The organism is Povalibacter sp. (genome assembly GCF_036520495.1).
Lineage (GTDB): Bacteria > Pseudomonadota > Gammaproteobacteria > Steroidobacterales > Steroidobacteraceae > Steroidobacter.
Genome location: NZ_DATDJO010000010.1, coordinates 1 through 51,309, shown reverse-complemented (window position 1 = coordinate 51,309; position 51,309 = coordinate 1). Strand labels below are relative to the sequence as shown.

The window sequence follows — 51,309 nt, the reverse complement described above, 5'->3', positions numbered from 1 at the left end:
GGCCTCATTGAAGGGTTGGCTCTAAAGAGCTAGTCGATGCGTGGCTGAAGGTTTCCGCAGCGTGATCGCTGCGGCCTCATTGAAGGCTTGATGATCAGACCGTCAGAGATGAGGTCGCCGCCAGTTTCCGCAGCGTGATCGCTGCGGCCTCATTGAAGGTTCGTGGATGCGCGCGTGAAGTTCGCACCCATGATCGTTTCCGCAGCGTGATCGCTGCGGCCTCATTGAAGGAGTGCGTTGCTGATGCGCCGCTGCGCAGCCTCCGGCGTTTCCGCAGCGTGATCGCCGCGGCCTCATTGAAGGCCTCACCCGCGTTGCCCACGGCCCCGCGATCGTGCGGTTTCCGCAGCGTGATCGCTGCGGCCTCATTGAAGGAAGGGCGAACCGCGGATCCCTGTGGGTGACGCTTCGGGTTTCCGCAGCGTGATCGCTGCGGCCTCATTGAAGGATCGGCGGCGCTTCAGCGCATGCCCACGGTGAGTCCCACATTGGCACCGTGGCTGCTGCGGCCTCATTGAAGGATCGGCGGCGCTTCAGCGAGCTGCTCGCGCGTTGATTTCGTGGGATACAGTAGCAGGACGCATCAGTCGGAGTGGCGAGTGGAGTTGTGGTGACGGGGCGGCGATGGATTCGTTGATCACGGCGGCAGCGCGTGCGTTGGCTGCGGGCGATCCGCTCGGCGCTCTGCGATGCGTCGCTTTGCGCGATGACGCGCCTGCGCTCGCGTTGCGTGGCATCGCGATGGCGCAGCTCGGTGATTTCGTCCGGTCAAGAGCGCTCGTACGCCGTGCGGCGCGCGCCTTCGGTCCGAGAGAGCCTGTGGCGCGCGCACGATGTGTCGTCGCGGAGGCCGAGATCGCATTGGCCTCGCGCGAGCTGAGCTGGCCGATGCCGGCGCTCGATGCGGCTTGCAGGGTGCTCGAAGTGCGCGGCGATCATGTGAACGCTGCCCATGCGCGTTACCTGAAAGCGCGGCGCCTGGTCCTGATCGGCCGGCTCGACGAGGCCGAACGTACGCTGGCCGAGTTCGATCCGGCACCGTTGCCGCCTGCGTTGAAGGCTGTCCACGAACTGGTTGTCGCAGGAATTGCGATGCGCCGCATGCGAACGAAAGTTGCGCGAGCGGCGCTTGCCCGGGCCGATCGCGCTGCGCATCACGCGGGAATCCCTGCGCTGCTGGCAGAAGTCGAGAACGCAGTCCTGGTTCTGAACAGGCCGGCGGTGCGCCAGATTGCAGGAGGTGCGGACCGGCTCCTGATGCCTCGGGAGGTCGAAGTGTTGCTGGCGTCGCGCGCGGTAATCGTCGATGCCTGTCGTCATGAGGTGCGCCACGCGGGCAGCGTGATTGCGCTGGCGAAGCGTCCTGTGTTGTTCACGCTGGTACGTGCGCTTGCCGAAGCATGGCCGGCAGACGTGTCGCGGGAAGTGCTCGTCTCGCGTGCCTTCCGCGCGCGGCGTGTCGACGAATCGTATCGCGCGCGGTTGCGTGTCGAGCTTGGCCGGCTGCGCCGGGTGCTGCGGGCGCTGGCCGATGTGCGCGCGACGAAACAGGGATTCGTACTGGCACCGCAACAGGCACGCGAAGTCGTCGTGCTGGCTTGGCCGGTCGACCAGGATCATGGCGACGTGCTGGCCTTGCTCGCAGACGGCGAAGCGTGGTCAAGCTCGGCATTGGCGCTTGCACTGGATACGAGTCAGCGCACCGTGCAGCGTGCGCTCGACTCGCTCGCCAGCACAGGCAGGGTCCAATGGTTCGGGCGGGGACGTGCGCGTCGCTGGACGATGCCGCCGCTGCCGGGATTCGCGACGACTTTGTTACTCCCGGCGCCGTTGCCGGGTGATTAGGATGCAGCCATGAAACATTCAACTGCTGAAATCATTGTCGAGTACGGGCCCTTTCCGGGTGTCGATGGCGTGCACGGAGTCACGTATGACGGCCAGCATGTCTGGTTTGCATCCGGCGACAAGCTGACTGCTCTCGATCCGGACAGTGGCGAGACGCTGCGCTCGATCGACGTCGCCGCCCATGCAGGCACGGCCTTCGACGGTCAGCATCTGTTTCAGATCGCCGAGAATCGCATTCAGAAAATCGATCCGGCGACTGGTCATGTGATCGCGACGATCCCCGCGCCCGGTGGTGGCGGCGACTCGGGACTCGCGTGGGCCGAAGGTTCGTTGTGGGTTGGGGAGTATCGGGAGCGGAAGATCCACCAGGTCGATCCCGACACCGGAAAGATCCTGCGCAGCATCGAATCCAACCGTTTTGTCACAGGAGTGACGTGGGTCGATGGCGACCTCTGGCATGGCACATGGGAAGCCGATGAGAGCGAGTTACGCCGCATCGATTCGCGCACCGGCGAAGTTGCAGAGCGCCTGACCATGCCAGCGGGAGTCGGTGTGTCCGGGCTCGAGTCCGATGGCGGCGATCGATTCTTCTGCGGCGGCGGCAAGAGCGGCAAGCTGCGAGCCGTGCGCAGACCCCGATAAGTCCCGGACGAGCGGCGCTAGCGGGGTTGCGCGAGTTGCCGTTGCCGATGCCAGTACGCCAGATAGGCGACGGCCATCGCCGTTGCCACAGATGCCGGAATCAGCATGGATTGGAAACGCAGGACGTTGAAGCCCGCGGCCCCGACGGTCCCGCCCAGAATGAAACCGCAGATCAGCGTCACGTAGAGGATCACGCGTCGCCGGTCCGCAGCCTGGCCGCGCAGCCACAGTCCGACTGTGATGCCGATATCGGTGAACAGACCAGTGACGTGCGTCGTGCGCACGACCGCGCCGCTGTAGGTGCTGGTCATGGCGTTCTGCAAGCCGCAAGCACCTGAGGCGAGGTAGTGACCCAGGCTGGAGCCGCGATCCAGCAGCGCGGCGCCATAACGATGACCCGGGTTGAGCGATTCGTTGCCGATGACGAAACCGTTGACGGCGTCAGCAACGCCACATCGCCGCGAGATGGCATTCCCTGCCATTGGCGGATCGGAAGAGCTGGGTACCAGCGAAGCATCGCCATGGCCACTGGTCCGAACGAATTCAGATATTTTGCCCGCCCTCGTCTTGCCACCGCTTCAGTGCGGTCCACTGCTCTTTCCGGTCTGTCCGACGCTGGTCTGGCGCAGCGCCGGGTTCCATCTGCGGCCAGGGGACTTCATATGGCGTGGGAGGCACGGCCTGCATCTGCAGTTGGTGGGTGTCCTGATGATTGTGTGGCCCGATCCTGTGCAAGTTGAACCAGGGATTTGGACTCCACGGCCCCGAGAAGCGCTGTCGGCGAGGCTCTTGTCGGTCGGTAGTGAAACGGCTCATGAGTGCTCCGTTGAAATCTCATCTTGTCGACGCCGCAGCGCTCTGGAAAAGTTGTGAAGCAGAATGCGGCCCGTGTGGGTTTGCTCGCGAAGCATGATCAGAACAGTCACGTTTCTCCGAGCGCTGTCGCAGCACACACTATCTGCCGGGAACGATCGAAAGTCGGTGCGCTGGCGTACCCAGGTCAATCAGCGTACGGTGTACGCTACCGCACATACCGGGCAGAGCCCCTTGCAGCACGCCCACGATCTTCGACGAAATCACCTGCTGGCAGCGTTGCCAATGCCGGATCTCGAACGGCTGCGGCCGCACCTGACGCTGGTGCCTCTGGCGTTGGGCGAGGCACTGTATGAATCCGGCAGCGTGCTGCGGCACGTCTACTTTCCAATCGATTCCATCGTGTCGTTGCTGTACGTCATGGCCGACGGCGGCTCCGCCGAGATTGCCGTCGTCGGCAATGAGGGCGTCATCGGCGTGTCGCTGTTCATGGGTGGAGAAACCACACCCAGCCGGGCAGTCGTGCAGAGCGCAGGTCATGCCTATCGGCTGACCGGCCAGTTGCTCAAGGAAGAATTCACCCGCGCGGGTGCCATGCAGCATCTTTTGCTGCGCTACACGCAATCGCTGCTGACGCAGATGGCACAGACGGCCGTCTGCAACCGTCATCATTCTCTCGATCAGCAATTGTGTCGCTGGCTGCTGCTCAGTCTCGATCGCCTGTCTTCCAACGAACTGGTGATGACGCAGGAACTGATCGCCAATATGCTCGGTGTTCGGCGCGAAGGCGTCACGGATGCCGCGGGAAATCTGCAGAAGGCGGGACTGATCAAATACAGCCGCGGCCGCATCACCGTGCTCGATCGCCCCGGCCTCGAAGCGCGTACCTGCGAGTGCTATGCAGTCGTGAAGAAGGAGTGCGACCGTCTGCTGCCCGATCTGACCGCGTCACGTTGAGGTTGCATCGCGAACGGCTTTCACTGTGCCGGCCATGTCGGCTCCCGGCGTTGCACGGTGAATCCTCAGTGTCACCACCGTACCGCCGCTGTGCGACGGCTTCTCGAATGCAAGACTGGCTTGCAGCTGGTCCGCGAGGCTCTGAACGAGTTTCAGGCCCAGGCTGCCAGTGCGGCCGGCGAGGCCCATGCCAATCCCATCGTCCATGATGCGCAGAAGCATCACGCTCTCCGCTACACAACTGAAGTTGACGCGGATCATTCCGGCGCTGCCCTCCGGAAAAGCATGCTTGTAGGCATTCGTGACGACTTCGTTGACCAGCAATGCGATCGGAATGGCGTCGTCGGGTGAAAGCACGATCGGATCGGCAGTGATCTGCAGTCCGACCCGGCCAGACAGGTCGGAGAACACGCCCTGCAGCGCATCTCCCATGGAGTGAAGCAGCTTCGATATTAGGATCTCCTGCACGCCGTCGTCGCCGACATAGAGCATCTCGTGCACTTTGGCGAGCAGGTGCAACCGCCCGAAGCTTTCCCGCAACGCATCGCGCGCTTCGACAGACGTGGTTGCGCGGCCATGCATGGAGAGCAGGCTTGCCGCGATCTGCAGCGTGTTCTTGACCCGATGGTTCACCTCGATCAGCGCTGTGTTGCTGAACATCAGTAGCTGTCGCGCTTCCCTGTCCGATGCTTCGGCGCGTTCTCTCAGTCGGCGCTCCTCGGCCAGATCGAGCGCAAGCAGTTTCTGGTGTGCCAGTTGATGCGATTGGACCAGGGCCAACGCGTAGACGGCGTCTCTGGATTTCTCCTGCAGCGTCAGCGCCAGCCTCACCTGCGTCGCGACTCGTTCCAGGATGGACGCGTCGTCGCGGGAGAAGTGCGACGTCGCGTCGTGACTGGCAACCCATAGCGTGCCGATGGTCTTGTCGGTGTGGTCGTGCAGGGGAACGATCAGATCTTCGACGATCGCAGGCAGCGTGTCGCGCAGGCCGCAGAACGCCTGCTCCGGCTGGCCGATCAGGACAGTCTCGTTGGCGTCGAGACATAGGCCGCAGGGACTGAGATCGCGCGGCGTTTCGATCCCTTCATGCGGTGCGAGTGCACCGCTGACCATCTCCCAGCGAACGGTTTCGTGACCAGAGTCATTGGAGCTCAGGATGCTCAGGCCGGCACTGCCGGCGCCACACAGGCGAATGGCGATTTCCAGAGATCGGCGTATGGCGGCTCGAGGGTCGTCTACCAGTGCTACGGACAGCTCGCAGAACGCCGCCAGCTGGGCCGGCAGATCCGGCTGCTTTGACGGTGCCCGCAACAGCGCCCTGGACGTACGCAAGTCGCCCGGTTGAATGCCGGTTTCGCCGTTTATTTCCGCGCTCATGGGGAACTGGAGCCTTGACGGATCTGATTCTTGGAGGCCGGTCGTCGGCGTCGCATCGGGGCTGAGCTTCGTTCTTGCAAAAGATGGATTGTTGCGTTTCGCAGGGCCGCGGTCTGTACGGCAGCGCTCATAGCGGCAGGGGATTCTCCGTACGCACGCGAACATCCATCCAGACACCAGCGCGTGTACGCTGGTGAGTCATGAAATCGCCCACCGAGACAATACGACGACTCCGCCTCATAGCCGGCAGCGGGACGCTCGTGACCGCCGCGGCGCCGGCATGACCGGCTCGCCGCGTGTCACGCTTTCCAATCGGCTGCTTTCTGTATTACCCCCGCAAAGCCGGCGTCGGTTCCTCGCCGACTGCGAGGGCGTCGAACTGGAGTTCGGGGCTGTCATCTGCCAACCCGGCGACCGGATTCGCCACGTGTACTTCCCCACGCAGAGCTTCATATCGCTGGTGACCACTCTGGATGACGGTGCGCGGCTGGAAGTGGGGATCGTGGGCAACGAAGGCATGCTGGGGACATCGCTGTTGCTTGGCGTGAATGCATCGCCGCACCTCGCGCTGGTGCAGGGAGCCGGTGCCGCCCTGAAAATGAGCGCGACTGCATTCATGGACGCGTTGGAACGGCATCCGCCGCTGCGCCAGCAGTTGAACCGGTATATCCACGTGCTACTGAGTCAGCTCGCACAGACAGCCGCCTGCACCCGCTACCATCTCATCGAGGCGCGCCTCGCTCGCTGGTTGTTGCTGACCCGCGATCGCGCTCATGGCGATCGCTTTAATCTCACGCAGGAATTCCTGGCGTACATGCTTGGCGTGCGACGCGCCGGGATCACCAGCGCCGCAAGCGAGCTGCACGAACGCGGATTGATCAGTTACGTCCGGGGGGAAATCACCATCCTCGACGGCGAGGGACTGCAGCGGGCCTCGTGCCGCTGCTACCAGCAGGGCAACCGGACATACGAACAGACCCTCGGGAAACACATGCGTTGAGGCAAAACCCGGCTGTATCGCAGCCCGGTCGTCGACCTCTATGTTCGATGTCGCACGGACGCGTCGGCACCGGCAGAGCATGCTGCACGCAGCAATACCGGAGCGGCAGTATGGGTTGGACGCATGTGAGGAACGGATCGCGGCGCATCGCTCGTCATACATGGCGTCGATGCCAGGCCGGCGTGCGATGGGCTGTGGACGCGCGCGCACGGTTTCCGGCAATCCGCTCATGGAGCGAGGTGCTGGGCATCGCAACGCCCTGCGAAACAGCGCGCTACTCCTCCGGTAGCGCCGCTCGCGCGTCCGACAAGGCTCAGATGTTGCGACGTCGGGCGTTGCACCGTCGAGGCGCCAGCATCCGCATGGCCATGTCTCCCGCTGTCCGGGACTATTCGCTCGCCATGCTGGATGAAGCCGGCATCGTCGTTTCATGGCACGACGGCTCATCCCCTGATAACGCTACAGCAGGATTTTCCGACGATGTCATCGACGATCATGTGGGCCAGTTCTATGTCCTCGCCGATGTGGCCACCGATGTCCCGCGTCGCAACCTGCGCATCGCGGCGAGCAAAGGCACGTGTACCGAACAGGGATGGCGGCGCCGGTCATCGGGAGCCGTCTATTGGGGAACCACGACGATCAAAGCGGTGGTGAACCGACACGGGATGCTGCAAGGATTTTCCCATCTGACGCAACGTACAGCGGAACCGCGGGACGGGACTCGCTCGACCGTGCAACGCAGATCCGGCACTCGCGATTGCGAACCGGCTGGTATTCTCGACGTCATGCGACAGACACTACGCACATGAAGAACCGGATGGCAGCAAGCAGCGCCAGCGCGCGCCAGCGTCGGCTGTTCAGATTGTCCGAATCGCGATGGCGGGACGCTCAGGATGCAGTCGTGAACCCGGGGCCGTCCGCACCTGCTGCGGCGCCGCCCAGGAAGCCTGCGATGACTGCGGCCGCCGTGCTGTGCACGACAGGTTCATCCGGCTTTCGCTGTACCTGGTCTCGCTGAGTCTGCACCGCGTCCGGAAACGACTGGGCGTGCGACGGCGGATTCGACCAGCATGGATCGGGGTGCCTCACACGCTGAACGATTGCGCCGGGCCCGATCACGTCAGCTATCTCACCAGTACGACTTCCAGCCGGCTACTATCCGCTCGCCCGCGGTCGTCGACGGCGCGGACGATGAAGCGCCCCGATCCCTGGGGATTCCATCCTATGGCGACACCCGGTGCGCCGGTGCCGATGTAACTGTCATCGACGAACCAATGCAGTCGGCGCACTTCGCTGTCCGCATTCGCCGCGAGCGGAATGGACTCCTTTCCGACCCGCGCAGCGCGCACGGTGTACGTGGCAGCTGTCACGGGTGAAGTGATGTGCGGTGGTGTGCCGCCGGGCACATCACGCTGACAATCGGCAGGCGCGGGTGGGCGTCGGCGCGGCATGCCGGCCTGCGTGAAGAGTTGCAGCAGATCGGTCGGCCAGTATTCGAAGACTTCGCTGCGGACCGTTGCGGGATCGTACGGCGGACACGCTTGTTCGCCGGTACGCGTATCGATCCAGACGCGACGGTGGATCTGACTCACGCGGATGGGCGACACGCCCGGGATGTACCAGGTACTGGCGATCTGCGGGCAGTCCGCATTCGGCAGATCGCCGGAGGCGCTGCACACCTCGACCCGCTCCAGTCGCGGCGGTTGTCGGAAGATGGGTTCGGCCAGCGAGCGATCACCCGACGTGATGCCATCGGTGAGGCGGAAGAACAGCGGCGCCGCCGCCTGCACGCCGACGAATGCGGGATTGCCTCCGCCATCGAAGTTGCCGACCCAGACGATCAGCACGTACGGCCCGAAGACTCCCGCCGTCCAGGCATCGCGAAAACCCCACGACGTGCCGGTCTTCCACGCCACCGGCAATCGATCCTGCTTGCGCGTGAACGGATCGTCGGGGCGCGGCGTGGTTCGCAGCATGTCGAGCGTCATGAAACTGGCTTCTTCGGAGAGCAGCCGCGGTCCGGGCGATTGTGGTTCATCCTGAAAGTAACGCAGCGCCGCCAGTTGCCCGCGATTCGCGAGCGCCGCGTAGAGCATGGCGGCTTCTTCCATGGTCACTTCGCCGCCACCCAGCGCGAGTGCCAGGCCGTAGTGTTTCTCCGAGGCCATGCGCGACACGCCTGCACTGCGCAGGAACTGATACAGGTTCGGCTGTGCCAATTGCGAAGAGAGCGCCACGGCGGGAATGTTGCGGGAGCGCGTGAGCGCTTCGGTCGCGGTGATCGGACCGACGAAACGGCCATCGAAATTCTCGGGACTGAACGGACCGAACGCCGCTGGTGCGTCCTTCAGCACAGTGAGCGGATGAATCAGCCCCTGATCGATCGCGAGCGCATAGATGAACGGCTTGAGCGCCGATCCCGGCGAGCGCTTCGCCAGCGTACCGTTCACCTGTCCCTGGATCGCGGCGGAATGGAAGTCCGCCGAACCCACCATGGCGCGAACCGCCATGTCGCGCGAATCGACCAGCAATGCGCTGGCATTGCGGATGCCGATATCAAGTTGCTCGCGAACGTAGCCGGCGACGACCCGTTCCGTGAGACGCTGCAGAGGAATATCGAGCGTCGTATCGATACGGCGGGAACCAGTGATGGACTGCCTTGCCAACGCGGCGTTCACGAAATGCGGCGCCATGAACGGCAGCTCGCTGAGCCGTCGATAGCGCAGTGGCATCGACACATACGGATCCGTCGAGTCCGACTGCGGATGTGCCTCGCGCCACCGTACGTACAGGCGTTCACGCGCGGCACGCAAGGCGACCGGTTCATCGGCATCTGGATCGCGGCGCGCAGGTGATTGCGGAATCAGCACCAGGGTCAGCGATTCCGCGAGCCCGAGTTTGGCGGCGGGTTTGTCGAAATACACCAGGCTCGCCGTGCCGACGCCCTGCACGTTGCCGCCGTAGGGCATCAGGTTGATGTGCGCTTCCAGCAGATCGTGCTTCGAGTACAGCAGCTCGAGCTGCGCCGCCCGCAGCATCTGCGTGAACTTGCCGCCGATGGAGCGCGTGTTGATGCCATACATCAATCGCGCCAGCTGCATCGTGATCGTCGAGCCCCCGACGCGCGGCCCGCCGGCGTACGTCGAGAATGCGGCGCGTACGAGCGCTGCAGGATTCACGCCGAGGTGGCGATAGAAATGCCGGTCTTCGTGCAGCAACAAGGCATCGACGAATTCCGGCGACACGTCTTCCAGCGGCGTCCACAACCGATACTGCTCATCGCGCGCCAGCGTCAGGCGCAGGAGCCGACCATTGCGGTCGAACACGGCGGTCGAGGAGGGAATCTGCTGGGCGAGAGGCTCCCGGGGCCAGAACCTGATCGCGCCGACTGTCGTGCCCGCGATCACTGCTATCGCGAGGATCAGAAAACCGGAACGGAGTAACCGTGACCGAAAGGAAATCCCGCGGGGCAAAGAACGCATAGAACGCAAAGAAGGAAATGGCCGCAAAAAAGCGCAAACGCGCACAGACTGGAACTCGGTTCGCTCGAGAATTTGAGATTGTTACGCCTTTCCGCGGCCAATCTCTCTGTCTATGCGTTCTATGCGTTCTTTGCGGTTACTCCGGCTTCCCTCCTATGGTCTGGCAACAGTGAGCTTGCCGGCCGTCGATCGCGCCACGACGCTGCGGTCGTACATCGCTTCGCCGTAGGCCGGCGGGACGATATAGGTGCCGACGTTGGTGGCCTTGATGCGATAGACGATCTCCTGCACGTCGCGATTGGCACTGACGTAGAAGACGACGCGGTCTTCGCGCATATCGGCGTACTCGAGCATGGCTGTCGTGTTGACGCATACCTGGCACTGCCAGCCGGAGTAGGCAGCGCCAGAGTCGTTCTCTGCCTCGCCCGTCGCTTCGGCGAATGGGGTCTGGGTCGGCTGGGTCGGTACGACCAATTCGAAGCCACCCGGCAGCAAGTCGACCAGTGCGATGCTGCCGATGGTGTCCGCCTTCAGGCCGCGGAACTTCAGGCGCACGTCGACCTGCTGGCCCATCGTGATCTGCGTGAGCGGCTTGCCGCTGGCGTCGGTGTATTCGCGCAGCACTTCGAGACCTTCCTTGATCGCGGTCGTCGGCGGTGCGCGATCAAAGCCGGATTGCTCGATCAGGTAGTAGCCCGCAATACCGGCGTTGTTGCCGAAGCGCAAAGCGGCTGCCTGATCCGAGAACGCCGTCTTCGGGAACAGTCCCGGTGGCAGCGTGAGGGCGCGGACTTTCTTGTCCTTCAGCACTTCTGCGATGGACAGGTTGCGTTCGGCGCCCTGGGTCGCATTGGCGTAGGCATCGAGCGCCAGCAGCGTCGTGCCCGCGGAGAGCGAATGGTAGTAGCCATCGTTCATCCGCTGCGCCAGCGTCGTCATGACCTCGGCCGGAATGCTGCTCAGCCGTTCGGGGAAGTGACGCGAGGTAATGAAGAGCAGCAATGCGTCGCGCGTCATCGCGTCGTAGTAGATCTCATCGGGAATCTTCGAGCCGAACCTGATGCCTTCGATGAGATTCGTCGCATCGCGATCCTGCTTCATGAGATCCAGCGCCGCCGCGAGCCAGGCTGCCGTCAGGTCCTGCTCCCATTGGCCGCGATAGCGCTCGTTCAGGCGTTTACGCTGCGCGGCAACTTCCGCAGTCGTTCGCTGTCCCTGCCGGGTCAGCAGGTAGATGGCGTAGGCGGTCTGACGCTCTTCGGTCAGGTTGTTGCCATCGCGTGTGGCGATTGCGCGCAGGTAGTTATTGCCATTCTCGGTGAGGTCGGCAGGCACCGGCTCGCCATGTTCGGCGGCTTCGATCAACAAGTGCTGCGCATACAGCGCGACAAATTCGACGACCTGGTCGCTGCCGGGCCACAGGCGGTACGCACCTGCGTCGTTCTGGCGTGAGCGCAGTTCGCCGATCAACGCGGACACATCCGCACCGGGCTCGGCGCGCACGTAGCCGAACTCCGGCTTCGCACCCAGCAGCACGGCTGGCATTGCCTGGCTGACGATCTGTTCGGTGCAGGCGTAAGGATAGTTCGACAGGTAGCTGACGAAGCCGTGCGCGAACTGCAGCGGCAACACCGAGATACCGGTTTCGAGCGTGCGGTGCTGCGGATACAGCGTCCTGCCGATCGGCACATCGCGTTCACCCTTGTCGATGACGCCGGCTTTGAGCTGCGTCATGAACGGCGTCGCGGGCCGGATGCTCAGATCGATCTGACGTTTGCCTGCACCACCCGCGGTGCTGGTCGCGAACTTCATGACGCTCGGTCCCAGTTCATCGAGTGCGCGCAGTCGGAAGCGAACCGAACCTTCGCGACCTTCCGCGATCGCGACCTTCTGTGTCGCATCTCCGACGATCGCCAGGCCGCTATCTGTCGTGATCGTCACATCGACCTGGGCGTTGGGACCTGAGCCTTCGACGTTGTTGGCAACACCCAGGCTGACATCGAATTCATCGCCGGGCGTGACCGTGGTCGGTGCGTTCGGCGACAGGACGAAGTCGCCGCGAACGATCGAGCGCGACTCGTGGACGCCCACGCGATCGTCGGTTACCGCAACGGCCATGATCCGCAGCGTGCCGTTGAAGTAGTCAGGGACGGTGTATTCGACTTCGCGTACCGTCGCGTCCGCATCGAGCACTCCCGACCAGTAGGCCACCGGCTTCTCGCCCTTGCGACGGAATGGATTCAGGTGCTTGCCCAGCAGGCCTTCCGCGTCGCCGCCCGGTGCAGCGGACAGACCGAGATGACGGAACTCCGGCAGGATGAGATCGAGGATCTGCGAGGTCGACACTTCCAGCGAACGCTTCTGGAAGAAATGACCCAGCGGATCCGGCGTGCGATAGCCGGCGACCTGCAGGATGCCTTCATCGATCGCGAACAGCACGATGCGCGACGGCCTGTCCGTCGAATAGCGCAGCTTCAGCGTCTCGCCCGGCTTCACGAGCGACGGTGCTTCCACCTTCACCGGATTGCGCCGTGCGTCGACATCGATTGCGAACGACTGCACACCGTAGGACAGAGGGCTCGTGTAGACCTCGGCCGAGCCCGGATCGCGCACGAACGTGACTGCAACGTAGGCGTTGCCTTCGAGGCCGGCGGGCAGCTTGATCGTCTGCACCGTGCTGTTGGTGGATGTCTTGAACCAGCGCCATGCATACGTGCGCTCGCGTTCGATCGTGATCAGGCCCGCGCCTTCGTACGGCGCGCGAATGGATATTTCGACGTCCTCGCCGGGCGCGTAGTCCTTCTTCGACAGCGACAATTCCAGCTCGGCATTCTTTTCCAGTGCGCGCGTGACATTGCCTTCGCCGGCGACCTGGTAGTCGATGCGCGCCAGCTGCTGTCCCGCCGGGTCGCGCACGATATAGGCGAAATTTCCAGGCGCATCGGTCGCGAGCTTCAGCGTATGGCCCTGCTGCGCAATCGACAGGTCGGTCTCGTCGATGACGGATTCCTTGCGCCGCGATTCGTACTTGTAGGTGCCGTTCGGCTGGCGCATCAGCACCGACACGTAGCGCGTCTCCAGGCGTGCCAGCTTCAGCCCGGTCACGGCAGCGGCTTGTGCCTGCGGATCGATCGCAATCAGGCTCACGTTGCGCGCCGCGCCGCGCGACAGATATGACACATCGCCATCGGGCTTGAAGCCGACGAGGTACGGCATGTTCGACACGAGTTGCGCCGCTTCCGTCGTCACGCCACGGCCGCCATCGGCCTCGAAGCCCTGCACGACGAGGTGCAGGCGATAGGTCGCGCGTGCGAAGCGCTGCAGGTTGAGGGCCAGCGTCGCCTTGCCCGACGCGTCGGTGGTCGTTGCGGCGAGCGGTTCGTTGAAACCTTCGCGGGCGTGCTGCGGATCGTAGAACTGGTAATCGGGATAACGACGGAATGCCGGGAAACTCGGTGTCAGTGTCATCTGCGCCGTGACGCGGCGGTTCTCGGCCGGCGTACCGAACAGATTTTCCAGTGTGATCTGTGCCGAGAGATCGTCGGGCGAGACCCAGCCCTCGGCAGATTGCGTCGAGAACGTTGCCGACATGTGCAACCGGTCGGGCTGGAAGTCGCGCACCTGCACGGTGGTCGAGCCGATCAGGTCACCGTAGTTCGCGTTGCGAACGACGGAGAGCGACAACGTGTACGTGCCGGTCGGCGACGTCTCGCGCGTGGGCTGGCGGATTTCACCGAAGCCTGCCGGGCCGGGTACGAACGTTTCGCGACGGATGACGGTGCCGCGCGGATCGGTGATCTCGAGTCGCAGCGGCACGCCGGCGAATTTGCGATGCCAGTCCTGGCTGCGGACGATCGCCGCGGCGCGGATTTCTTCGCCCGGCCGATAGATGCCGCGATCGGAGAACACATACGCCGACAGCGCACCGCGATCGGCATTGCTCTGCACGCCGCCGATATCGAAGCGCGACAGATCGAGTGCGCGGCCGCGCTCGTCCCAGCCTGCGGAGAGCGGCAGGAAGGAGCTGTCGCCACCGCGCCGTGCGAGATACAGCACGGGCTGACGTTCGTGCTGGAAACTCTTCAGCTCGGGAAAGCGGACGTGCCCCTCGGCATCGGTCGTTTCGGTCAGCACCGGCAGGCCATTGCGACCGATGATGTCGACGGTCACACCGGAAACGGGTGTGCCATCGGCGACCGACTGCACGAACACATCCTGCGAGCCGTCGACGGCACGCTTGACGACCAGGCCCAGATCGGTCACGACGATCAGCCGCGCATCCGCAAGACCGCCGTTGCGAGCGTCGTTCCAGTTATCACCCGAATGTTCGATCGGACGATCGTGGCCGGTATCCCACGCCTGCACGCGCAGCAGGAAGATGCCGCGCCGGTCGCCGGCCTGCGAATCAAGGTAGTCGCCCAGGTCCAGCGCTTCGTATTGCGGCTTGCCTGGCGCGACCTGCGGCAGCGGCGCGATCTTCACGAACCGCTCGGTGATGTTCGCGCTGTCGAAGGCCCAGTTGTTGAAATGCGGCGTTTCGAAACTGCCGCTGGTCTGCGAGACCAGGTGCTGCAACTGCCGGGGCAGCAACCGACCGACTTCGATGCGCATTGCCGGGACATTGCGCGCGAACAGCGAGAGCGTCTTTTCGCCCGACAACGACAGCAGTGAGCCCTTGCTGAGAATGCTGAGTTCGCGCGGGAACTCGGGCACCTCCAGGATGCGTTCGACAGCCTCGCCGAGCACATAGCCGCCGAACGACTTCAGTCCCGAACTCACGCGTACATAGAGTTGCCGGCCGGGATCGGCGGTGTAGCGGAAGCTGTGATTCTCGTAGTGATCCTGTTCGCCGGGAATCTGCGCCAGTTCGAGTTTCGTGTTGGCGTTCAGGACCTCGGGCCGGAAGTTCGCCGCGGTCCACTGGAAGGGTTTGTTGCTCCCGTGCCTGCGCTCGAATTCCTGCTGCAGCTTCGGGTCCGGATGCTCGAGCGGCAGCAACCACGCGCTGAGTTTGGTCGGCAGTTCTTTCTCCGTGACGGAGAACGAGGTCGACACCAGCAGGATCTGGTTCGGCTCGTTGCGTTCATCGCGCGCGATGTCGAGCGCCAGATTCGCGATCTTCAGACTGTTGAGACCCGGCACTTCGACATCGCTAGCCAACGGCTGCCGGGTGCTGTTACCGCCGCGTGCGGACTGCACGCCCGGAGCAATGGTGATGCGCAGTCGGCCGGATTTCGGCGGCACTTCGAGCTGCGCCGAATGCACGTAGGCGTTCAGCTTGAGCTTGTCGTACACGATCGTGTGGGCGGGCGCCGCCAGTTCCTTCTCGGTCTTGTCGGTGACGCGATCGAACATCTGCAGGCGCACACGCTTCTCGAAGTTCGCCGGATCGACCGGATGCGTGAACGCGACGGCCGCAACGACCTTCTTGTTGCCGGCGACGACCGGATCCTGGTGGAACTCGATGGCCGCGATCCTGGCGTCGAACGCGGGCGAGGTGAACTCGAAGTCGTAGCGAGCGAGGCGCACGGATTGCGCAACGAAGTTCTTGCGATCGAACTTCACGGTGTAGCGCGTACCGACCGGCCAGTCGGCCTGCGGCTGGAAGCGCAGCGACTTGTCGTCGTCCCAGGTCCACTGACCGGCGAATTCCGGCGACATCGCGATGCCTGTAAGCCTGGGATCGATCGTGTGGCCGACGCGATCGAGCGGCGCCGCCGAGGCGGCGAACTGCACGATCAACGGATTCGGTGTGCCCGGCGGCTCGCACGCGTAGCAGGTGACGGCCGGTACGTGGACTTCGTACGCAACCTCGACCGGCTTCGGCTGACTTTCATACCAGCGCCACAGCGCCATGCCACCGGCGATGCTCGCCAACGCGGCACCGGCGATGATGGCGAAGCCACGGGGATTGGCGCGAACGTGCGCGCTCCCGCGCCGCAGAGCCGCGTCGCAGTTCGAAATCCAGGCGGGCTTGGTCCATGCGACATCGCCGACGATGGCGCGCAGCGCCCTGCGAAAGTTCTCGCCGATTGCACTCATATAGATGTAGCGTTTCTTCTGATCTGGCGTCATGCCGAGCGTGGCGCCGGATTGTGCCGCAGCGGTGCAGCCAATGTGGCAGTCCGGTGGAGGCAAATCGGATGGGATTTCACACAGAGAGCACAGAGTTTAAAAAGAGCCGCCGGAGAGGGAGAACAGCCACCAGCGCGACCACGAAGGGGGGTATGGACGGCATTCCGGGAGCTTCATTCCCCGGTCGGGAACTCTGTGATCCCTGTGTACTCTGTGTGAAACCTCCTGGTTCCGCGCCTTGCCATCCCCGCGTGCTGCCGGTACGGTAGGCGCCACTCGAACCGGTGGCCCTCCGGCTACGGTTTTCCCGGTTTTTCATGAGAAATATCCTGATGTTGCTGTCTTTTCGACGCTTTGTTCCGGTGGTGCTCGGTGCCCTGGTGTTGTCGGCATGCGGCGGAGCCTCCCGTAATTGCCTCGATCCGGATGAGCCCTACCTGGCGGCGCGCAACAATGCGCCGCTGCGGGTTCCGGAGGGGATGAGCTCGCCGGATCGGTCGGCAGCGTTGGCCATTCCCGAAGGACCAGCGTCGTCCGGCAATGCGGCGTCGGGCAGCGGCTGTCTCGCCGCCGCGCCGTCGTATTTCCGTTCGAGCGGCACCGTCGCACGTTCGCCCGAGGAAGTCGTCGCGAGCTGGGCCCAGGCCTGGGCAGCGCGTGAAGGCGATGCGGTCGTCGCACTCTATTCAACCGGCTTCGTCGCCCCCACCGATACAGCGGGCGCAAGCGCCTGGCTCGAGCAGCGTCGCGAACAGGTCGCCACCGGCCCGGTGCCCGAATCGATGGTAGAGAGCCTGACGGTCGAGCCGGAAGGTCCGGATCGCCGCGTGGCCAGCTTCGTGCAGAAGTTCGGAACCAATTCCGTGCGCAAACAACTCGTGATGGTCCGCGAGCAGAGCTCGTGGCGGATCGTGGAAGAGCGAGTGGTGGAAGTGAAATAGAGGCCGACTGGCTGACTGGCTGACTGGCTGACTGGCTAACTGGCTGACTGGCTAACTGGCCAACCGGTCAACTGGTCTGCTGGTCACTGGCCAGAGAGGAAATATCCGCTGCATGAACGCGCTCATTGCTCTGTGTATTGATCTGGCCAGTCGGCCAGCTGACCAGTTGGCCAGTTAGCCGGTCGCCATGTCTTCTCTCCCATCCGCCATCACTCTGCGCCCCGGCGTAGTCAAAGACGCCATCGTCGATCGGCTCGAGCGTGCGCTCGGCAAATCTACGGCGGGCGCGAGCCGTCGCGATTTCTACGATGCGCTGGCGATTGCCGTTCGCGAAGAACTGGCGGAGCGCTGGATCGCCACGCGCACGCGCGTCACCCAGGCGCACGTCAAGCGGGTCTGTTATCTGTCGATGGAGTTCCTGCTCGGGCGCAGTCTCATCAATGCGCTGTCGTCGTTCGATGATCGGCTCATCGATGAAGTGCGCGAGGCGCTGCTGGGCTTCGGGCACAGCCTCGAAGAAATCGCTGCGGAGGAAGAAGATCCCGGACTCGGTAACGGCGGCCTGGGGCGGCTGGCGGCATGCTTTCTCGATTCGCTCGCGACACTCGGCTATGCGGCGACCGGCTACGGTATCCGCTATGACTACGGCATCTTCACGCAGGTGATCGGCGCTGACGGCGCGCAGCGCGAAGTCGCCAGTTCGTGGCTGGGCATGCACAACTTCTGGGAAAGCGGTCGCGGCGGTATCCGATATCGCGTGCGCTTCGGCGGTCACTGTCGTGCGATGCGCGACGACAAGGGACGCGTACAGAGCGAATGGATGGATACGCATGATGTCTGGGCGGTCGCGTACGACCTCCTGATTCCCGGCAATCGCAGTCCGGCCGTCAATCACCTGCGCCTGTGGTCGGGCCGTGCGGTGGAGCCGTTCAAGATCGAGGATTTCAATCACGGCAATTATGCAGCGGCCGTAGCCGAGCAGATCGACGCGAAGAACCTGTCGCGCGTGCTCTATCCGGACGATTCGACGCCGCAGGGCAAGGAACTGCGCTTCCGCCAGCAGTACTTCTGCGTGAGTGCGTCGCTGCAGGACATGCTGGCGCAGCATCTTGCGGACGGCCGTGGCATCGACGAGCTCGAACGCGCCTTCGCCATCCAGCTCAATGACACGCACCCTGCGCTCGCGATCGTCGAATTGATGCGTCTGCTGGTCGACGAGTATCACATCGGCTGGAGCGGCGCCTGGCAGATGACGCGTCGCATCTGCGGCTACACGAATCACACGCTGCTGCCGGAAGCGCTGGAGACCTGGCCGGTCGAGATGTTCGAGCGCCTGCTGCCGCGTCATCTGCAGATCGTCTACCAGATCAATCGCGATTTTCTGGAGGCGGTGAGCGCCAAGTATCCGAACGACATGGATCGTCGCCGGCGCATGTCCCTGATCGCGGAAGACGGCGACCGGCGCGTGCGCATGGCATATCTGTCGGTGGTCGGCAGCCACAGGGTGAATGGCGTTGCCAAGCTGCATTCGCGCCTGATGCGCGAGACCATTTTCTCGGACTTCGCGCAGCTGTGGCCGGATCGCTTTATCAACGTGACCAACGGCATCGCCGTGCGTCGCTGGCTGAAGCAGGCCAACCTGGGTTTTGCAGCACTGATCACCGAGAAGCTGGGCTCGGCGTGGGAGAACGATCTCGAGGATCTCGAACGCCTCAAGTGGGCGGTGGACGATGCCGATTTCCGCCAGCGCTTTCGCGCCATCAAGCGCGACAACAAGCTGCGGCTGGCGAAAACCATCGAACTGCTGCTGAGCCAGCAGGTGAATGTCGATGCGCTGTTCGACGTTCAGGTGAAACGCATTCACGAGTACAAGCGGCAACTGCTCAACGTCGTGTATGTCGTCGTGCGCTACCTGCGCATCATCAACAACGAAGCGCCCGACATCGTGCCGCGCGTCGTGATCATTGCCGGCAAGGCGGCGCCCGGCTACCTGATGGCCAAGGCCGTCATCAAGCTGATCAACAATATCGCGCACGTCATCAACAACGATCCGCGCGTCGGCGACAAACTGAAGCTGTGTTTCCTGCCGGACTACGATGTCTCACTGGCGCAGGAGATCATGCCCGCGGCCGATCTGTCCGAGCAGATTTCCACGGCAGGGATGGAAGCGTCGGGCACCGGCAACATGAAGCTGTCGCTGAACGGTGCGCTGACGATCGGTACGCTCGACGGCGCGAATATCGAGATCGGCGATGCCGTGGGCGCAGAGAATATTTTCATCTTCGGCATGACGGCCGAGGAAGTCGTCGCGCGACGCGCACAGGGCTATTCGCCTTCGAGCATCGTGAACTCCAATCCGGAGCTCAAGCGTGCCATCGACACGCTGGAGTCGGGCCTGTTCACGCCGAACAACATTGCGGACTCGACGACCGTGGTCGATCGGATCATGAGCGACGGCGAACACTTCCTGGTGCTGGCGGACTTCGAGACCTACGCGGCCGCACAGGATCGCGTCGATGCATTGTTTCGCGACACCGACGAGTGGACCCGCAAGGCCCTCATCAACGCGCTCAGCATGGGGCCGTTTTCCAGCGACCGCAGCATTCGCGAGTACGCGGACAAGATCTGGGGCATCAAGCCGGTGATCTGAGTCTTCCTACAGAACTACAGCCTACAACCTAGCGCCTCATGTCCATCTCCTCCCTCGATCTGCACCTCTTCGGCGAGGGCAATCACCACCACATCTATCGCAAGCTGGGTGCGCATGCGGATGTGGTCGATGGCGTGAGCGGCACGCGTTTCGCCGTGTGGGCGCCGAATGCCAGTGAGGTGCACCTGGTCGGCGATTTCAACGACTGGAACGATCGGGCCACGGCCCTGCAGCGCATCGAGTATTCGGGCGTCTGGCAGGTGTTCATGCCGAACCTCGGTCCGGGTGCGCTGTACAAATTCGCCATCACGACGCAGCAGGGACAGCGTGTGCTCAAGGCCGACCCTTATGGCTTTCAGATGCAGCTGCGTCCGGAGAATGCATCCGTCGTTGCGGACCTTTCCGGATATGACTGGAACGACGCCGCATGGGTGGCGGCGCGCGCACGATGGGAGCCGCAGCGCGCGCCGATTTCGATCTACGAAGTGCATCCCGGTTCGTGGCGCCGTTCATGGCATCGCAAGCCTGCCTTCCTCACCTGGGACGAACTTGCGGATCAGCTCATTCCCTACGTGCTGGATCTTGGCTATACGCACATCGAGCTGATCGGCGTGGCCGAGCATCCGTTCGACGGGTCCTGGGGTTACCAGGTGCTCGGGCATTTCGCGCCGACGGCGCGTCACGGTTCGCCGCATGACTTCAAGCGGTTCGTGGATCGTTGTCACCAGGCCGGCATCGGCGTGTTCATCGACTGGGTGCCGGCGCATTTTCCGCGCGACGCGCACGGTCTCGCGGAATTCGATGGCACCCATCTGTACGAACATGCGGACAGCCGTCGCGGCGAGCACGTCGAGTGGGGCACGAAGATCTTCAACTATGGCCGCCACGAAGTACGCAACTTCCTGGTGTCGAACGCCGTGTTCTGGCTCGAGGAATATCACATCGATGGCCTGCGCGTGGATGCGGTCGCCTCGATGCTGTATCTCGACTACGCGCGCAATCCCGGCGAATGGCTGCCGAACCAGTACGGTGGACGCGAGAATCTGGAAGCCATCGATTTCCTGAAGCAGCTCAACTGGACAGTGGGGCACTACTTTCCCGGCGTCGTGACCATGGCCGAGGAGTCGAGCTCGTTTCCCGGCGTCACACGGCCGGTGCATCTGGGCGGCCTGGGTTTCTGGTTCAAATGGAACATGGGCTGGATGAACGACACCCTGCGCTACATGACGCTCGATCCGCTGCACCGGTGTCACGAGCACAACCTGATCACGTTCTCGTTCATGTACGCGTTCTCGGAGAACTTCATCCTGCCGCTGTCGCATGACGAGGTCGTGCACGGCAAGCGGTCGCTGCTCGACAAGATGCCGGGGGATGAATGGCGCAAATGCGCCAACTATCGTCTGCTGATCGGCTACCAGGCGGCGCATCCCGGCAAGAAGCTCATGTTCATGGGCGGCGAGTTCGGCCAGTGGCATGAGTGGCGCGACTACGAGGATCTCGCCTGGGGCGCGCTCGAGCATCCGCATCATCGGCAGCTGCAGGACTGGAATCGCGCGCTGAACCGTCTCTACCGCGACTATCCCGAACTGCACGCGAGCGAGCACGACTGGCAGGGGTTCCGCTGGCTCGAAGCAGACAATCGCGACGAGAGCGTGTTCGCCTTCATGCGTCAGCGCCTGCCGGGCGAAGGCGGCACGCAGCTGTTGATCGTCTTCAATGCAACGCCGGTACCGCGCAACGGCTACGTGCTCGGTGCGCCGCAGGCTGGCGAGTATTGCAAGATCCTCGACGGCGATTCACCCGCGTTCGGTGGCTCGGGCTACTCGCAGCAGACGCAGGTCGTGGCGTCGGCGGAACCATTTCGGGATTTTCCGGCACGAATCACACTGGATCTGCCGCCGCTTGCCATGACAGTGTGGGCGCGCAAGCTGTGACGCACGAAGAGCACGCGTAAGCAGCACGCTGCGCTTACACAGTACATCTCAGGCGTTACACTGCGACGCATGGAATATTCCAACGTCACTCTTCTGCCCGGTTCGCCGCAACCGTTTGGCGCCACGCTCACCGCCGAAGGCATCAATTTCGCCGTGTACTCCAGTGGTGCGGCAAAGGTCGAGCTGTGCCTCTTCGATGCCAGCGGCGAACATGAGCTGGCGCGAATTCCCTTGCCGGAACGCAGCGAGAACGTGTGGCATGGTTTTCTACCGACCCCTCATGGCGTCGCGGGCGTGATCTACGGATTTCGCGCCTACGGACCGTTCGATGCGACCTATGGCCTGCGTTACAACGGTGCAAAGCTGTCGCTGGATCCCTATGCGCGTGCACTCGCCGGGCACTTCACCTGGAATGATGGGTTGCTGGGATCGACTGTCACCGCCGATGCGTCGATGCCGGAGACATGGAATTCCGTCGATAGCGCGCCGTTCAATATGAAAGCGCGGGTCATCGACACTGCGTTCGACTGGGGCGAGGACCGGCCGCCTGCCATTCCGTGGCGTGACACCGTCATTTACGAGGCGCACGTCAAGGGATTCACCAAACTGCATCCACGCGTCGCCGAACCGGAGCGCGGTACGTACCTGGGGCTCGCGAATCCGGATGTCGTGGCCTATCTCAAACACCTCGGGATCACCGCCATCGAACTGCTGCCGGTACAGGCCTTCGTCCCGGAGCGCTTTCTGAGCGCCAAGGGGCTGGTGAACTACTGGGGCTACAACTCGCTGGCATGGTTCGCGCCCGCGCCCCAGTACGCGATCGCCGATCCCGTCGCCGAATTCAAGACGATGGTGAAGGCGCTGCACGCCGCCGGGATCGAAGTAATTCTCGACGTCGTGTTCAATCACACGGCCGAGGGCAATGAAAGCGGCCCGACGCTCAGCCTGCGCGGACTCGACAACGCGTCCTACTACAAGCTCGAACCGACGAACCTGCGTCACTACGTGAATCGTTCCGGCACGGGCAATACGATCGGCATCGAGCACGCGGCGACGCGGCAGCTCATCATCGATTGCCTCAAGTACTGGGTCGAAGAGATGCATGTCGACGGCTTTCGCTTCGATCTCGCCGCGGTGCTGGGTCGCGAGAGTGGACGCTTTCGTACCGATGCCGCGTTCTTCAAGGCAGTGGCCGCGGAAGCGTCATTGCGCTACGTGAAGCTCATCGCGGAGCCCTGGGATATCGGACCGGACGGCTATCAGCTCGGGCATTTCCCTCCACAGTGGGCCGAATGGAACGACCTGTACCGCGACACGATGCGCGGCTTCTGGCGCAGCAACCCCGGCATTCTCGGCAATTTCGCCGAGCGCTTCGCCGGATCGAGCGACCTGTTTCGCAGCACCGGACGCCGGCCGACTGCGAGCATCAACTACGTCGCCTGTCACGACGGCTTTACTCTGTACGACGCGACCGCCTACGACGAGAAGCACAACGAGGCCAATCTCGAGGACAACCGCGACGGTCACAACCACAACCTGAGCTGGAACTGCGGCATCGAAGGGCCGACGGAAGACGGGCAGGTAATCGAGCTGCGCGAACGGCAGGTTCGCAACCTGCTGGCCACCGTGCTGCTGTCGCAGGGTGTGCCGATGCTGCAGGCGGGCGATGAATTCGGTCGCACGCAGCGCGGTAACAACAATGCCTACTGCCAGGACAACGAGATCAGCTGGATCGATTGGGATCTGGCCGGACGTCGCAGCTGGCTGACCACGTTTGTGCGGCAACTGCTGACGCTGCGTCAACGCGCTCCCGGCCTGCGCCGCGACACGTTCCTGAAAGGCGCGCGACAGGTCGACCGCGAACACAAGGACGTGAGCTGGCGGCATCCGCTGGGTCACGAGCTCACCGCAAGCGACTGGCACGATCAGAACGCACGCGCCATCGGTGTGCTGATCGGGCAGGCATTCACCGATCCGCACGGAACACCGAACGGCCATCTGCTGTTTCTATGCAATACCAGCGACCAACCCGTCGATTTCAAGTTGCCCGAACCGGTGACGAATGCCGTATGGCAGATCGTCTTCGACACGGCGCGCTGGCGCGCCAACGATCTCGGCAATCGCATTGCCGCGGGCGAGAACTGCGTCGTCGCCGCTCATTCCTGCGTGCTGCTGGCCGATGGCGATGCGCCGCTCAGCGTGCGCAGCGGTTTCTCGCTGAACTGATCCGCGGAACAGTTTCCACGGGAACACGGGGTAACACGGGGTTGAAGAGCTGCCGATAGTGTCGAGAATTCTTCACCCGGTGTTGCCCCGTGCCCCCCGTGGAGACCATCTCCGTTCTGTGGACTCCGCAAAGAGGTGCCATGAAGAAAGATCCGCTCGATCGTCTTGCGAAGCTCTACGGCATCGCCGGCTCGTACCACGACTTTCGGGGCGAGCTGCACGAAGTGTCGCGGGCGAGTCGCATCGCGATCCTGTCGGGACTCGGGGTCGAGGTCAGCGACGACCAATCCATCGATACGGCGATTCATGCCTTCGAGACATCGCGGTGGATGCGTGCGGCGCCGCCGGCGGTCGTTTGTACGGCAGGCGAAGCGCCGCGGCTGCCGATCGCGATTCCCGTCGATCTGCAGGCGGCGCAGCTGAGGTGGGTGTTGACCCACGAGGACGGCAGTCGCGCGGAAGGTTCGGCGCAGCTCAAGGGTCTCGAGGTTGCGGAACGCGGCGACCTCGATGGCCGGAGTTTTATCCGCGTGCTGTTACAGCTTCCGGCCGACCTGCCGCTGGGATATCACCGGGTCGCAGTCACTCTCGATACGGGACTGAATGCGCAGACCCGCCTGATCGTCACGCCGCCGCATTGTCATCAACCGGCAATCATTGCGGAAGGACAGCGGGTCTGGGGCATTGCCGTGCAGTTGTATTCGCTGCGCTCCGCCGACAACTGGGGTGTCGGCGATTTCCGCGATCTGCGTGAACTCATCACCTTCGCAGCGCCGCTCGGCTGCACGCTCGTCGGACTGAATCCCTTGCATGCGCTCATGCCCGCCGATCCCGCGCACATCAGTCCGTATAGTCCGTCGAGCCGCCAGTTTCTCAACGTGCTGTACATCAGCGTGCCCGACGTGCCGGAGTTCTCCGAGTGCGCAGAGGCGCGCGCGAAAGTTGCCAGCAAGGAATTCCAGACGCAATTGCAGCGGCTGCGTGCGCCGGCAAATGTCGACTATCCCGGTGTCGCGCGTGCGAAGTTCGACATGCTGCGACTGCTGTACGAGCACTTCCGCAAGGAGCATCTGCAGACCGATTCGCCACGCGCGGTCGCGTTTCGCACCTACGTCCAGTCGCGCGGCGAGCCGCTGAAACTGCATGCCATCTACGATGCGCTCGATGCGGATTTTCGTCGTCAGGGGCCGCAGTACTGGGGCTGGCCGAGCTGGCCGGAGGAGTACAGCGACCCGACGTCGTCGGCCGTCAATCGCTTCGCGCGCGAACGGGTGGTGGAAGTCGACTACTTTCTGTGGCTGCAATGGCTGGCGGAAGAACAACTGGCGAGTGCGCAGGCATTGGCACGCACGAGTGGCATGTCGATCGGACTCTATGGCGATGTTGCCGTCGGTGCGAATTCCGGCGGCTCGGAAACCTGGGCCAATCGTCATCTGTATCTGCAATCGGCTTCCGTCGGTGCGCCGCCGGATGCGCTCGCACTGAAAGGTCAGGATTGGGGAATTCCGCCGCAGAATCCGTTCGAGCTCGCGAACCAGGAGTACGAGCCCTTCATCGTCATGGTCCGCAACAACATGCGCTCGGTCGCTGCGTTGCGCTTCGACCATGTGATGACGCTGTTCCGGCTGTGGTGGGTGCCTCGCGGCATGATCTCGGCCCACGGCACCTACGTGCACTATCCGCTGCGGGATCTGATCGCGATCCTGGCGCTGGAGAGCGTGCGGCATCACTGTGCCGTCATCGGCGAGGACCTTGGCACGGTGCCGGATGAAGTGCGTGTGGCTATGGAGCACTACGAACTCAACCACTACAAGGTGCTGTTGTTCGAGCAGGAAGCAGGCCTGTTCAAAGCGCCGGAACGGTACGTGAAGAATGCGCTGGCCACTGTGACGACCCACGATCTGCCGACGCTGCGCAGCTGGTGGGAAAGTCACGACATCGCGCTGCGTGCGCAACTGAACCTGTATCCGAGCGAGGCGATCCTGAAGTCGGTGCAGGAAGTGCGCGCTGCCGAGTTGCCGGCGATGATGTCTGCACTCGTGCATGAGGGCCTGTGGCATTGGCAGCCGCACGATCCGCTGCCGCCTTATTCGGCGGCACTCGCACGCGGCATCCATGCGTACCTCGGTCTGTCGGCTGCGAACTTCGCGATGCTGCAGATCGAAGACCTCATCGGCATGATCGATCCGGTCAACGTGCCAGGCACCGACAAGGAACACGCGAACTGGCAACGCAAGGTCGTGCTGAATACGGCAGAGATATTCGCGCGCGACGATGTGCATGACCTGCTGGATGCGATGAACCGGACGCGCCGCGGCGAACATCCCAATGCCGCGGAGCGGCAACCATGACATCCGGTGTCATCGGCATGCGTTAACGTGTCAACAACTTCTGTCGTTGCCCCCTCTCTCCCATGCACAAAAGTCGCCTCGCCGGATTCATCATCGACTGCAACACGCCGGACCTGGAGCAGGCCTCGACATTCTGGAGTGCAGCGCTGGGCTATCCACTGCGCCCGCTGGATGACGAGCACGCGCCGGAGAAATATCGCGAAATGCTCACTGGGCAGGACGGCCTGCATATCGAGGTGCAGAAGGTGGATCATCCGAGCCGGCTGCATCTGGATATCGAAACGGACGACATCGAAGCCGAAGTCAAACGGCTGGAGGCCCTGGGAGCCAGGCGCGTCGAGAAGGGCCTGCGGTGGTGGATCCTGGAGGCGCCAACGGGCCAGCGCTTCTGCGTCGTGCGTCCACAGCGCACGGATTTTGCCGATAACGCCAACGCTTGGGAGTGACGAGTCAGCAAGGATGGTCAGCGTGGTCTTTCTGTAGGTCCGACTTCAGTCGGACATCTACGACAAGTCTGAAGGGGCCACTGCGGCAGCGCGCTTCGCGGCTGGAAGAATAGGGCGAGGGACTTGGCGGACCCGGCTCGTACCGGGAAGGGCAACGCAAGTTGGCACTCCCAAGTCAGCACTCCCAAGTCAGCACTCCCAAGTCAGGATGGCATGCGGCCCACGCGGTGCGCGACAGCTGACTGACTCAGCTACGATTTATCGTGAGAACACTCGTCAGCGAACAGCGAGCACCTGCGCCGCCAGTTCCTCGATCGTCGTCACAACGTTCGCCGCGTACTTCTCTGTCAGCCAGGCCCGGTTGAGCCGGTGTAATTCATTCCCGGCATCGAAACGATTCAGCATCACGGTGGCGGTCAGTGGGGCGAGGCAGGCAAGCGACAGTCGCACGGCGTTCAACGTGCCGAGCCCCGCGTCAGCAACCAACACGATGCGGTCGGGCTGCAAGCGCGTGATGAGATCGACGCTGTCACCGTCGTGAGCAAGCGGGGACAGCAGGCCGCCGACCGTTTCCACCAGGCCGATATCGACGCCTGCGGGCCACTGGATCTCGTCGACAATGTCCTGCAGAAGAATGCGCGGTCGTTTCAGTAAGTCCGCGGCCATCGGTGGTGCGAGTGCCAGCGGATAGCAGCGATGCTCCGGACAGACGACAGTGATCGGCTCGCCGGTCGATTCAGCCAGTTGCTGTGCGTCCGTGACGATGGGATTCGTGTCGTACGATTGCACTGGCTTGCGTGCCGCGACTCGCAAGCCCTGGGCTCGTGCATGTGCCAGCAGGCGTGAGGAAACCCATGTCTTGCCGACTTCCGTGTGCGTGCCGAGCACGCCGATCAGCAGTCGCGGTCGATTCATCGCTGCATGCCCAACGATTGCAGCGCCTCCCGCAGCCGCTGCAGCATCGGCTCGGTGTGAGCGGCCGACAAAGCAATGCGCAGGCGGGCGGTGCCTTGCGGTACGGTTGGCGGTCGGATCGCCGGCACGTACAGGCCGTGCTGCAACAGCGACTCGGCGGCCTCGAGTGCGGCGCGATCCTCACCCAGGATGACCGGGATGATCGGCGATGGATGCGACGGTGCGATCATGTCGACGTTGCGTCGCAACTGCGCGCGAAGCTGTGCGCCTTCCTCGCTGCAACAGATCTGCAAGGCTGCCAGCGCGGCTGCGGTGTCAGCGGGTGACAGACCCGTCGTGTAGATGAACGGACGGGCGCGATTGATCAACAGTTCGATCAGCGAGCGTGATCCGGCCACCCAGCCGCCCAGGGCGCCGAGCATTTTCGACAGCGTCCCGACGCGCAGCAGTTCGCACGGCAGATCCGCGAGATCGGGCCCCAGTGCCGCGTGCGCTTCATCGACCACCAGCAGCGCGTCATGACGTGCACACAGGGCGGCGATGGCTTCGAGAGGCGCCACGTCGCCGTCCATCGAGAACACGCTGTCAGTGACGACGAGCTTGCGTCCGGGGGTGGCCGTAAGCTGCGATTCCAGATGTCCGGCATCGCCGTGTCGATAGATTTTTCGAGTGGCCTTCGACAGGCGACAGCCATCGATGATCGACGCATGATTGAGTTCATCGCTCAGCACGGTGACATCGGGTCCGCCGAGCACCGACAGTACGCTGAGGTTCGCCGCGAAGCCGTTTGGAAACACCAGGGCACGCTCGGTGCGCTGCCATGCGGCGATGGCGCGCTCCAGTTCCTCGTGAACACTGCGTGTGCCGACGACAAGACGCGAAGCGGTGGCCCCCGCGCCGAATCGCTCCGCGGCTTCGGCCGCTGCCCGCTTTACCGCCGGGTGTTGGCTCAGGCCCAGGTAGTCGTTCGACGAGAACACGATGACATCGCGTCCGCGCAGCGTGCCCTCAACGCCGCGGCTGTCGAAAGCGACGGTCGCCCGCCAGCGATCGGCGCGACGAATGGCATCCAGTTCTGCTTCGGCCCACGCGGTCCAGCTCATGCACCGACCTCGTCGAGCGCGGCGATGAGCGTCGCGACGATGCGCTCGATTTCCTCTGGCGTGATGGTGAGTGGCGGCACGAGCGTAAGCACCGGACCCATCGACCGGCTCAGAACACCCCGCCGGACCATCGCAGCGCCGACGCGTCGCGCCAGCAACGGATCGTTCGCCGTGTCGAGTTCGACGGCGCCCATGAGCCCGATCAGTCGGATGTCGCGAACCGCAGCGCGCTGTTGCAGCGGCGCCAATGCGTCGCGCAGCTGTGTCGAGCGTTCGCGGACATTGGCGAGAATCGAGCTCGACTGCAGCAGCTGCAGATGACGCAGCGCCACGGCAGCCGCCAGTGCATTTCCGCCGTAGGAATGGCCGTGATAGAGCGTGCGTTCGCTCAGGTCCGGTCCGAGAAAGGCGTCGAATACTTTCTGATTGGCGATGGTCGCGGACATTGGCAGATAGCCGCCGGTGATGCCCTTGCCCAGACACATCAGATCGGGCCGCAAGCCGCATTGTTCGCTCGCGAACAGCGTGCCGGTCCGTCCAAATCCGGTGGCGACTTCATCGCAGATCAGCAGCACGCCCGTTTCGCGGCACGCATCCGCGAGATGCCGGAAGGATTCTGCCGGCGCGCTCAACATGCCGGCCGCGCCCTGGACCAGCGGTTCGACGACGACAGCTGCCAGCACGTCTTTGTGTGCGCGAACCATCTGTGCCGCAGTCTGCAGCGCGCCGGGTTCGCTGAACGACGGTGCGCGCAGCACGGGGAAGCGCAGGGGATCGAAGATCTGCGTGCCGAAGCCGCCGGCACCGAGCGACAGAGAGCCGATCGTGTCGCCGTGGTAGGCATCGCCGAAGGCCAGGTAGGCCGTGCGGTCCGCGATGCCGCGGTTCGTCCAGTATTGAAACGCGATCTTCAGCGCCTGCTCGACCGAACTCGCGCCGTCCGAGGCGAACGCGATGTGCGCACCGTCCACGGGAACGACGCGTGCCAGTGCCTCGGCAAACTCGATGACGATGCGATTGCCGTTGCCGAGCAGGGTCGAATGCGCGACGCGATCGATCTGCTCGCGCAGCGCATCGTCCAGCTCCGGAACCCGATGACCGAGCGTCGTCACCCACAGCGAAGAGATCGCATCGAGGTAACGCCGTCCTGCGGTGTCGATCAGCTCCCGCCCCTCGCCGCGCTCGACGATCACCGGTGCATTGTCCGCGTAGCACGACATCTGGGTGAAGCCGTGCCAAACGACGGCAGCATCGCGCTGCGTCCAACTGCTGTCCGTCACTGGTGGAATGATCTCGTTCGAAAAAGGGCGCGCAGTTATGCAGGGCTGGGTGCTGTGCGTCAAGGCAGCGAAGAAGGAAGAATTTCCGCGGGGGCACGGGGATCACGGGGTAAGAATCAATTCTCAGGCTCAAGCCCGACGATAGTTCGATAGCGCAACTACGCGGCAATTCGTAGTTGACGCTGAGAAAGCCAGCGAAAAGTGCCCGGTAGCAGTCTTGGTTCCGGCCCCCGTGGTCCCCCGTGTCCCCCGTGGAGAGCTTCCTTCTCCTGCTTTCTTCCTACTTCCCCTCCGGCTCCAGGCGTTCGCCTTCAGGCGGCGGGAACTGGTTGCAGACATCGCGCAACCAATCGCGGAAGCGGATCACCTTGGGCAGTTCGAAGTGATGCGGCGGGGCGACGAAGTAGTACGAATTATGCTGACGAACGCTCTGTGCGGACGGGCGCACGAGCCGGCCGGAGGCGAGATCGCCGGCAACCAGTGACCAGCGGGCGAGAGCGATGCCATGGCCCTGTTCGGCTGCCGTGAGCAACGACGCCGAATCATCGAGCACCGGGCCGCGTTCGACGCGAGTCGTATCGCCGCCGACACGCCGCAGCCAGTCCGTCCACGGTTCGCTGGCGCTGTGCAGGAGCTTGTACTTGTTCAGGTCAGCCAGCGTATTGATCGGCCCGAGACTGGCGAACAGTGCCGGGCTCGTCACGGGAAACACCCAATCGTCGAGCATTTTCTCGGCACGCAGGTTTTCCCACTGGCCGCCGCCATAGCGCACGGCGGCATGAAAATCGGTCTGCATGAAATCGACCAGCTCGCGGCTCGCGTTGAACCGCAGATCCACGTCCGGCGATTTCTGGTAGAAATCACTCAGCCGCGGCAGCAACCACTTCTGCAGGAAGGAGCCCAGCAGGCTGATGTTCAGCAATCCGCTGCTGCGATCCTGGCGCAGCTGATCGACGGCGCGGGTGAGTTCGCCCATGCCGCGCTGCACGCCTGGTAGCAGGCGCGCGCCCTGTGGAGTCAGTCGCACCGAACGGCTGTGACGCACGAAGAGGGGGGTTTCGAGGAATTCTTCCAGCGATTTGATATGCGAGCTGACGGCCGCTGTCGTCACGTGCAGTGACTTCGCAGCATCGGTAAAGCTCAGGTGCGCGGCTACGGCTGCAAAGGCGCGCAGGGCATTCAGTGGCAGTTTCGAGTGCTCGGTCATGGCTAGGTATTATTCAGAATATCTTGATCCCTGATGCCCCGCTTCTAGCTACGAGGGCCAAAGTATATGGAACGGGTTAACGGTGCAAGACAGGTCTCAACCCGAGGGTGCCCGCTTGAATACGTCGTTTGAGATTCAGCCCGCCACGGAGGCGGACGTACCGACCATCCTGGAGCTCATTCGTCAGCTGGCGGAGTTCGAGCGCCTCTCTCATGAAGTGGTGGCCACAGAGGAAGGCCTGCGCGCTACGTTGTTTGGGGCACGCCCCGGAGCAGAAGTCGTCATCGGCCGGCTGGCCGGCGAGGTCGTCGGCTTCGCGCTGTTCTTCCCGAGCTACTCCACATTTCTGGGTCGACCGGGCCTGTATCTGGAGGATCTGTTCGTGCGGACAAAATTTCGCGGACAGGGCTACGGCGCGCAGCTGCTCGGGCACTTGGCGCGGATCTGCATCGAACGCGATTACGGCCGGCTCGAGTGGTCGGTGCTCGACTGGAATCAGCGCGCAATCGACTTCTACAAGGCCCTCGGCGCGCAGCCGATGGAGGAGTGGACAGTATTCCGGGTGACGGGGGAGGCCCTGGTGAAGCTCGGAAGCAGTGGATAGTGGGTAGCGGGTAGCGGGGAAAAGAGAGTGGTCCGAGTCCGCATGCTCTCCACTTACTACTTTCAACTACCCACTATTGGTCGCACGGAGTCATCGTAGTAGCGTCGACGCAAAGCAACAGCGACGACTGGTCTGCCAGGGCATCGACCAGATGGGGGGTACATCCATCCGATCGTTCCGGTACCCCGGCCTAGTGCCTGAATTTCACGCGCGCCGCCGAGCGTTGCTCGGTCACCCAGTCCACGTTGAGCATTCAACTGCGCAAGCTCCAAGAATACCTGGGCGTCATGTTGCTCGGCCGTACTCGTGCCCGTGTCGTGTTGACTGCGGAAGGCGAGCAGGTGCTGCGTCTGGCGCGGGTCGCCGTGCGCGCCACGGATCGGATGGTCGCCACGAGCCGCGCTGCACATGGCAACCGGCTCGCCGCACCGCCGGAGCGTCTTATTGAGGAGATCAATCAATTGCGAAGTCGGGCCCCGCGATTAGACTGATTCCAAGAACCGTCAGTGGGGAACAGCATGGGACCGCCGAATCACACCGTGCTCGCGGGTGCTTGCGCGAGTCTGATTTGCACGATTGCGCTGTCGCAGCCGCTAGGCCTGCCGCCGGTTCCGGTGCCTTCAGACAATCCGCAGACGCCGGAAAAGATCGCGCTCGGCGACAAGCTGTTCAATGACAAGCGCTTCAGCAGCACGGGCGAAGTCAGCTGCTCCAAGTGTCATGACCCGACGAAGGTGTTCACCGACAGTCCGCTGGTCACCTCCGAAGGCATCAACAAGCTGACGGGCACGCGCAACTCGCCCACGGTCATCAATTCAGCGTATTTCTCCCGGCTTTTCTGGGACGGCCGCTCGCCCAGCCTGGAGGACCAGGCGCAGCATCCGATCATCAACCCCGTCGAAATGGGTCTCATCGACCACGTGCCGGTGCTCAGGATCGTGCGCAGCGACCCCGACTACATCGCTGCCTTCAAGACGGTCTTCGGCAAGGAAGGCCAGCAGGTGACGATGAGGGAAGTGCAACAGGCCATCGCGAGTTTCGAACGCACGCTCGTCAGCGGCGACTCGCCTTTCGACGAGTGGTACTACGGCAAGAGGCAGGATGCGATCAGCGCGCAGGCCAGGCGCGGCTTCGACGTCTTCCTGAACAAGGGCCGCTGCGTCTCCTGTCACACGATCGAACAGGATTACGCGCTGTTCACCGACAATCGCTTCCACAACATCGGCGTGGGTGTGAATCGCATTCAGTCCGACATCCCCACGCTCGTGCCGGTGTTCCTCAAGGCCAATGCGACCCTGGAAGAAGTCGACAAGGCAGTGCTGAGCAATCCCAAGGTATCGGAACTCGGCCGTTTCGCCGTCACGGATGCGCTGGACGAGATTGGCGCATTCAAAACCTCGACCCTGCGCAACGTGGCGGTCACTGCTCCGTTCATGCACGACGGCAGCCTGAAGACGCTGCGCGATGTCGTGGACCACTACAACAACGGCGGCATCACCCGAAAGACCGATCCGGTCAACGACTTCCTGAGTGGTGGTATTCGTCCACTCGAACTGACGGACGATGAGATCTCCGACCTGGTGGCCTTCATGGAGACGCTCACGAGTCCGCAGTTCGCGGCACAGAAAGCAGCATCACTGAACTCCGCCTCCTGCGACGTCAGCACGACGTCGATGGCTGCGGCGGCGTCACCAATGAGGACGACGGAAGGCGCGGCACAATGAGTCAGAACTTCGATCGGCGCACTTTCCTGCGCAACGCCGCGCTTGGCGTCACCGCCGGCGCGTTGCCGCTGACCCTCGTCGAGCTGGCGTTTGCCAGGCCGGAAGATTCATTCACGTTCGCCTATATCTCCGACTCGCACATTCAGCAGATCAAGGGCACGCAGTTCGTACGCAACTGGGATCGCGGCCTGATCCGTGCGGTGGCGGAGACCAACCTGATCACGCCGCAACCCGACTTCGTCATGTTCGGCGGCGATCTCGCGCAGCTGGGCAACAAGCCCGAACTCGATCACGGCGCCGAGATGCTCTCGAAGCTCAAGGGCAAGGTCTACCACGTGATGGGCGAGCACGATTACTACCTCGATCTCGGCGAATACTGGTCGAAGCTGTTCGGCCCGCAGTACTACAGCTTCAATCACAAGGGCGTGCACTTCGTCGTCCTGAACAGCATCCTCACGTACGATGACTGGACCTTCAATCGCTGGCCGAGTGCCCAGCAGCGCATGCAGGAAATGGCCGGCCTCGACAATCCGAACGGCTCGCCCTTCATGGTCGGCGACAAACAGCGCGACTGGCTGCGCAAGGATCTGGCGAAAGTGAAGAAGTCGACGCCGATCGTCGTCTTCTCGCATTCGCCGCTGCAGAAAATCTACAAGGGCTGGAATTTCTGGACCGAGGACGCCGAACAAGTGCAGGCGCTGCTGGCGCCGTTCGACAAGGTGACGGTGCTCTACGGGCACGTCCACCAGATCCAGTACAACCAGATCGGCAACATCTCGTTCACCTCCGCGATGGCGACCGCCTGGCCATGGCCGTATCCGCAGAGCTATGCGCAGGCAGAGCAGCTGCTGCCGAAGCTCACCGTGCAGATGAATCGTGCCGATCCGTTCTTCGAGCGTGATGCCACGGGCTGGCAACTGATCGATGTGAATTCGGGTCGCGCGCGCGTCAACTTCAATCTCTACAACAACGCCTCGCGCACCGTGGCGTTCGATGAGAAGACGGGGCAGCCGCAGGACACGGTCTATCAGGCCGAGGACAAGCGCATTGCGCCGCAGACGCATTTTTGAAGAAGGCGCTAGCCCCTAGCCCCTAGCCCCTAGCCCCTAGCCCCTAGTCAGAAGCAGGAACAGGACATGAAGATCGCTCGCATTGCATTGCTACTGCTGACCGGATTCGCATTCAGCTCGCTTACGCTGGCTGACGAGTTCACCGACGCGGATCTGAAGAGTTGGCAAGCGCAGTTCGACGGCGTCGTGAAGCAGGGCCGCGCTCTGTGGACCGACGGCGGTCTCGGCACCAACGGTGTGGCCTGCGCGCAGTGCCATCCGAATGCAGCCAACACGCATCCGGAAACCTATCCGAAGTTCCAGAAGCAGCTCGGCAAGGTGGCGAATCTGTGGGAGATGGTGAACTGGTGTCTGCGCAACCCGTTGCAGGGACAGCCGCTTGCGGCGGATGATCCGAAGATGACCGCGATACTCTCCTACGTCGCGTGGGAGCGTCGTGGCGTGAAGCTGGAGCCAGGTAAACACTGATGAAATCTGCACTGAGTCGGATCGCTGCGATCGCGTTGCTGTTGAGCGGCGTTGTCTTTGCCGACACGCCAACGATCGATCAGTCTGCTCTCAACGAGCGTGTCGCCAGCATGGATGCTTCGCTCTTGATCCTCGATGTCCGCACACCGGAGGAGTTCGCGGCCGGCCACGTTCCGGGTGCGATCAACGTCCCGTACACCTACCTGCCCGCCAGCATTTCTTCGTTGCCCGATGCAGCGAACAAGGACATCGTTCTTTATTGCGAGACCGGTGTGCGCTCTGAGCGCGCTGCCTCACGGCTGCGGGAGAACGGCTTCCAGCGGTTGCTGCATCTGGACGGCGATATGAGAATGTGGCGAGCGAAACAACAGCCCGTCGAGAAGTGATCTTTACGACAGCCGACCCAGTCGGCTTCGGCAGCTCGCACAGCGTCATTGCGTGATAAAAGACCGCGCCGCGAGCGCCGGCTGGTCGGCGCATTCACTCACTCTGTTGATTCATTGGTCGATCTCATGCCACTTGCCGAGGAGCACTGGTCGTCTGCCAGTTACGACGACGTCGTTCTGGCCTTCCTGGAGGCGGAATGGGGCAAATACCCGGAACCCATCAGGACTCAATGTGCCGGCTTGATTGTGTCGCCGTCCCTGAGCAGTGAAAGGGAAAATAGAATCAGAGCGAAATTCCTGTGGGCCCTGAGAGAGCCGCTACTGACGCACGTACCAGGCGATACGAGATGGTTCGCTGTCACTCATTTGCGGCGCCAACATTTTCCCGAGCTTCACGCGATCAATCATCCGGCCTGGACATCGCCCAATGATCGGAACGAGCTGCTCAACGTGGCTTGCCGACGCCCGGAGCGATTGAAGTCAGAGCCCTCCGCGTGGGCGCCGCCCATCCTCTGGGGCCATCAGAAGTCCGGACCGTTCACGATCCTGGAAGGCAACCATCGATTGACCGCGCTCGCCGGGTCAATCGATCCGCCGGAATTTTCTTTGGCGGTGTATGTCGGCTTGTCGGACGGCAAATGTCTCTGGCATCGTCCGGACGCGGACTCATCGACTGACAACATTGCGCGCCGGCACGGGTGATGGCTCAAGATCGGCTGGCCAGGGCCTGATCGAGATCCGCGATCAGATCGTCGGCATGTTCCAGACCCACTGACAGTCGCAGCAGATTCTGCGGCGTGACAGTGTGCGGTCCTTCGATGGAAGCACGATGTTCCACCAGCGACTCCACGCCACCGAGGCTGGTTGCCCGGGTGAAGTACTTCATCTTGCCGGCGACGGCGAAGGCCTCCTCGCGTCCGCCGCGGACACAGAACGACAGCATCGCGCCGAAACCGCCCTGCATCTGTTTGCGCGCGATATCGTGGCCGCGATGCGATGCAAGTCCGGGGTAGAACACCCGCTCGATGCCTTGGTGCGTGCTGAGGAATTCTGCGATGCGTGCAGCGTTCTCCGTCTGTGCACGAACGCGGCAAACCAATGTGGTCAGGCTGCGTCGTAGCAACCAGCAATCGAACGCCGCAGGGGTGTTTCCCGCCGTACCCTGGTAATCGCGCAGCCGCTCGGACAGCGTGCCGCCTTCGCGAGTAACGATCGCACCACCCATCACGTCACTGTGGCCACCGAAGTACTTGGTGCTCGAATGCATGACCAGGTCGACGCCGAAGCGTAAGGGCCGTTGCCATACGGGCGTCGCGAACGTGTTGTCGCAACACACGATGGCGCCGCGCTCGTGACTGAGCGCCGTGATTGCTTCGATGTCGCTCACATTGAGCATCGGGTTCGACGGTGTTTCGATCCACACCAGTTTCGTCGCTGGCGTCAGCGCGGCTCGTACCGCGTCGGCTCGCGTCATGTCCACGAATGTGTACTGCACGCCCATCGGGCCGATGATGTCGCGCAACTGCTTGGCGGTGCCGTGATAGGACTCGATCGGTGCAACGACGTGATCGCCCGGTCGCAGCAGGCTGAACACGGCGAGCGATGCAGCGGAACCGGATGAATAGGCGGTGGCGTCGTGCCCCCCTTCGAGTGCCGCGATGCATTGCTCCAGCGCCTTGCGACCCGGGTTGTCGGCACGTGCATAGGAGTAGCCCCGCGAGAACTCACCATCGCTGTCGCGCTCGAAGGTCGTGCTCATGTGGATCGCCGGCGCGACATCGCCGGCCATTGGTTCGACGTCGCGGCCAATACGAACGGAAAGGGTTTCGAGTTTCATGATCGGATTCCGCCCTGCTGGCAACGAGTGTGAGCCGCGGATCGCATTCCGCGACGGCGCAGCCACTATAACAATGGTCTGCCGGATGTCACGGGAGCGCGTACCGTCGGACCGCGGGTGCGGCTCACGACATCGATAGCCGCAGAGAATCAATGCGGTGGGGGAGCCTGCGGCAGGGGCATGACGGTCGCGCTATGGTCCGGCGCGCTGCGGCTTCGGTCCATCGCCGGCGGAATCAACTTGTACATCACCGGCGTGACCAGTCGCGCCAGCAGCGTCGACGAGACCAGGCCACCGATGATCACCCAGGCCATCGGCGAATAGAGTCCGCTGTTCTGCACCGCCAGCGGCAGCAGGCCGCCAATGGCAGTCGCGGATGTCAGCAGGATCGGCAGGAAGCGGATCTCGCCGGCCTGCTCGATGGCTTCATCGAGCGGTGTGCCGGCTTCGCGCAGCTGGTTGGTGAAATCGACCAGCAGGATCGAGTTCTTGATCTCGATGCCGACCAGCGCGATGAAACCGATGCTGGCGGTGAACGAGATGGAATTGCCCGTGGCGAACAGGGCGACGAATCCGCCGAAGATGCCCAGCGGCACGACGGTCAGCACGATCAGCGTCGATTTGAAGTTGCCGAACTCCAGCACCAGCACGGCGAAGATGCCGAACAGCGCCACGATGCTCGCGGTGCCGATCCCTTTGAATGATTCGGCACCGGACTCGGCTTCGCCGCCGAGCACGTAGCGATACCCGCGCGGCCAGTCGAGGGCATCGAGGCGCTTCACCACGTCCGCCGTCACTTTGGCCGTGTTGTAGCCGGGTTCCACGTCGGAATTGATGGTCACGGCACGTTCGCGGTCGTAGCGCTGGATCTGCGTCGGCGCACGCTCGAATTCGAGCGATGCCAGCTGCGACAGCGGCAAGGTCACTCCCGACAACGATGGAACGCGCACTTCACCGAGTGTCGCGAGGTCCGCGCGTGTACCGACAGGCGTGCGCACGACGATGGCGTACTGCTCGCCGCTCGCATCCTTGTACGTGCCCGCGGGAATGCCGGCGACCGACAGGCGCACTGCGCGGTCGAACTCGATTGTCGGTACGCCGAGCATGTTGGCCTTCTGCGAATCGACTGCCAGCCGCAGGTTGGTGCGTGCCACCTTGAGAGGATTCAGTACATCGCGCGCGCCCGGCGTTTCTTCGATCAGTTTCTCGACCCGGGCCGCCAGTTCCTCGATGACCGCGAGGTCCGGTCCGATCACACGCACGGCGATGGGTGCCGTGATGGGTGGGCCGTTCACGAACTCTTTCACATAGATGCGTGCGCTGGCATAGCCGCTCAGTGAGCGGCGTAACTTCTCGAGCTGCGCGGGCGTGCGCCGGGTGTCGTAGTCGTGCAGCTGCACGAACACTTCGGCGTAGTTGGGTGAATCGTTGCGCACGATGTGGTTGTAATAGATCTGCGGATTGCCGTGCCCGAGGTTGGCGAACCAGCTCTTCACCTCGGGAAATTCACGCAGCTTCTCTTCGACGAACCGGAGCGCTCGATCCGTCTCGTTGAGGCTGGCGCCGTTCGGTGCCTCGACGGCGATCAGGAACTGTGGCGTGTCAGCCTTGGGAAACAGGCTGCTGCCGAGCACCGGTACCAGCGCTGCCGAGAGCAGGATCGATCCACCTATGGCGACGAGTACGGTGGCGCGCGGACGCGCCAGGCAATAGTGCAGCGCCGGACGGTAGTACCGATGAATGACGCCCATGACCCGCTGCAGGAAGACATTGCCGTGTTCGTCCTCGTTCTCCCTGAGCAGGCGGCTGGCCAGAAAGGGAATGATGAACAGGGCGATCAGCAGCGAACCCAGAATGGTCATCACGACGGTCATCGGCAGGACGCGGATGAATTTTCCGGCGGTGCCCGGCAAGGCCATCAGCGGCAGGAACGCGAAGATCAGTGTGGCCGTGCAGCCGAGAATCGCCACGAATATCTGCTTCGTTCCCGCCAGCGCCGCCGCTGTGCGCGATTTTCCTTCGCGCAGATGGCGAGCGATGTTCTCCGTGACGACGATGGAGTCGTCGACGAGCAGGCCGAGCGCCACCACGAAACCGGCGATCGACAACTGGTTCAGCGAGTAGCCGAGGAAGTAGAGTATCGCCAGCCCGAACGCGAGCGACAACGGGATGGAGATCATGACGATGCTGGCGGCGCGCCAGCCCAGCGGCAGCAGCGTCAGCATCACCAGGGCGATGGCGATGCCGAAATCGGTGTAGAGCCGCGAGAGCCGATGCCCCACGTTCTTCGATTGGTCGAATCCCATCTGCAGTTCGATACGCCGCGGCAGTCCCGCCTGGAACTGTTCGACGGCGGCGCCGATGCGCTCGCGAACCTGCAGGATGTTGTAACCATCCTTCTGATTGGCCGTAACGAAGACCGCGCGCTTGCCGTTGAAGCGGCCCACATGGCTGTAGGGCTGCGATTCCCAGCTGACGTTGGCGATATCGCGAATGCGGACTATGCGTCCATCAATGGCGGCGATGGCCGTGTCGCGAACCTGATCAAGCGAGGTGTAGCTGCCCGAGGTCTTCAGGCTGAAGCTGCGTGACCCGATGTCGATGACCCCCGCGGGAGTGTTGGCGTTCTCACCCTCGATGGCCTGGATCACCCGTGCCGGCACCAGACGCAGCTCCGCCATGCGCTTCAGATCCACTTCCACCCGCAGCTCACGCGGCGGAAACGCCCAGCTCTCCGACGTGCGTACGCCATCGACGGTCTTCAGCGTGTCCTTGAGTTCGCGCGCATAGTCCTCGAGTTCGCGGTACGACGCATCCTCGGACACCAGGGCGATCTGCACGATGTTCACGAGCCCGGGGCTCAACTTGCGGATTTCCAGCCGCGCGATGTCTGCCGGCAGGTCGGGACGCAGCGCATTCACTTCGCGGGTGATTTCGTCGAACTTTTTATCCGGATCGACGAACGCCTCGAATTCGATGGCGATGACGGCGAGGCCGTCGAAGATGGAGGTTTCGAGCTTCTTCAGGTCGTCGAGTTCGGCAACCCGATCCTCGATCGGCTTGGCCACCAGACGTTCCAGATCCACCGGATCGGCGCCGGGATAGACGACGGTGACGAAGTAACCCGGAATCTTGAGGGACGGGTCTTCTTCGCGCGGTACGGCGCTGAACGCGAACCAGCCCATGCAGACCAGGCACAGGAACGTCACCAGGGTGAACTGATAGCGCCGGATCGGAAATTCGAGAAATGACATGGATAGCTTCCTTGCCGATCAGGTCTGTCCACCCGCCGGCTGCACGGCGACGGCTTCGCCATCCTCGAGATACAGCGCGCCGTCGGTGACGACCTGCTCGTCGACATCGATCCCGTTGAGCAGAGCGACGGACTCGCCATCGATGAAAGCGATCTCCACGTCGCGGCGTCGCGCATGGCCCTGGTCCAGCACGAAGACGGTGGCCTTGCGCTGGTTGCCTTCGACGATCGCCGCGATGGGTACATAGACACGCTCGGCGGCGAGCGCAGCGGCGGGCACGATGTGGAGTTTGGCAACCAGGCCGCTCTTCAACGGCTGACTCGTCGCATCGAGCTGCACGTCGATGTTGAACAGGCCGCTGGCCGGATCGGCCGCGCTCGCGATCTCGCTGACCTTGCCGGTCAGGGTGACGCCGGGCAACGCATCCAGACGAACCTGCGCAGCATCGTGCAACTTGATCTGCACGATCTCGCGATCGGCGATACCGGCACGAACGACGAAGCCCTTGTCCTGTGCGCCGAGCACGAGCACGGGCGCGCCGGCGGCCACCAGTTCGCGTTCTTCGGCGAGGCGTCGCAGCACCGTGCCGTCGCGGGGCGCGACGATCGATGAATAGCTGGAGTTGAACTGCGCCGATTTCAGTGCGGCCGCGCTGACCGCGCTCTGTGTGCGCAGATCCTGCAGCTGCTCGAGACTGATGACCTGATCGGCGTACAGGCGTTCGCCGCGGTCCACGTCGCGTGTCGCCTTCTCGTGCGCCTGGCGGGCCTGTTCCACCTGGGCGTTGACCTCGGTGAGTTCGATCTCCGCAAGCTTCTGGCCCTCGCGGACTCGTTCGCCCTCGCGCACCGCGAGCTGGCGGATGACGCCACCCATCTTGAACGACAGGCGGATCTCGTCCCTGGTGAGCAACAGTCCGTTCGTGTGGATCGGTGGCGCGGCGGGCCCGGCGAATGCAGCCGCCACGCGCACGGGAGTTGCGGCGGGTGCAGCTGTGTCGGCGGTGCCTTTGCAACCGCTGAGGGCCAGGGCGCCCAGTGCCATCAACCAGAAGCTAGCGATATGCATATTCACTCTCTTTGCGACGTCCGGCTGAAGCCGGACCCACAAACTGTCTTTGATGTCCGCCATTCACTTATCTATGGATCCAGCGGCAGATCGCCGCTCGACGTTGCGAATTCGAGATCGGCGCGGCGTGCGAGCACGTTGAAGCGCGTGAGATTGAAGTTGAGTTCGGCGCGGGTGAGCGTGCTGCGCGCGTCGATGAACTCCACCTGGTTGATCACGCCTTCGTCACGTTTGCGGCTGGCGATGCGGAAGGCGGCGCGTGCTGCGTCGGCGCGCGCCTGGGCTGTCGTCAGCGATTCGCGTGCGGTCTGCAGCCGGTCGAAGGCCTGCTGCACTTCGAACCGGATCTGCTGCGCCACTTCTTCCTGGCGCAACACGAGCTGTCGTTCGGTGGCGCGCGCCTGTCGCACGCGCGCACTGTCGCCGCCGCCATCGAACAGCTTCCAGGTGAACACCAGCGACGCCGTGCCGAAGTTGTAACCGTCGCCAAAGCGGTAGTCCTCGCCCTGCGATCCGGCATCGAGTGCGAACGCGAGCATCGGCCATTTCTGCTTGCGCGCCAGGGTCACCTGCTCCGTGCTGGCCTGCTTCAGTCGTTCGATCTGCGATATCTCCGGGCGGCGCTGCAGCGCATCGGCCCAGAGTCGCTCGAGCGCGGAAGGGCGTTCCGCCAGTGCATTCGGCGGCACGGTCACGTCGATGGGACTGAGCAGGTCGCGATTCAGGAGGAAGTTGAAGAAGCTATGCGCCTGCGTCGTCAGGTCGGCGATCTCGCGCTTCTGCTGTTCGACTTCGAGCAGTTCGGCCCTGGCGCGCAGCACCTGGTCCTCGGTGATCTTGCCGTTGTCGAACAGCGATTGATTGACGCGCACGTTTTCGCGCAACAGTGCTTCGCTCGCCGCGACGATGTCGGTCGAACTGCGCGCCTTCAGCCAGTCGACGTAGGCATTCGTGATGTCGCGGCGCAAGGTGCGGGCGATCGCCATCCGCCGATAGTTGCTGGCGCCGAGCAGCGCACTCTGAGCGCGGACCGCCGCCGAGATCGTCGGCGCATACAGCGGCTGACGCAGCACGATGCGCGTGTCCTGTTCCTCTTCCCGCAGGAACGGAATCTCGACGTTGCCGATCTGTGGAAACGGTACGGGCTGTCCCTGCGCTGCGAGCATCTGGTTCAGCGTCGTGTACACGGGATTCAGTGCATCGCCGATCGGCAAGTCGATGACCCGACCGCCTTCGGCGCGGGTGTAACGCGCCTGCACGGACAGTTCAGGAAAGAAGCGTGCGCGGGCTTCTGCCAACGCGGCGGTCGCCTTCTCGACTTCGAGCCCTTCGGTCTGCAGACCAAGGTTGGTCTGCAGTCCTTCGGCGACGTAGCGCTCGACCGTCGATTCGAAATCGCTCCCGCTCTGCGCTCCGCTCATGAGGGGAGCCAGCAGCAGGATCGACATAGTGGCGGCGACTGAACACGGGAAGCGCATCGGATTTTCAATCACCTGTAAAAGCGTTAGACAGCTGTCAAAGATCGGCCAAAAAATTCAGGCCTTGGGGCCCGCCAGGGTGAGGCGCATGAGCTCGATCGCGTGCTGGGTCAGCTGCGAGACGCTGATGCCGTCCTGCGCCAGCAGCGGGCCCTTGGTCATGGCGATCTGGATCAACCCGTGAGTGAACCCCCACAGCACGCGTGAGGTGACCGCCAGGTCATTCAGGGTGGTGCGCACTGTGCCGTCGCGCTGGCCGATTGCGAGCGCTTCCTCGACGATCTCGTGCACGTGCGTGCTGGCTTGCAGCGAATCCGATTCCTGCGGGCTGCCGTCCGCGGCATACAGTTCGAGGCGCGCACAGGCATCAAAATAGTGAGGAAATTCATGGCCATAAGCCATGTAGGCACGGCCCAGTGCTTCGACCTTGTCCAGGCCCAGGCGCGAGCGGGCGCTGGCCTCCTCGAACCGGATGCGCAGCGTTTCCATGGCGCGTGCCGCGATGGCGAAATGCAGATCGCGCTTGTCCTTGAAGTACACATAGACCAGCGCGCGGCTCAGGCGCGCGCGCCGGGCCACGCTGTCCATGGTCACGGCATCCCAGCCCCGCTCGCGATACAGGCTTTCAGCCGCATCCACGATCTCGGCGCGGCGGCGGTCCTTTTCTTCCTGGCGTCTCTCGGCGATGTACGACATGCCGCGACCCTAGTGCGCGCGCTGACATGGTGTCAATGACTGAACGTATGTCTGTTGGTGGCTGGACGAGCGCTCAGAGGCCACACTCTGCGACACCTCAGCCATCCAGCGAACGAATGGGCTTACAGGACGAACACGTCGATAGCGCCGCCGAGTGGGCTGATCTTCCCGCGATCGTGCGCCGGCTGTCGTTGTTCGAAGGCCTGGAGTCGGCGCTGCTGGACGGGATCACCGGTCAGATCGACTGGTTCGCGTTGCCCGGCGGCACTACGCTATTCGATGCCGGCGATGCACCCGATGCGCTGTACCTGGTGATCAGCGGCAACCTCGGGGCCTATTCCACGTCCACTGAGGGTCATCGTCGTCTGGTCGGTACCATTGCGGCCGGCGAAACCGTGGGCGAAATGGCGCTGATCTCCGGCAAGCCGCGCAACGCGACCGTGATCGCGCTGCGTGACAGCGAACTCGGACGCCTTTCGCGCGAAGCCTTCGAACAATTGATGCTCTCGCACCCGCAGGGATTGCTGCGAGTGGCGCAGCTCATGGCGCAGCGTCTCGATGCGTCCCAGCACCAGGTGCGCGGTCGACGCGCGATTCCGCGAACCTTCGCCGTCGTGCCGCACGACAAACATGCCCATGCAACGACGTTTGCGGCGCAGCTCGCGACGCATCTGGAGCACGTGGGGCGTACCGAACTGGTGTGGAGCCAGCGCGGCGCCGATCACACGAGCCTGTGGTTTCACACCGTCGAACGCTCGAATGAATTCGTGGTGTATGTCTGCGACCCGGGACCCACCAGCTGGACGAAGTTGTGCCTGCGACAAGCCGATGTCGTATTGCTGCTGGCGCCGATGGAATCGAAGCCGACGGACTGGCCGGCGCTCGCTCATCATCATGCGAAGCCGGTCTCCCAGCGCACGGAGCTGGTCCTGCTGCACAAGGAACGCCTGAGTCCCGGCATGGCGTCTGCCTGGCTCGATGTGCATCCCGGCGTTCCTTATCACCATGTGCGCAGCACGGCGGATATCGCGCGGCTGTCGCGCCTGCTGACGGGACGCGGCCTGGGCATCGTGCTGTCGGGTGGTGGTGCGCGCGGGTTCGCTCATATCGGTGTGCTGCGTGCCATTCGCGAAGCGGGTCTGACGATCGACTCCATCGGTGGCACCAGCATCGGCGCCATCATCGCAGCCGGATTCGCGCTCGAATGGAGCATGGACGAGCTGCAGGCGCGGGTGTACGACTGTTTCGTGCGGACGAATCCGCTCAACGACTACACGCTGCCTCTGGTCTCGCTGGTCTCGGGCCGCAAGGTCACCCGGTTGCTGAAGCGTGAATTCGGCGAGCTGCAGATCGAGGACATCCCGCTGCCATTCTTCTGCGTCTCCTCGAATCTCAGTACGGGACAGCTGGCGCTGCATCGTCGCGGCGAACTGTGGCGCTGGCTGCGCGCGTCCGTTGCCATTCCGGGTGTACTCCCACCCGTTGTCTACAAGGGAGAGTTGTTCGTGGACGGCGCCACCATCAACAACCTGCCGGTGGATGTCATGCGCGAAGCCGGTCTCGGCCAGGTGATCGGCGTCGATGTCGGGTCGGATCGCGCCTTCACCACCGACACCCTCGATTCCGACGTGCCGCCGTTCTGGAAAATGCTGCAATGGTTTCGCGGCCGCAAACACCGCGTGAACATCCTGCAGATCCTGTGGCGGGCGGGCATGATCAACAGCGCCGGCAATCGCGCTGCGCGTCACGAGATATCCGATCTGTTGCTGCAGCCACCGCTGGAGCAAGTCGACATGCTCAACTGGCGTGGGTTCGACGTTGCCGTCGACGTCGGTTATCGGCACGCACAGGCGCGACTGCAGGAGTGGCTGACAAAGCAGCAGGATGGGCTGCCGCGCGACGACGTAAAAAGCGCAACCTGAACAGCGTTGGCGTCGTGCGGCCGCGCAGCGCTACTCCGCGCGCTTCCACTTGATCTGGAACTCGACTTCCTCCTCGTCGCCGGATCGCTCGTGCTCGATATTGAAGACGGCGCGTGCGGGAACGTAGATGCGCTCGCCGGCAATCTGGATCTCGAAACGCTCGTCGCTTTCGATGGCGTCCGCGAGTCGCCGCAGCTTCGCAACGAAGTCGTCTTTGGGGTACGTCTTCTCGATATCTCGTCCGGATTTTTCAGTCATGAGCTATTGCCTCGGCAGAACGAAACGCAATCCCTGGCTGTTCAGGATCGCGCCGTCGGGCGTGATGCGCTCCACGGTGGGTCCTTCGGTGAGCGTCTGGCCCTCGGTGTACTTGCGCATGTTGATGAACACGAAGCGCTCGGCGGGATTGTTCGAATAGACGTGGATATCGAGGCGCATGTCGGGCAGCGAGGTGCCGCTGGCGATCAGGGACGACGCGCTCGGCAGCACTTCATTCTCATTATTGCCACGCGGCTCTGCCACGGGGCGTGCGGGTGCTACGGCGGGTGGGTTGACGGGGCGCACGGCCTGGGGCTGGGCTGATTCCATGTCCTGTGGATACGAGAAGCCACTGTCATCGTAAGAGTTGCTGGACACACCAGCCTCTTCGGCGAGCGAGCGCACGGACGGATCAGCGCCGGGTCGGCTCGGGGCTCGCGCTGGCGGTGATCGAACGGGGGCTCGACTGACTGCCGCTGGAGCGGGCGTCGCGGCGGGAGTTGCAGCCGGCGTGACGGGTTCGGGGGCCTTGTCATTGCGCAGGAGCACGAACAACAGAACGGCCAGATTGCCGATCAGCAGCCCCGCAACCGCGACTGCCCACCAGGGACGTTCCGTTTGCGGCAGGCGTGCCGGCGCATCTGCCAGCGATGGGCCGACCGTGCGTTGACGTTCGTTCTCGGATTTTTTCAATGCGTCGAGGATGAAGCTCATCGATGTCAGCTCCCCGAGGCCGCAAGCAGCAACGGTCCACCCAGGGTGCTGCTCAACGTATCGAGCACCATCTGCGTCTGCACGCCGGCGATGCCGTCGACATTCAGCCGATGCCTGCGCTGGAAGTCTTCCACCATCTTCACGAGCTCCTGGTCGTAGTAGTCGCTGGCGGGCGTATCAGGGCGGCCCTGCAGCGAATTGAGACTGCGTCGCAGCCAGCGCACGCCATCACCCTGCATCCCCGCAGAGAGCGGGCGTTGCGTCACCACCTGCGGACGCCACAACACCAGATAGTCGCCGTACCAGAGTCGCGAGATCGATGCGATCGATACGTCCGGCTGCGAGTCGGCGAGCGCGATGCGCGCGTTGCCATCGTCGTTCAGGCCGGTGACAGTGACCTGATGCGCGCTGCCGTCGTCGTCGATGAGTGTGAGGATCGCCGGACGATTGAGGGTACGCAACTGACCCCAGGATCCCTGCTGATAGACGCATTCGAGTCCCTGCTGGCGCGCCTGGTCGCACGGCCTGCCGCCGACCGGATCGAACTTCGCGCCCCACACGCTGAACATCTGCGCGAACGCACCTTCGGTGGTCGTCTCGCTGGGGTGGTCCACCAGGATGTCAGCAATATCCTGCGCCTGCGGGACGGCGGGTGCGGTCTCCTGCGGGGGCGGTGGCGCTGGTACGACCGTCGCAACCGGTGTGGCCGCGTTTGCCGTCGCTGACTCGGAGGATTCCTTTCTCATCAGCAGCAACAGACCCACGCTCATGACGGCCAGCGCAGCGGCGACAGACGTTACCGCCGCCGCCTTCATCCACGGTGGGCTGAAGGGGCGACCGTACACTTCGGCCGCGGCGGCGCGCACCATCGACGGTCCCACGCGATGCGTTTCCTGCGTGAATGCGCCGAGCAGGGCCCGGTCGCAGATGACATTGATGATGCGCGGAATGCCGCCGCTCAGGCGATGAATCTCGCGCAGTGCCGGGCCGGTGAGGATTTCGCCATTGGCGCCGGCGATGCGCAGTCGATGATTCACGTACAGCGCCGTCTCGGTCTTCGACAATGGATCCAGGTGATACCGGCCGGTGATGCGCTGGGCGAGCTGGCGCAGTTCGACCCGATCCAGCACGTCGCGCAGTTCCGGCTGGCCGATCAGGATGATCTGCAGCAGTTTCTGCGAGGCTGTCTCGAGATTCGTGAGCAGGCGAACCTGCTCCAGCGTTTCCGGCGTCAGGTTCTGGGCCTCATCGACGATCACCACGACGCGCCGGCCTTTCGCATGCGCTTCCAGCAGTCGACGGTTGAGCGTGTCGATCAGATCCTTGAGGTTGGTGGTGTCGTCGTCCCGCAGGAAGAGTCCCAGCTCTTCGCAGATCGTCACGACGAACTGTATTGGCGACAGCTGCGGGTTGAGGATCACCGCGACATCGGCATGCCCGGGCATGCGTTCCAGCAGCGAACGGACGATCGTGGTCTTGCCGGTGCCCACTTCGCCCGTGAGCTGGATGAAACCACCCGCCTCGGTGATGCCATACAGCAGATGCGCCAGCGCCTCGGCGTGCCGCGCGCTCATGAAGAGGTAGCGGGGATCCGGGGTGATGGCGAACGGCTTTTCCGTGAGTCCAAAAAAGCTCGCGTACATAAGAACTTAGCGAACGGCGCAGTCGGTTGGGGGAGGGATAATGCCACCGTGTACTCGGGCGGCGATAGCTCGCCGTGCAAGCGACGGGTGACGTTGCCGTCATGCACCCGCTACTGTCGTTCGATCACGTCATTCGTGACCGCGGTTGCCTTGCTCCCACCGGATCGGACCGATACGCTTCCCCGCCGCTTCCGACCACAGTCCGGTCATTTTTCCGACGCCACTCAAGGCAGTAGCACGATCCCCATGAAGGCACTTTCATTCCGCGGGCTGACCAAGACCTACAAGAACGGGGTTCAGGCACTCAAGGGCATCGACCTGGACGTGGAGGAGGGTGATTTCTTTGCGCTGCTGGGGCCGAACGGCGCTGGCAAGACCACCGCGATCGGCATCGTGACCTCGCTGGTGAACAAGACCGGCGGCAAGGTGGAGGTTTTCGGACACGATATCGACACCCAGCTGGCGGCGGCGAAGTCCTGCATCGGACTGGTTCCCCAGGAGATCAATTTCAACCAGTTCGAAACCGCCACGACCATCCTGATCAACCAGGCGGGTTTTTACGGTATTCCGCGTCGCATCGCACATCAGCGGCTGGAGAAGAACCTGAACGCGCTGCAGCTCTGGGAGAAGCGCAATGCGATTGCGCGCTCGCTGTCGGGCGGCATGAAGCGTCGACTGATGATCGCGCGCGCCTTGATGCATGAACCGCGGCTGCTGATCCTGGACGAGCCGACCGCCGGCGTGGACATCGAAGTGCGGCGCACAATGTGGACTTTCATGCGCGACATCAACGCGGCCGGCACCTCGATCATCCTCACCACGCACTACCTCGAAGAAGCGGAGAACCTCTGTCGCCACGTCGCGATCATCGACAAGGGCCGCATCATCGAGAACGACGCGATGAGTCGCGTGCTGCGCAAACTGCAGACCGAAGTCTTCGTGTTCAACCTGCGTAACCCCATTGCCGCGGCGCCCGTGCTGCCCGGCTACAGTGTCGTGATGCCCGACGATCACACGCTCGAGATCGAGGTCTCGAAGGATCAGACCCTCAACGACATCTTCTCGCGCCTGAGCGGGTTGGGTATCGAGGTACTGTCGATGCGCAATAAATCGAACCGCCTGGAAGAGCTGTTCATGCGCCTGGTCGGGCCGCAGTCTGCGGCCCAGGCCGTCAACGCGGGACAACCGTTGGTAATAGGTGAGTAGGCCGTAGCCAGAAGAAATCGCGCCTTGCCGGACTGCACCCTTCGTTTCATTCGCGGATTCAATCGATGAACCAAGTATCTCCTTCCGACCTACAGCCTAGAGCCTATAGCCTGGACCCCGGCGAGCCCGACCTGGCTCGCGTCAACCTCGTCGGTTTCCGCACGATCATCATCCGCGAGTTCAGCCGCATCATCCGCATCTGGGGCCAGACCATCGTGCCCCCGGCGATCACGGCGACGCTGTACTTCATCATCTTCGGCAGCCTGATCGGCGGCCGTATCGGCGACATGGGCGGCTACACGTACATCCAGTACATCGCACCCGGCCTGATCATGATGTCGGTCATCACGAACTCCTACGGCAACGTCGTGTCGTCGTTCTTCGGCGCGAAGTTCGGCAGGCACATCGAAGAGTTGCTGGTCTCGCCGCTACCCAACTGGCTGATCGTCGCGGGCTACGTCTGCGGCGGCATCGTGCGCGGTCTGATCGTTGGAGGCGTGGTCACGATCATCACGCTGATCTTCTCGCGCCTGCATGTCTACAACGTATGGATCGTGGTGTCCGCAGTGCTGCTGAGTTCGATCGTGTTCTCGCTGATGGGCATGATCAACGCCATCTTCGCCAGGAACTTCGACCAGATCTCGTTCATTCCGACTTTCGTGCTGACGCCGCTGACGTACCTGGGCGGCGTCTTCTACACGATCCATCTGTTGCCGCAGTGGGCCCAGCATGTCTCGCATGCGAACCCGATTCTCTACATGGTCAATGCGTTCCGCTTCGGCTTCCTCGGCGTCTCCGACGTCAACGTCGGACTGGCCTACGGCATCATGATCGGTGCAGCTGTCGTGCTGTACGTCACATGCGTGTGGCTGCTGGAGCGGGGAGTGGGGACGAGGGAGTAAGCACTCCGGTGAGTTGCCGGGCAGAAGTGACCACTGCCGGCCTTTGCCCCCTTTGGTGGGGCGCTTTGCTGACTTTCGACGGCTGTCGCGCTCGCCGGTCCGAGCCCGCACTGTGGGCATCCTGACTCTTCCTGTGCCTGTCGAAACCGCCGCCGACGTGGCCAAGCTGCGCGTTCGATCAGCGTCGCGCCAGGGTTTCATCGATGTGTTCCGTGGCTCGCTCATCGCGCACATGGCGCTGGATCACGCGTCGTTGATGTTCTATGCCGGACGCGGTGCTGAAGAGCTGGCCGCGTCCGCGCCTGCGGTGGGTGACTTCTGGCAATTCCTCACACGCTTTACCGGTGTTCCGGTCGCGCCGGGCTTCTTCTTCATGGCGGGCTTCATGGGTGATCATGGGATTGCCGCGTGCGCTGATGGGCTTCTACTCCTTCATGGTGCTGAGCTGCATCGGTGTCGGCATCATCGTGGTTGCACTGCTGCGGCATATGTCGACGCAGGTACTGCTGGCCGGCTCGATCGCCGTGCTCGTGCTTGCATCTTCGCTGCGCTGGCGATCCTGTCACGGCTCGCCGGTCGCGGTACGCCCGTACTGCTGAAACCGCTGGAGATCTTTGGCCGCGTGCCGTTCTTCTTCTACGTCGTGCATTTCTACGTTCTGGGCATCGCGGCAGCGCTGCTGCGAACGCACTACGGTCTGGTCGGCATGTACTTTATCTGGGGGGTTGTTGCTGGTCGCGATGGTCGGACCGTGCGCCTGGTACTACCGATTGAAGCGCGACCGGCCCAATGTCATCACGCGATACCTGTGAGTGAAGTGGACCGGCAGTCGGAT

Annotated in this window: 37 protein-coding genes, 1 pseudogene and 1 CRISPR repeat array; of the genes and pseudogenes, 22 read left to right on the top strand and 16 right to left on the bottom strand. The window is 63.1% G+C overall.

All coding sequences use genetic code 11. From position 1 onward, the window contains the following. Positions 1 to 50: 50 nt before the first annotated feature. A CRISPR array of direct repeats spans positions 51 to 448; the repeat unit is 36 nt; unit sequence GTTTCCGCAGCGTGATCGCTGCGGCCTCATTGAAGG. 176 nt (positions 449 to 624) lie between these two features. Next, complete coding sequence (locus VIZ63_RS03120) at positions 625 to 1,845, top strand: hypothetical protein (RefSeq protein WP_331608039.1); 1,221 nt, start codon at positions 625 to 627, stop codon at positions 1,843 to 1,845. Between the two features lie 9 nt (positions 1,846 to 1,854). After that, positions 1,855 to 2,487, top strand: coding sequence for a PQQ-binding-like beta-propeller repeat protein (locus VIZ63_RS03115; RefSeq protein ID WP_331608038.1), 633 nt, complete (start codon positions 1,855 to 1,857; stop codon positions 2,485 to 2,487). Positions 2,488 to 2,504: 17 nt separating this feature from the next. Here the strand turns inward: VIZ63_RS03115 and VIZ63_RS03110 are convergent, their stop codons facing one another. Then, positions 2,505 to 2,969, bottom strand: coding sequence for a YoaK family protein (locus VIZ63_RS03110; RefSeq protein ID WP_331608037.1), 465 nt, complete (start codon positions 2,967 to 2,969; stop codon positions 2,505 to 2,507). A 616-nt stretch (positions 2,970 to 3,585) separates the two neighbouring features. On the opposite strand from VIZ63_RS03110, the gene VIZ63_RS03105 reads away from it, so the two are divergent. Then, entirely contained in the window at positions 3,586 to 4,257 is a 672-nt protein-coding gene (locus VIZ63_RS03105) for a Crp/Fnr family transcriptional regulator (RefSeq protein ID WP_349261110.1), read from the top strand. Here VIZ63_RS03105 and VIZ63_RS03100 read toward each other — a convergent pair. Beyond that, positions 4,249 to 5,634: a histidine kinase dimerization/phosphoacceptor domain -containing protein gene (locus VIZ63_RS03100; protein ID WP_331608035.1), complete on the bottom strand. Its 1,386-nt coding sequence runs from the start codon at positions 5,632 to 5,634 to the stop codon at positions 4,249 to 4,251. The genes VIZ63_RS03105 and VIZ63_RS03100 overlap by 9 nt on opposite strands. 280 nt (positions 5,635 to 5,914) lie before the next feature. Between VIZ63_RS03100 and VIZ63_RS03095 the strand changes: the two genes are divergently transcribed. Continuing rightward, entirely contained in the window at positions 5,915 to 6,634 is a 720-nt protein-coding gene (locus VIZ63_RS03095) for a Crp/Fnr family transcriptional regulator (protein WP_331608034.1), read from the top strand. Positions 6,635 to 7,002: 368 nt separating this feature from the next. Further along, complete coding sequence (locus VIZ63_RS03090; RefSeq protein WP_331608033.1) at positions 7,003 to 7,443, top strand: hypothetical protein; 441 nt, start codon at positions 7,003 to 7,005, stop codon at positions 7,441 to 7,443. 315 nt (positions 7,444 to 7,758) lie between these two features. Here VIZ63_RS03090 and pbpC read toward each other — a convergent pair whose 3' ends face one another. Then, positions 7,759 to 10,116 carry a penicillin-binding protein 1C gene (gene pbpC / locus VIZ63_RS03085; protein WP_331608032.1) on the bottom strand — a complete coding sequence of 786 codons (2,358 nt, stop codon included), beginning with the start codon at positions 10,114 to 10,116 and terminating at the stop codon, positions 7,759 to 7,761. Positions 10,117 to 10,269: 153 nt separating this feature from the next. Then, positions 10,270 to 16,191 carry an alpha-2-macroglobulin gene (locus VIZ63_RS03080; RefSeq protein ID WP_331608031.1) on the bottom strand — a complete coding sequence of 1,974 codons (5,922 nt, stop codon included), beginning with the start codon at positions 16,189 to 16,191 and terminating at the stop codon, positions 10,270 to 10,272. A 332-nt stretch (positions 16,192 to 16,523) separates the two neighbouring features. Between VIZ63_RS03080 and VIZ63_RS03075 the strand changes: the two genes are divergently transcribed. The 6 genes from VIZ63_RS03075 (at position 16,524) to VIZ63_RS03050 (ending at position 26,739) form a co-directional block, all read left to right on the top strand. Continuing rightward, on the top strand, positions 16,524 to 17,132 hold the full coding sequence (locus VIZ63_RS03075; protein ID WP_331608030.1) for a hypothetical protein: 609 nt from the start codon (positions 16,524 to 16,526) through the stop codon (positions 17,130 to 17,132). A gap of 187 nt (positions 17,133 to 17,319) precedes the next feature. Then, positions 17,320 to 19,782: a glycogen/starch/alpha-glucan phosphorylase gene (locus VIZ63_RS03070; RefSeq protein ID WP_331608029.1), complete on the top strand. Its 2,463-nt coding sequence runs from the start codon at positions 17,320 to 17,322 to the stop codon at positions 19,780 to 19,782. A 38-nt stretch (positions 19,783 to 19,820) separates the two neighbouring features. Further along, positions 19,821 to 21,716 carry a 1,4-alpha-glucan branching protein GlgB gene (gene glgB, locus VIZ63_RS03065; protein WP_331608028.1) on the top strand — a complete coding sequence of 632 codons (1,896 nt, stop codon included), beginning with the start codon at positions 19,821 to 19,823 and terminating at the stop codon, positions 21,714 to 21,716. A 69-nt stretch (positions 21,717 to 21,785) separates the two neighbouring features. After that, complete coding sequence (gene glgX, locus VIZ63_RS03060; RefSeq protein ID WP_331608027.1) at positions 21,786 to 23,942, top strand: glycogen debranching protein GlgX; 2,157 nt, start codon at positions 21,786 to 21,788, stop codon at positions 23,940 to 23,942. A 140-nt stretch (positions 23,943 to 24,082) separates the two neighbouring features. Continuing rightward, positions 24,083 to 26,293, top strand: a complete 2,211-nt coding sequence (gene malQ / locus VIZ63_RS03055; protein ID WP_331608026.1) for a 4-alpha-glucanotransferase — start codon at positions 24,083 to 24,085, stop codon at positions 26,291 to 26,293. A gap of 62 nt (positions 26,294 to 26,355) precedes the next feature. Beyond that, the gene (locus tag VIZ63_RS03050) at positions 26,356 to 26,739 is read left to right on the top strand and encodes a VOC family protein (RefSeq protein ID WP_331608025.1); all 384 of its coding nucleotides are present in this window, start codon (positions 26,356 to 26,358) and stop codon (positions 26,737 to 26,739) included. Positions 26,740 to 27,015: 276 nt separating this feature from the next. Here the strand turns inward: VIZ63_RS03050 and VIZ63_RS03045 are convergent, their stop codons facing one another. From VIZ63_RS03045 to gcvA, 4 genes are all read right to left on the bottom strand, one after another. Continuing rightward, positions 27,016 to 27,654 carry a dethiobiotin synthase gene (locus VIZ63_RS03045; protein ID WP_331608024.1) on the bottom strand — a complete coding sequence of 213 codons (639 nt, stop codon included), beginning with the start codon at positions 27,652 to 27,654 and terminating at the stop codon, positions 27,016 to 27,018. Then, positions 27,651 to 28,757, bottom strand: coding sequence for an 8-amino-7-oxononanoate synthase (locus VIZ63_RS03040; RefSeq protein WP_331608023.1), 1,107 nt, complete (start codon positions 28,755 to 28,757; stop codon positions 27,651 to 27,653). The genes VIZ63_RS03045 and VIZ63_RS03040 overlap by 4 nt, the downstream gene beginning before the upstream one ends. Then, on the bottom strand, positions 28,754 to 30,037 hold the full coding sequence (bioA, locus tag VIZ63_RS03035; protein ID WP_331608022.1) for an adenosylmethionine--8-amino-7-oxononanoate transaminase: 1,284 nt from the start codon (positions 30,035 to 30,037) through the stop codon (positions 28,754 to 28,756). The genes VIZ63_RS03040 and bioA overlap by 4 nt, the downstream gene beginning before the upstream one ends. A 280-nt stretch (positions 30,038 to 30,317) precedes the next feature. Then, entirely contained in the window at positions 30,318 to 31,244 is a 927-nt protein-coding gene (gene gcvA / locus VIZ63_RS03030; protein ID WP_331608021.1) for a transcriptional regulator GcvA, read from the bottom strand. Between the two features lie 115 nt (positions 31,245 to 31,359). Between gcvA and VIZ63_RS03025 the strand changes: the two genes are divergently transcribed. The 7 genes from VIZ63_RS03025 to VIZ63_RS02995 all read left to right on the top strand — a co-directional run bounded on the left by VIZ63_RS03025 (position 31,360) and on the right by VIZ63_RS02995 (position 36,198). Beyond that, complete coding sequence (locus VIZ63_RS03025; RefSeq protein ID WP_331608020.1) at positions 31,360 to 31,848, top strand: GNAT family N-acetyltransferase; 489 nt, start codon at positions 31,360 to 31,362, stop codon at positions 31,846 to 31,848. A 197-nt stretch (positions 31,849 to 32,045) separates the two neighbouring features. Further along, entirely contained in the window at positions 32,046 to 32,339 is a 294-nt protein-coding gene (locus tag VIZ63_RS03020; protein ID WP_331608040.1) for a LysR family transcriptional regulator, read from the top strand. Between the two features lie 27 nt (positions 32,340 to 32,366). Further along, positions 32,367 to 33,572 carry a cytochrome-c peroxidase gene (locus VIZ63_RS03015; protein WP_331608019.1) on the top strand — a complete coding sequence of 402 codons (1,206 nt, stop codon included), beginning with the start codon at positions 32,367 to 32,369 and terminating at the stop codon, positions 33,570 to 33,572. Then, a complete protein-coding gene (locus VIZ63_RS03010; protein WP_331608018.1) occupies positions 33,569 to 34,642 on the top strand; it encodes a metallophosphoesterase family protein in 1,074 nt (357 codons plus the stop codon). The genes VIZ63_RS03015 and VIZ63_RS03010 overlap by 4 nt, the downstream gene beginning before the upstream one ends. Before the next feature lie 66 nt (positions 34,643 to 34,708). Further along, on the top strand, positions 34,709 to 35,110 hold the full coding sequence (locus VIZ63_RS03005) for a hypothetical protein (RefSeq protein ID WP_331608017.1): 402 nt from the start codon (positions 34,709 to 34,711) through the stop codon (positions 35,108 to 35,110). Next, a complete protein-coding gene (locus tag VIZ63_RS03000) occupies positions 35,110 to 35,496 on the top strand; it encodes a rhodanese-like domain-containing protein (protein WP_331608016.1) in 387 nt (128 codons plus the stop codon). The genes VIZ63_RS03005 and VIZ63_RS03000 overlap by 1 nt, the downstream gene beginning before the upstream one ends. 114 nt (positions 35,497 to 35,610) lie before the next feature. Continuing rightward, the gene (locus tag VIZ63_RS02995; RefSeq protein ID WP_331608015.1) at positions 35,611 to 36,198 is read left to right on the top strand and encodes a hypothetical protein; all 588 of its coding nucleotides are present in this window, start codon (positions 35,611 to 35,613) and stop codon (positions 36,196 to 36,198) included. A 4-nt stretch (positions 36,199 to 36,202) separates the two neighbouring features. On the opposite strand, the gene VIZ63_RS02990 is transcribed toward VIZ63_RS02995, so the two are convergent. From VIZ63_RS02990 to VIZ63_RS02970, 5 genes are all read right to left on the bottom strand, one after another. Next, positions 36,203 to 37,333 (bottom strand): aminotransferase class I/II-fold pyridoxal phosphate-dependent enzyme, encoded by a 1,131-nt coding sequence (locus tag VIZ63_RS02990; RefSeq protein WP_331608014.1) that lies wholly within the window; start codon positions 37,331 to 37,333, stop codon positions 36,203 to 36,205. A gap of 149 nt (positions 37,334 to 37,482) precedes the next feature. After that, positions 37,483 to 40,587 (bottom strand): efflux RND transporter permease subunit, encoded by a 3,105-nt coding sequence (locus VIZ63_RS02985; RefSeq protein WP_331608013.1) that lies wholly within the window; start codon positions 40,585 to 40,587, stop codon positions 37,483 to 37,485. Between the two features lie 18 nt (positions 40,588 to 40,605). Beyond that, positions 40,606 to 41,655, bottom strand: a complete 1,050-nt coding sequence (locus tag VIZ63_RS02980) for an efflux RND transporter periplasmic adaptor subunit (protein ID WP_331608012.1) — start codon at positions 41,653 to 41,655, stop codon at positions 40,606 to 40,608. A 71-nt stretch (positions 41,656 to 41,726) separates the two neighbouring features. Next, positions 41,727 to 43,103: a TolC family protein gene (locus VIZ63_RS02975; protein WP_331608011.1), complete on the bottom strand. Its 1,377-nt coding sequence runs from the start codon at positions 43,101 to 43,103 to the stop codon at positions 41,727 to 41,729. 87 nt (positions 43,104 to 43,190) lie between these two features. Beyond that, positions 43,191 to 43,829, bottom strand: a complete 639-nt coding sequence (locus VIZ63_RS02970) for a TetR/AcrR family transcriptional regulator (RefSeq protein ID WP_331608010.1) — start codon at positions 43,827 to 43,829, stop codon at positions 43,191 to 43,193. Between the two features lie 116 nt (positions 43,830 to 43,945). Here VIZ63_RS02970 and VIZ63_RS02965 point away from each other — a divergent pair, with 116 nt between their 5' ends. Next, complete coding sequence (locus tag VIZ63_RS02965) at positions 43,946 to 45,751, top strand: patatin-like phospholipase family protein (RefSeq protein ID WP_331608009.1); 1,806 nt, start codon at positions 43,946 to 43,948, stop codon at positions 45,749 to 45,751. A 30-nt stretch (positions 45,752 to 45,781) separates the two neighbouring features. On the opposite strand, the gene VIZ63_RS02960 is transcribed toward VIZ63_RS02965, so the two are convergent. The 3 genes from VIZ63_RS02960 to VIZ63_RS02950 are packed head-to-tail and all read right to left on the bottom strand — an operon-like array spanning position 45,782 to position 48,366. Continuing rightward, the gene (locus VIZ63_RS02960; protein ID WP_331608008.1) at positions 45,782 to 46,009 is read right to left on the bottom strand and encodes an amphi-Trp domain-containing protein; all 228 of its coding nucleotides are present in this window, start codon (positions 46,007 to 46,009) and stop codon (positions 45,782 to 45,784) included. 3 nt (positions 46,010 to 46,012) lie between these two features. After that, the gene (locus VIZ63_RS02955) at positions 46,013 to 46,723 is read right to left on the bottom strand and encodes a general secretion pathway protein GspB (protein ID WP_331608007.1); all 711 of its coding nucleotides are present in this window, start codon (positions 46,721 to 46,723) and stop codon (positions 46,013 to 46,015) included. A gap of 5 nt (positions 46,724 to 46,728) precedes the next feature. Continuing rightward, positions 46,729 to 48,366, bottom strand: a complete 1,638-nt coding sequence (locus tag VIZ63_RS02950; RefSeq protein ID WP_331608006.1) for an ExeA family protein — start codon at positions 48,364 to 48,366, stop codon at positions 46,729 to 46,731. Between the two features lie 246 nt (positions 48,367 to 48,612). Between VIZ63_RS02950 and VIZ63_RS02945 the strand changes: the two genes are divergently transcribed. The 3 genes and pseudogenes from VIZ63_RS02945 to VIZ63_RS02935 form a co-directional block, all read left to right on the top strand. Next, complete coding sequence (locus VIZ63_RS02945; RefSeq protein WP_331608005.1) at positions 48,613 to 49,572, top strand: ABC transporter ATP-binding protein; 960 nt, start codon at positions 48,613 to 48,615, stop codon at positions 49,570 to 49,572. Positions 49,573 to 49,682: 110 nt separating this feature from the next. Next, positions 49,683 to 50,474 (top strand): ABC transporter permease, encoded by a 792-nt coding sequence (locus VIZ63_RS02940; protein ID WP_414703741.1) that lies wholly within the window; start codon positions 49,683 to 49,685, stop codon positions 50,472 to 50,474. A 133-nt stretch (positions 50,475 to 50,607) separates the two neighbouring features. Then, positions 50,608 to 51,309 (top strand): annotated as a pseudogene (locus VIZ63_RS02935) (hypothetical protein); the annotation flags it as partial.

Bases quoted from the DNA above. Each gene is read 5' to 3' on its own strand.
- VIZ63_RS03120 (WP_331608039.1), top strand. From the start codon at position 625: ATGGATTCGTTGATCACGGCGGCAGCGCGTGCGTTGGCTGCGGGCGAT.
- VIZ63_RS03115 (WP_331608038.1), top strand. From the start codon at position 1,855: ATGAAACATTCAACTGCTGAAATCATTGTCGAGTACGGGCCCTTTCCG.
- VIZ63_RS03110 (WP_331608037.1), bottom strand. From the start codon at position 2,969: ATGGCAGGGAATGCCATCTCGCGGCGATGTGGCGTTGCTGACGCCGTC.
- VIZ63_RS03105 (WP_349261110.1), top strand. From the start codon at position 3,586: ATGCCGGATCTCGAACGGCTGCGGCCGCACCTGACGCTGGTGCCTCTG.
- VIZ63_RS03100 (WP_331608035.1), bottom strand. From the start codon at position 5,634: ATGAGCGCGGAAATAAACGGCGAAACCGGCATTCAACCGGGCGACTTG.
- VIZ63_RS03095 (WP_331608034.1), top strand. From the start codon at position 5,915: ATGACCGGCTCGCCGCGTGTCACGCTTTCCAATCGGCTGCTTTCTGTA.
- VIZ63_RS03090 (WP_331608033.1), top strand. From the start codon at position 7,003: ATGTCTCCCGCTGTCCGGGACTATTCGCTCGCCATGCTGGATGAAGCC.
- pbpC (WP_331608032.1), bottom strand. From the start codon at position 10,116: ATGCGTTCTTTGCCCCGCGGGATTTCCTTTCGGTCACGGTTACTCCGT.
- VIZ63_RS03080 (WP_331608031.1), bottom strand. From the start codon at position 16,191: ATGACGCCAGATCAGAAGAAACGCTACATCTATATGAGTGCAATCGGC.
- VIZ63_RS03075 (WP_331608030.1), top strand. From the start codon at position 16,524: ATGTTGCTGTCTTTTCGACGCTTTGTTCCGGTGGTGCTCGGTGCCCTG.
- VIZ63_RS03070 (WP_331608029.1), top strand. From the start codon at position 17,320: ATGTCTTCTCTCCCATCCGCCATCACTCTGCGCCCCGGCGTAGTCAAA.
- glgB (WP_331608028.1), top strand. From the start codon at position 19,821: ATGTCCATCTCCTCCCTCGATCTGCACCTCTTCGGCGAGGGCAATCAC.
- glgX (WP_331608027.1), top strand. From the start codon at position 21,786: ATGGAATATTCCAACGTCACTCTTCTGCCCGGTTCGCCGCAACCGTTT.
- malQ (WP_331608026.1), top strand. From the start codon at position 24,083: ATGAAGAAAGATCCGCTCGATCGTCTTGCGAAGCTCTACGGCATCGCC.
- VIZ63_RS03050 (WP_331608025.1), top strand. From the start codon at position 26,356: ATGCACAAAAGTCGCCTCGCCGGATTCATCATCGACTGCAACACGCCG.
- VIZ63_RS03045 (WP_331608024.1), bottom strand. From the start codon at position 27,654: ATGAATCGACCGCGACTGCTGATCGGCGTGCTCGGCACGCACACGGAA.
- VIZ63_RS03040 (WP_331608023.1), bottom strand. From the start codon at position 28,757: ATGAGCTGGACCGCGTGGGCCGAAGCAGAACTGGATGCCATTCGTCGC.
- gcvA (WP_331608021.1), bottom strand. From the start codon at position 31,244: ATGACCGAGCACTCGAAACTGCCACTGAATGCCCTGCGCGCCTTTGCA.
- VIZ63_RS03015 (WP_331608019.1), top strand. From the start codon at position 32,367: ATGGGACCGCCGAATCACACCGTGCTCGCGGGTGCTTGCGCGAGTCTG.
- VIZ63_RS03010 (WP_331608018.1), top strand. From the start codon at position 33,569: ATGAGTCAGAACTTCGATCGGCGCACTTTCCTGCGCAACGCCGCGCTT.
- VIZ63_RS03005 (WP_331608017.1), top strand. From the start codon at position 34,709: ATGAAGATCGCTCGCATTGCATTGCTACTGCTGACCGGATTCGCATTC.
- VIZ63_RS03000 (WP_331608016.1), top strand. From the start codon at position 35,110: ATGAAATCTGCACTGAGTCGGATCGCTGCGATCGCGTTGCTGTTGAGC.
- VIZ63_RS02990 (WP_331608014.1), bottom strand. From the start codon at position 37,333: ATGAAACTCGAAACCCTTTCCGTTCGTATTGGCCGCGACGTCGAACCA.
- VIZ63_RS02985 (WP_331608013.1), bottom strand. From the start codon at position 40,587: ATGTCATTTCTCGAATTTCCGATCCGGCGCTATCAGTTCACCCTGGTG.
- VIZ63_RS02980 (WP_331608012.1), bottom strand. From the start codon at position 41,655: ATGCATATCGCTAGCTTCTGGTTGATGGCACTGGGCGCCCTGGCCCTC.
- VIZ63_RS02975 (WP_331608011.1), bottom strand. From the start codon at position 43,103: ATGTCGATCCTGCTGCTGGCTCCCCTCATGAGCGGAGCGCAGAGCGGG.
- VIZ63_RS02970 (WP_331608010.1), bottom strand. From the start codon at position 43,829: ATGTCGTACATCGCCGAGAGACGCCAGGAAGAAAAGGACCGCCGCCGC.
- VIZ63_RS02965 (WP_331608009.1), top strand. From the start codon at position 43,946: ATGGGCTTACAGGACGAACACGTCGATAGCGCCGCCGAGTGGGCTGAT.
- VIZ63_RS02960 (WP_331608008.1), bottom strand. From the start codon at position 46,009: ATGACTGAAAAATCCGGACGAGATATCGAGAAGACGTACCCCAAAGAC.
- VIZ63_RS02955 (WP_331608007.1), bottom strand. From the start codon at position 46,723: ATGAGCTTCATCCTCGACGCATTGAAAAAATCCGAGAACGAACGTCAA.
- VIZ63_RS02950 (WP_331608006.1), bottom strand. From the start codon at position 48,366: ATGTACGCGAGCTTTTTTGGACTCACGGAAAAGCCGTTCGCCATCACC.
- VIZ63_RS02945 (WP_331608005.1), top strand. From the start codon at position 48,613: ATGAAGGCACTTTCATTCCGCGGGCTGACCAAGACCTACAAGAACGGG.